At 67.7% G+C, this 49,609-nt stretch carries 45 protein-coding genes, 1 tRNA gene and 2 pseudogenes; 19 read left to right on the plus strand and 29 right to left on the minus strand.

Annotation, left to right across the window (positions count from 1 at the left end; all coding sequences use genetic code 11):
• The first annotated feature begins 127 nt into the window (after positions 1 to 127).
• Positions 128 to 1,723, plus strand: a complete 1,596-nt coding sequence (locus tag Q0A27_RS09020) for an NAD(P)/FAD-dependent oxidoreductase (protein WP_291474743.1) — start codon at positions 128 to 130, stop codon at positions 1,721 to 1,723.
• A 26-nt stretch (positions 1,724 to 1,749) separates the two neighbouring features.
• Here Q0A27_RS09020 and Q0A27_RS15045 read toward each other — a convergent pair.
• Positions 1,750 to 2,580, minus strand: a pseudogene (locus Q0A27_RS15045) (DMT family transporter); the annotation flags it as partial.
• A 102-nt stretch (positions 2,581 to 2,682) separates the two neighbouring features.
• Here Q0A27_RS15045 and Q0A27_RS09030 point away from each other — a divergent pair.
• Positions 2,683 to 3,582 carry a LysR family transcriptional regulator gene (locus Q0A27_RS09030; RefSeq protein ID WP_291474745.1) on the plus strand — a complete coding sequence of 300 codons (900 nt, stop codon included), beginning with the start codon at positions 2,683 to 2,685 and terminating at the stop codon, positions 3,580 to 3,582.
• Between the two features lie 3 nt (positions 3,583 to 3,585).
• On the opposite strand, the gene Q0A27_RS09035 is transcribed toward Q0A27_RS09030, so the two are convergent.
• Positions 3,586 to 4,995, minus strand: coding sequence for a helix-turn-helix domain-containing protein (locus Q0A27_RS09035; RefSeq protein WP_291474747.1), 1,410 nt, complete (start codon positions 4,993 to 4,995; stop codon positions 3,586 to 3,588).
• A gap of 67 nt (positions 4,996 to 5,062) precedes the next feature.
• Between Q0A27_RS09035 and Q0A27_RS09040 the strand changes: the two genes are divergently transcribed.
• Both Q0A27_RS09040 and Q0A27_RS09045 read left to right on the plus strand, forming a co-directional pair.
• The gene (locus Q0A27_RS09040; protein ID WP_291474749.1) at positions 5,063 to 6,082 is read left to right on the plus strand and encodes an ABC transporter substrate-binding protein; all 1,020 of its coding nucleotides are present in this window, start codon (positions 5,063 to 5,065) and stop codon (positions 6,080 to 6,082) included.
• Positions 6,075 to 6,959 (plus strand): SIP domain-containing protein, encoded by an 885-nt coding sequence (locus tag Q0A27_RS09045; RefSeq protein ID WP_291474751.1) that lies wholly within the window; start codon positions 6,075 to 6,077, stop codon positions 6,957 to 6,959. The genes Q0A27_RS09040 and Q0A27_RS09045 overlap by 8 nt, the downstream gene beginning before the upstream one ends.
• A 7-nt stretch (positions 6,960 to 6,966) precedes the next feature.
• Here Q0A27_RS09045 and Q0A27_RS09050 read toward each other — a convergent pair whose 3' ends face one another.
• Positions 6,967 to 7,206, minus strand: coding sequence for a hypothetical protein (locus Q0A27_RS09050; RefSeq protein WP_291474753.1), 240 nt, complete (start codon positions 7,204 to 7,206; stop codon positions 6,967 to 6,969).
• Between the two features lie 9 nt (positions 7,207 to 7,215).
• Positions 7,216 to 7,395 (minus strand): DUF4236 domain-containing protein, encoded by a 180-nt coding sequence (locus Q0A27_RS09055; protein WP_073883798.1) that lies wholly within the window; start codon positions 7,393 to 7,395, stop codon positions 7,216 to 7,218.
• Between the two features lie 39 nt (positions 7,396 to 7,434).
• Here Q0A27_RS09055 and Q0A27_RS09060 point away from each other — a divergent pair, with 39 nt between their 5' ends.
• Positions 7,435 to 8,331 (plus strand): HAD family hydrolase, encoded by an 897-nt coding sequence (locus Q0A27_RS09060; protein WP_291474754.1) that lies wholly within the window; start codon positions 7,435 to 7,437, stop codon positions 8,329 to 8,331.
• Between the two features lie 112 nt (positions 8,332 to 8,443).
• Here the strand turns inward: Q0A27_RS09060 and Q0A27_RS09065 are convergent, their stop codons facing one another.
• Together Q0A27_RS09065 and Q0A27_RS09070 are read right to left on the minus strand one after the other, a co-directional pair.
• Positions 8,444 to 8,728, minus strand: coding sequence for a TipAS antibiotic-recognition domain-containing protein (locus tag Q0A27_RS09065; protein ID WP_291474756.1), 285 nt, complete (start codon positions 8,726 to 8,728; stop codon positions 8,444 to 8,446).
• Positions 8,729 to 9,351: 623 nt separating this feature from the next.
• The gene (locus Q0A27_RS09070; RefSeq protein WP_291474758.1) at positions 9,352 to 9,855 is read right to left on the minus strand and encodes a hypothetical protein; all 504 of its coding nucleotides are present in this window, start codon (positions 9,853 to 9,855) and stop codon (positions 9,352 to 9,354) included.
• A 248-nt stretch (positions 9,856 to 10,103) separates the two neighbouring features.
• Between Q0A27_RS09070 and Q0A27_RS09075 the strand changes: the two genes are divergently transcribed.
• Entirely contained in the window at positions 10,104 to 11,420 is a 1,317-nt protein-coding gene (locus tag Q0A27_RS09075) for an MFS transporter (protein ID WP_291474760.1), read from the plus strand.
• On the opposite strand, the gene Q0A27_RS09080 is transcribed toward Q0A27_RS09075, so the two are convergent.
• Together Q0A27_RS09080 and Q0A27_RS09085 are read right to left on the minus strand one after the other, a co-directional pair.
• Positions 11,404 to 12,003 carry a DUF421 domain-containing protein gene (locus tag Q0A27_RS09080; protein ID WP_291474762.1) on the minus strand — a complete coding sequence of 200 codons (600 nt, stop codon included), beginning with the start codon at positions 12,001 to 12,003 and terminating at the stop codon, positions 11,404 to 11,406. The genes Q0A27_RS09075 and Q0A27_RS09080 overlap by 17 nt on opposite strands.
• A 62-nt stretch (positions 12,004 to 12,065) precedes the next feature.
• Positions 12,066 to 12,707, minus strand: coding sequence for an ATP-binding cassette domain-containing protein (locus Q0A27_RS09085; protein ID WP_291474764.1), 642 nt, complete (start codon positions 12,705 to 12,707; stop codon positions 12,066 to 12,068).
• 327 nt (positions 12,708 to 13,034) lie between these two features.
• Here Q0A27_RS09085 and Q0A27_RS09090 point away from each other — a divergent pair, with 327 nt between their 5' ends.
• Both Q0A27_RS09090 and Q0A27_RS09095 read left to right on the plus strand, forming a co-directional pair.
• Positions 13,035 to 14,747, plus strand: coding sequence for an MFS transporter (locus tag Q0A27_RS09090; RefSeq protein WP_291474766.1), 1,713 nt, complete (start codon positions 13,035 to 13,037; stop codon positions 14,745 to 14,747).
• Positions 14,748 to 14,767: 20 nt separating this feature from the next.
• Entirely contained in the window at positions 14,768 to 15,856 is a 1,089-nt protein-coding gene (locus Q0A27_RS09095; RefSeq protein ID WP_291474768.1) for a hypothetical protein, read from the plus strand.
• Between the two features lie 12 nt (positions 15,857 to 15,868).
• Here the strand turns inward: Q0A27_RS09095 and Q0A27_RS09100 are convergent, their stop codons facing one another.
• Positions 15,869 to 16,945, minus strand: coding sequence for an LLM class flavin-dependent oxidoreductase (locus Q0A27_RS09100; RefSeq protein WP_291474770.1), 1,077 nt, complete (start codon positions 16,943 to 16,945; stop codon positions 15,869 to 15,871).
• A 79-nt stretch (positions 16,946 to 17,024) separates the two neighbouring features.
• Here Q0A27_RS09100 and Q0A27_RS09105 point away from each other — a divergent pair, with 79 nt between their 5' ends.
• The 4 genes from Q0A27_RS09105 to Q0A27_RS09120 all read left to right on the plus strand — a co-directional run bounded on the left by Q0A27_RS09105 (position 17,025) and on the right by Q0A27_RS09120 (position 20,452).
• Positions 17,025 to 17,600: a TetR/AcrR family transcriptional regulator gene (locus Q0A27_RS09105; RefSeq protein ID WP_291474771.1), complete on the plus strand. Its 576-nt coding sequence runs from the start codon at positions 17,025 to 17,027 to the stop codon at positions 17,598 to 17,600.
• Positions 17,601 to 17,612: 12 nt separating this feature from the next.
• The gene (locus tag Q0A27_RS09110; RefSeq protein WP_291474773.1) at positions 17,613 to 17,831 is read left to right on the plus strand and encodes a hypothetical protein; all 219 of its coding nucleotides are present in this window, start codon (positions 17,613 to 17,615) and stop codon (positions 17,829 to 17,831) included.
• A complete protein-coding gene (locus Q0A27_RS09115; protein WP_291474775.1) occupies positions 17,753 to 18,331 on the plus strand; it encodes an NmrA family NAD(P)-binding protein in 579 nt (192 codons plus the stop codon). The genes Q0A27_RS09110 and Q0A27_RS09115 overlap by 79 nt, the downstream gene beginning before the upstream one ends.
• A 111-nt stretch (positions 18,332 to 18,442) precedes the next feature.
• A complete protein-coding gene (locus Q0A27_RS09120; protein ID WP_291474777.1) occupies positions 18,443 to 20,452 on the plus strand; it encodes a BCCT family transporter in 2,010 nt (669 codons plus the stop codon).
• Positions 20,453 to 20,564: 112 nt separating this feature from the next.
• Here the strand turns inward: Q0A27_RS09120 and Q0A27_RS09125 are convergent, their stop codons facing one another.
• The 6 genes from Q0A27_RS09125 to Q0A27_RS09150 form a co-directional block, all read right to left on the minus strand.
• A complete protein-coding gene (locus Q0A27_RS09125) occupies positions 20,565 to 21,338 on the minus strand; it encodes an SDR family oxidoreductase (RefSeq protein ID WP_291474779.1) in 774 nt (257 codons plus the stop codon).
• Between the two features lie 132 nt (positions 21,339 to 21,470).
• Positions 21,471 to 22,565, minus strand: a complete 1,095-nt coding sequence (locus Q0A27_RS09130; protein WP_291474781.1) for an iron-siderophore ABC transporter substrate-binding protein — start codon at positions 22,563 to 22,565, stop codon at positions 21,471 to 21,473.
• 65 nt (positions 22,566 to 22,630) lie between these two features.
• Positions 22,631 to 23,446: an alpha/beta fold hydrolase gene (locus tag Q0A27_RS09135; protein ID WP_291474783.1), complete on the minus strand. Its 816-nt coding sequence runs from the start codon at positions 23,444 to 23,446 to the stop codon at positions 22,631 to 22,633.
• Between the two features lie 339 nt (positions 23,447 to 23,785).
• On the minus strand, positions 23,786 to 24,883 hold the full coding sequence (locus Q0A27_RS09140; RefSeq protein WP_291474785.1) for a glycerophosphodiester phosphodiesterase family protein: 1,098 nt from the start codon (positions 24,881 to 24,883) through the stop codon (positions 23,786 to 23,788).
• A 175-nt stretch (positions 24,884 to 25,058) separates the two neighbouring features.
• A complete protein-coding gene (locus Q0A27_RS09145; RefSeq protein ID WP_291474787.1) occupies positions 25,059 to 26,228 on the minus strand; it encodes a methyltransferase in 1,170 nt (389 codons plus the stop codon).
• Between the two features lie 37 nt (positions 26,229 to 26,265).
• A complete protein-coding gene (locus Q0A27_RS09150) occupies positions 26,266 to 27,621 on the minus strand; it encodes an LLM class flavin-dependent oxidoreductase (protein WP_291474788.1) in 1,356 nt (451 codons plus the stop codon).
• Positions 27,622 to 27,687: 66 nt separating this feature from the next.
• Between Q0A27_RS09150 and Q0A27_RS09155 the strand changes: the two genes are divergently transcribed.
• A complete protein-coding gene (locus Q0A27_RS09155; protein WP_291474790.1) occupies positions 27,688 to 29,856 on the plus strand; it encodes an AarF/UbiB family protein in 2,169 nt (722 codons plus the stop codon).
• 20 nt (positions 29,857 to 29,876) lie between these two features.
• Here the strand turns inward: Q0A27_RS09155 and Q0A27_RS09160 are convergent, their stop codons facing one another.
• The 7 genes and pseudogenes from Q0A27_RS09160 to Q0A27_RS09190 form a co-directional block, all read right to left on the minus strand.
• Complete coding sequence (locus tag Q0A27_RS09160) at positions 29,877 to 30,305, minus strand: hypothetical protein (RefSeq protein WP_291474792.1); 429 nt, start codon at positions 30,303 to 30,305, stop codon at positions 29,877 to 29,879.
• A gap of 4 nt (positions 30,306 to 30,309) precedes the next feature.
• On the minus strand, positions 30,310 to 30,750 hold the full coding sequence (locus tag Q0A27_RS09165) for a VOC family protein (RefSeq protein WP_291474822.1): 441 nt from the start codon (positions 30,748 to 30,750) through the stop codon (positions 30,310 to 30,312).
• Positions 30,751 to 30,810: 60 nt separating this feature from the next.
• Positions 30,811 to 31,158: pseudogene (locus tag Q0A27_RS09170) on the minus strand (helix-turn-helix transcriptional regulator); the annotation flags it as partial.
• 75 nt (positions 31,159 to 31,233) lie between these two features.
• Positions 31,234 to 32,595, minus strand: a complete 1,362-nt coding sequence (locus Q0A27_RS09175) for a hypothetical protein (protein ID WP_291474794.1) — start codon at positions 32,593 to 32,595, stop codon at positions 31,234 to 31,236.
• Positions 32,596 to 32,716: 121 nt separating this feature from the next.
• On the minus strand, positions 32,717 to 32,908 hold the full coding sequence (locus tag Q0A27_RS09180; protein ID WP_291474796.1) for a hypothetical protein: 192 nt from the start codon (positions 32,906 to 32,908) through the stop codon (positions 32,717 to 32,719).
• A 169-nt stretch (positions 32,909 to 33,077) separates the two neighbouring features.
• A tRNA-Ala gene (locus Q0A27_RS09185) sits at positions 33,078 to 33,150 on the minus strand.
• An 89-nt stretch (positions 33,151 to 33,239) separates the two neighbouring features.
• Entirely contained in the window at positions 33,240 to 34,217 is a 978-nt protein-coding gene (locus Q0A27_RS09190; protein ID WP_291474798.1) for a TauD/TfdA family dioxygenase, read from the minus strand.
• Between the two features lie 162 nt (positions 34,218 to 34,379).
• On the opposite strand from Q0A27_RS09190, the gene Q0A27_RS09195 reads away from it, so the two are divergent.
• Positions 34,380 to 35,468: a winged helix DNA-binding domain-containing protein gene (locus Q0A27_RS09195; RefSeq protein WP_291474800.1), complete on the plus strand. Its 1,089-nt coding sequence runs from the start codon at positions 34,380 to 34,382 to the stop codon at positions 35,466 to 35,468.
• 63 nt (positions 35,469 to 35,531) lie between these two features.
• Here the strand turns inward: Q0A27_RS09195 and Q0A27_RS09200 are convergent, their stop codons facing one another.
• The 6 genes from Q0A27_RS09200 to Q0A27_RS09225 all read right to left on the minus strand — a co-directional run bounded on the left by Q0A27_RS09200 (position 35,532) and on the right by Q0A27_RS09225 (position 43,515).
• On the minus strand, positions 35,532 to 37,856 hold the full coding sequence (locus Q0A27_RS09200; protein ID WP_291474802.1) for an arylsulfatase: 2,325 nt from the start codon (positions 37,854 to 37,856) through the stop codon (positions 35,532 to 35,534).
• Positions 37,853 to 39,466: an ABC transporter ATP-binding protein gene (locus tag Q0A27_RS09205; protein ID WP_291474804.1), complete on the minus strand. Its 1,614-nt coding sequence runs from the start codon at positions 39,464 to 39,466 to the stop codon at positions 37,853 to 37,855. The genes Q0A27_RS09200 and Q0A27_RS09205 overlap by 4 nt, the downstream gene beginning before the upstream one ends.
• Complete coding sequence (locus Q0A27_RS09210; protein WP_291474806.1) at positions 39,463 to 40,287, minus strand: ABC transporter permease; 825 nt, start codon at positions 40,285 to 40,287, stop codon at positions 39,463 to 39,465. The genes Q0A27_RS09205 and Q0A27_RS09210 overlap by 4 nt, the downstream gene beginning before the upstream one ends.
• Entirely contained in the window at positions 40,284 to 41,252 is a 969-nt protein-coding gene (locus Q0A27_RS09215; protein ID WP_291474808.1) for an ABC transporter permease, read from the minus strand. Before Q0A27_RS09215 ends, Q0A27_RS09210 begins: the two co-directional genes overlap by 4 nt.
• 5 nt (positions 41,253 to 41,257) lie before the next feature.
• Positions 41,258 to 42,853, minus strand: coding sequence for an ABC transporter substrate-binding protein (locus Q0A27_RS09220; RefSeq protein WP_291474810.1), 1,596 nt, complete (start codon positions 42,851 to 42,853; stop codon positions 41,258 to 41,260).
• Between the two features lie 95 nt (positions 42,854 to 42,948).
• Positions 42,949 to 43,515 (minus strand): TetR/AcrR family transcriptional regulator, encoded by a 567-nt coding sequence (locus Q0A27_RS09225; protein WP_291474812.1) that lies wholly within the window; start codon positions 43,513 to 43,515, stop codon positions 42,949 to 42,951.
• A 122-nt stretch (positions 43,516 to 43,637) separates the two neighbouring features.
• Here Q0A27_RS09225 and Q0A27_RS09230 point away from each other — a divergent pair, with 122 nt between their 5' ends.
• Positions 43,638 to 44,633: an ABC transporter permease gene (locus Q0A27_RS09230; protein WP_291474814.1), complete on the plus strand. Its 996-nt coding sequence runs from the start codon at positions 43,638 to 43,640 to the stop codon at positions 44,631 to 44,633.
• On the opposite strand, the gene Q0A27_RS09235 is transcribed toward Q0A27_RS09230, so the two are convergent.
• Complete coding sequence (locus Q0A27_RS09235; protein ID WP_291474816.1) at positions 44,630 to 46,333, minus strand: AMP-binding protein; 1,704 nt, start codon at positions 46,331 to 46,333, stop codon at positions 44,630 to 44,632. The two genes, Q0A27_RS09230 and Q0A27_RS09235, sit on opposite strands and share 4 nt — an antisense overlap.
• Positions 46,334 to 46,465: 132 nt before the next feature.
• On the opposite strand from Q0A27_RS09235, the gene Q0A27_RS09240 reads away from it, so the two are divergent.
• The 4 genes from Q0A27_RS09240 (at position 46,466) to Q0A27_RS09255 (ending at position 49,492) form a co-directional block, all read left to right on the plus strand.
• The gene (locus Q0A27_RS09240; protein WP_291474817.1) at positions 46,466 to 47,323 is read left to right on the plus strand and encodes a GDSL-type esterase/lipase family protein; all 858 of its coding nucleotides are present in this window, start codon (positions 46,466 to 46,468) and stop codon (positions 47,321 to 47,323) included.
• Between the two features lie 193 nt (positions 47,324 to 47,516).
• Positions 47,517 to 48,392 (plus strand): esterase, encoded by an 876-nt coding sequence (locus Q0A27_RS09245; RefSeq protein WP_291474819.1) that lies wholly within the window; start codon positions 47,517 to 47,519, stop codon positions 48,390 to 48,392.
• Between the two features lie 424 nt (positions 48,393 to 48,816).
• A complete protein-coding gene (locus tag Q0A27_RS09250) occupies positions 48,817 to 49,272 on the plus strand; it encodes a DUF4442 domain-containing protein (RefSeq protein WP_291474824.1) in 456 nt (151 codons plus the stop codon).
• A gap of 79 nt (positions 49,273 to 49,351) precedes the next feature.
• Entirely contained in the window at positions 49,352 to 49,492 is a 141-nt protein-coding gene (locus tag Q0A27_RS09255; protein WP_291474820.1) for a hypothetical protein, read from the plus strand.
• Positions 49,493 to 49,609 lie beyond the last annotated feature (117 nt).

Raw genomic sequence — 49,609 nt, forward strand, 5'->3', positions numbered from 1 at the left:
ACCCCCGCCCCAGGCAGTCTGCCCGGGACGGGCGTTTTCGTCTGCGGCCACCCCCTGACGGAACCGTCCGGCCAGAATTCTTCTCGTAACTATCACTGAAGAAACGAAATCAGGCTACGGTGTGTCCATGACCCGGACCCTTGCACCACTCGACCTCCTCATCGTCGGCGCCGGCATCGGCGGCATCGACATGGGCCACCACGTCGCGACGAACTTCCCGGGCTGGACCTGGGAGATCGTCGACTCGAACACCGACATCGGCGGCACCTGGACCACTTTCACCTACCCCGGCATCCGTTCGGACTCCGACATGGCGTCTTTCTGCCTCCCCTGGAAGCCCTGGAAGGGCAGGCACACCCTCGGCGACGGCGCCCACATCCGCGAGTATCTGCGGGACGCCGCCCGCGAGGACGGTTTCCTCGACCGGATCCGGCTCAACACCTGGGTGAAGTCGGTGAACTTCGACACGGCGTCCGGCCTGTGGGAGGTCACCACCGTCCGTGCCCACCGCCACGGTCCCGACGACCGTCCGGACGCCCCGGCCGAGAACCTCGTCGAGACCGTCGTCCGCGCCAGGCGCCTCCACCTGGCCTGCGGCTACTACGACCACCGCGACGGATTCCTGCCCCACTACCCCGGTCAGGAGGACTTCACCGGCAACGGCGGCAGCCTGATCCACGCGCAGGCCTGGAAGCCCGAGGAGCAGGGTGAGGTCGCCGGCAAGAGGATCGTCGTCATCGGTTCCGGCGCCACGGCGATCACCGTGGTCCCGGCGCTGGCCGACCTCGGTGCGGAGGTCACGATGCTGCAGCGCACCCCGACCTGGGTCGCGGCCCTGGCGGATTTCGACACGATCTCGAACATCTGGAACCGGGTGATCCCGTGGAACGACCGACTGGCGCACAAGGTCGCCCGCGGCAACCACATTGTCCGCGACATGACGCAGTGGTACATCGCCCGGTACCTCCCCTTCGCCTTCCGGTGGTTCCTCCACGGCCTGCAGCGTGTCTGGCTGACCCCGGAGCAGATCAAGCGGGACTTCACCCCTCCCTACAAGCCCTGGGACCAACGCGTCTGCAAGGCCCCGACCGGTGACATCTTCCGTGCCATCAAGGACGGCAAGGCCGAGGTCGTCACCGCGAAAATCGACACCTTCGTGCCGGAGGGCGTGATGCTCACCGGCGGTCGCGTCCTCGAAGCGGACACGGTGATCTCCGCGACCGGCCTGCAGCTGCAGATGTTCGGCGGGGCGTCCGTGTCCGTCGACGGCGAGCCGGTCGAGCTGTCGGATCTGGTGGCCTACCGCGGCGTCCTTCTCTCAGGGCTGCCGAACGTCAGCTTCACGGTCGGATACCTCAACCAGTCGTGGACGACCCGTGCGGATCTCACGGCCCGCTACGTCGTCCGGCTGTGGCACCATATGGCCGACCACGGCATCGACCTGGCCGCCCCGGTCATCCCGGGTAAGGACGTGGAGCGGCGCGAGCTGCTGGAGTTCGAGGCCGGGTACATCAAGCGCGGTCAGCACCTCACCCCCCGCCAGGGCGACCGCTCCCCCTGGCTCTACCGGCAGGACTACCTGGCGGAGTGGCCGGAGCTCTCCCGCGGCGACGTCACCGAGGAGATGCTCTTCGACGAGGACGCCACGGTCGTCGCGTCCAGGACCGTATCGTCCGTGCCTTCCGCGTCCGGCGTCGGCGTCACCCCGGCAGCCTCCCTGTAGTGGTGCTGTGACCAGGTGATCCCTGCCGAGGCGCAGATCACCAGCACAATGGTGACCGCGCGGTAGGCGGTGAGTTCCTGGTCCAGCATGATCATCCCGGCCGCGGCGGCGAAGGCCGGCTCCAGGCTGACGAGGATGCTGAAGATCGCGCCGGAGATCTGGCGCAGGGCGATGAGCTCCAGGGTGTACGGCAGGACGGACGCGAGCAGCGAGGTCGCGGCGGCGAACCAGAACAGTCCCGGCCGGTCGATCAGCCCGCCGTCCCCGCCGGAGACTCCGACGAAGGCACCGTGGGCACCGACCGGGGCGAGCAGCACGGCTCCGAGAACCATGGCGACCGCGAGTCCGCCGGTCCCGGGGATCTTCGCCCCGACCTGCCCGGAGTAGATGATGTAGCCGACCCAGAAGCCGCCGGCGATGAGCGCGAAGAGCACGCCGACGAGGTCGAGGTCCGCCCCGCCGAGCACCGATTCGGCACCGAGAACGACCATCCCTGCGGTGGCGAAACCGACCCAGATCAGGTCTCGCCGGTTCTTCGAGGTCAGCGCCGAGAACACCAGGGGCCCGGTGAACTCCAGGGCGACGGCGGCAGACAGCGGAATCCGGCCGATCGCGGCGTAGTAGAAGCCGTTCATCAGGGCCATGGTCACGGCGAAGAGCACGACAGAGCGCCAGTCGCCACGCTTCCAGGAGCGGACCGCGGGCCGGGAGAGAGCCACCAGGATCAGGCCACCGATACCGAGGCGTAGCAGGGTCACGCCCCAGCTCCCGAGGTCATCGAAGAGACTGACGGCGGTGGCCGCACCGAACTGCAGCGAGGCGCAGGAGCCGAGGATGCACAGCACCGGAAAGGTCATCGACGGTGCGGGAGCGGAAGATGTCGTGGTTCTCACCCGGATATTGTGCACCTGACCTGATCGGCCGGTCCAGCGCAGGTATATGGACGATAATGGTGAAGTATGTTGAACGTTCACCGTCTGACCCTGCTGCGCGAGCTCTCCCGGCGAGGCACCCTCGCCGAGGTCGCCCGCGTGCTCAGCTACTCCCCCTCCGCCGTGTCCCACCAGCTCAACCAGTTGGAGAAGGAGGCCGGCGTCCGACTGCTGGAACCGGTGGGCCGCGGAGTGAAGCTGACCGACGCCGCCCGCCAGCTCGTCACCCGCACCGACGAGATCCTCGCGGTGCTGGACCGGGCGGAGGCCGAGCTCGCGGCGTCCACCCCGACGGTCTCGGGGACGCTGCGCGTGACGAGCTTCCATTCGGCACTGGTCTCCGTCCTGCCGACGGCGCTGACACTGCTCAAGGCGCGGCACCCTGACCTGCAGGTACAGGTCTTCCACCGGGAGATCGGCACCGCCTTCGACGGGCTCGCCACGCACCTCTACGACCTGGTGATCGGCGACCAGTGGCCGGATGAGCCGGATCCGGTGCGTCCCGGCATGGAGCGTCAGGAACTGTTCACCGATCCGCTGCTGCTGGCGATGCCGGCGGACTGGCCGGAGCCGGCGTCCCTGTCCTCGTTGGCGGACGCGCAGTGGGCGATCGACCCGGAGTACCTGCCGGGCGGCCAATGGGTGCGACGCATGCTGGCGGACGCCGGTGTGGTCCCGAAGGTACTGTGCGACACCGATGATCCGCTGCTGCAGGCACACCTGGTGCGCACCGGGCATGCCGTCGCGGTGATCGGGTCACTGCTGGTCGGCCCGTTCCTCGACCAGACCACCGCCCAGGTACTGCCCGGCGATCCGGCGCGGCGACTGTTCACCGCGGTGCGCGAGGGCCAGACCGGGCACCCTGCGGTCCGGGCTTTCCGGGCGGCCCTGGCCTCCGCAGCGCGACGCGAGTCACCGGAGATCTGAGCGTCACACGTACCCGTGCCACCGACCCGGTGGCACACCGTGGGTACGGCGGAAGACGTGACTGAAAGACGCCGTGCCGCTGTACCCCAGGTGACGGGCGACCGCTCCGACGGGGATGCCGGACGCCAGGAGCTGCCGGGCAGCCGCCATGCGCACCTTCGCCGCCCACTCCCGCAGACTCCCGGCACCGAAGAGATCCAGTGCCTCGGTGAGTTCCCCGGTGGTGCAGTCGAGGCGCTCAGCCCACCCGGGCAGGGTGCGGTCGATGTCGGGGTGCCGCCGGAAGTCCTCGGTGAGCCGGCGCAGCAGGTGCGAGCCGTGGGTGTCGCCGGCCCCGGTGAGCAGGCTGTAGAACTGGCGGTCCACCAGGTCCGTCTGCTCCGGGGAGACGGGGTCGTACTCACGGCCGAGGGCGGCGAGCAGCGCATCAGTCTCCTCGGCGGCGTCCTCGGCGGCGTCCGCCCCCGGGATCACTGTGGGGGTCAGATCACCGGCCGGACGCCCCGCCCGGGCGCCGACCGGCAGAACCAGTCCACCGGGGTTCATGGCGACGTGGTTCGGCAGACCGGCGGGCAGCCAGATCAGCTCACCTTCCCCCAGGTCAGTGGTGGTGTCGCCGATGCTGACCCGGCAGGATCCACGCCATGCCCAGATCAGCACGTGGAAACGGTTCACCCGGGGCCAGGTGTGCAGCTCCTCGGCGGGCGTCACGGACGGGGCAGGGTCCGGTCGGTCGCGGAGCTGCCCGGGCGTCATCCCGGTGTGCCGCCGGACGAGATGACACAGGGCGGCCGCCGAGGACAGTCCGACACGGTGGGCGGCGGACTCCACGGAGCTGCCGCCATCCAGCAGCTCAGCAGCACGGGACACCCGGAGCCTGCCGCGCCAGGCCCCGACGGACAGTCCGGTCTCGGCGAGGAAGCGTCGGCGCAGCGTCGACGGGGAGACGAAGACCTCCTCGGGGAGGTCCTCGACACTGTGTCCACCGGAGAGATCGGTCATCAGGATCCGGGCGGCGGCACGGGCCGCGGAGTCGACGGGCATCCGGGGACGCAGTGACGCGTCCCCACCGGAGGAACTGGGGGTACTGAGGTAGTTCAGACTGTCGGCGAACCGGGTGATGAGTGTGCCGTACCAGTCGGCGGGTATCTCCGAGACGGTCACGGGACTGTCCGGGGTGAAGGGGAGGGCGGCATCCTCCGGGAGGGGGAAGCCGAGGGCGACGGCGTCAGCGGACCGGTGGACGCTGACCCGCACCCCGCGGTCGACGGACACGGCGGCTCCGGCGACGATGTGGTGTGACCGGGTGGTGTCGCCGTCACGGACAGTGAGCCGGAGACTGCCGCGGAGCACCCACCACAGGTGCGGCATCTTCAGTTCAACTGTCTGACCGTTCCGGTCAACTGCGGGCATGGCCACGACCGTACACTTCTCACGACGAACTGAGCTGAGCCTCAGCTGACACGACAGGAGAACATCTGTGACACCCACGACACGACGCCGTACTCTGACAGCAGTACCGACCCTGGCCACGGCCCTGGTCTGCGCACTGGGGCTGGCGTCCTGCTCCGACGACAGCGGCAGTGACAGCGGCGATGGCGACAGCGGTGCGACGACCGTCGCCGTCACCCACGCCTTCGGCACGACCGAGGTGCCCTCGAACCCGGAGCACGCACTGAGCTTCAGTCAGACCTGGACGGACGCCTTCGCCGAGCTCGGCTCCCCGGTCGCCACACAGGTCGTCAATGACCAGTTCGCTGACGGCCAGCCCTGGGACACAGAGGGTACAGAGGGTACAGACGTCGCCGGGACCACCGTGCCCGTCTCAGTGACCTCGGCCGACCTCGTCACCACCCTGGGCATGGAGGCGATCGCCGAGCAGGACCCGGACGTCATCTTCGCCGGGTTCCTGCCCGACCAGGCCACCTATGACGCACTGTCGGACATCGCCCCGACCGTCGCCACCGTCGGTGAGGGCAAGGTCGATGACTGGCGCGCGGTCACCACTGCCGCCGGCGAGATCCTCGGGAAGTCCGACGAGGCCGAGGAGAAGATCGGCGAGGTCGACGACGCGATGGCGCAGGTCAAGGAGACATACCCGGCGCTGGAGGGCGCGACCTTCGCCTATGCCGCGTACCGGGCGCAGTCCTTCACCGTCATCACCTCCCCGCAGGACGCGTCCAACACCTTCTTCGCCGACCTGGGCATGACTCAGGCGACGGACCGGATCACCGGTACCGAATCCGGCCGTGGCATCGCGGTCTCCGCGGAGAACCTCGACCTGCTCGACATGGACCTGCTGGTGCTGTGGATCTCCGGCGAGACCCCGGATGACCTGCCCGGCTGGTCGGATCTCCCATCGGTGAAGAACGGTTCGGCGGCGCAGCTGCAGACCGTCGCCGCCACCGCCCTCGGTGCACCGACAGTGCGCAGTGTGCCGTGGGTGCTCGACGAGATGGACCCCTACTTCGCGGCCCTGCAGGAGGCCGACGGTGAGTGACTCTGTCTCTTCCACTCCGGACGCGGCGTCCTTCAACACACTGCTCAACAGCCCACAGCACCGGGCCGGGCTCAATGACCTCCACCTCGAGGTCACCTCGGTGACGCGCCGCCACCCCTGGCTGGCCCGGGTCTCCGGGGTGGTGCCGGGCATGGCCGATACCGATCCTTCGGTCTGGTCACATCCGAACCTCGCCCTGCGGCTGGCGATACCGGACGCCACGGACGCGCTCGGTCCCATGATCGGGCAGGCCGGGGTATGCCGACGCGTGTACACCGTCGCCGCGGTGGATGTGGCGTCCTCCACCCTGGACATCGACATCGTGGTGCACGGCGAGAGTTCACCGATGATGCGGTGGCTGGCCGGTCTGGAACCCGGTGACCGGGTGGACTTCGCAGGTCCGCGTCCCCATGCCGCACCGACGGACGCCACCGGCCGGATCGTGCTGCTGGCCGACGGTTCGGCCTACCCCGCGGCGTCCGCCATCACCCGGGCACTGCCCGGTGTGGCGACGGTTATTCTCGCACTGCCGGAGGAAGATACGCAGGTCAGAGGCTGTGCAGACTATGCGGCCGATTTCCCGGGAGCGGAGCTGCGGTTCGCGGCGTCCTCCCCCACTCCCCTGTCGGACGCCTTCGCCGACCTGGACGTGACCGCCACGGACACCGTCTGGGCCGCCGGTGAGCGGGAGGACATCCGTGCGGTGCGCGCGCGGTGTCTCAAGGAGCTGGGGCTGCCGAAGCCGCAGGTGCAGGTCTTCGGGTACTGGCGCCACGGGAAGACCGGGACAGACGCCGATATGGCACGGCTGACGGGCATCGCCGCACTGCGCGACCAGGGCCGCGAGCTCGAGGACGACTTCGAGATCGAGATCTGAGCCCCTGCTACCCCTGCGCCGGGGAGGTCGGGCTCGTCGGCGCGGCGGGGGCCGGGTTGTGGCCGCCCCGCTCCTTGCTGCGCTCGTGGTACTTCCGGATGGCGTCGAAGGCCAGGTTGAGGATGACCAGCACCGGGATCGAGATCAGCGGTCCCGCGCTGGAGACCACGAGAACCATGAAGATGACGAAAGACGTGACACCGTCGACCCAACGGGGGGTGCGGTCCAGGAAAGACAGGGCAGGCATGGAGTTCTTCTACTTCTTCTTCCTGAAGCTACCGCGGATGTTCATGCCGCCGGGGAGCTTGACGGAGTAGGTACCGCGCGAGTTGACGGTCACCGGTCCGAAGCGCCGGGACGCGGACGCGCCGGATCCCGAGTAGTTGATCCAGGAGTCTTTACCGGTCTTCTGACGCTTGCGGAAGTAGATGCCCATGGGTGGCAGTGTAGCGGGAGAACAGGGACGATGGACAGCATGGACACCACCGCTGTTCCTCCAGCTGTTCCCACCCCGCGCCCGTGGACCGACATCACCGGCCCGGTGCCTGACCTGAGACTCGTCGTCCTGGACATGGACGGCACCCTACTCAACGGGTCGGACGAGGTGCCCGACGCGTTCTGGGAGCTACTGCCTGAGCTGCGGAGCCGGGGCATCACCGTGGTCCCGGCGTCCGGACGCCAGTACGCCACGCTCAAGGGGATGTTCGCCGAGCACGGCATCCGGACCTTCATCTGCGAGAACGGGACGCTGGTCGTGCATGACGACGAGGTGGTCTCGACCTCCCCGGTGGATTCGCCGACGGTGGACCGGATCATCGACATCGTGCGGACCGCGGAGACGGACCGCAATGTGGGCCTGGTGGTCTGCGGGCCGAAGAAGGCGTACATCGAGCGGGACGACGACATCTTCGCCGCAGAGGCGCACCGGTACTACCGGTCCCTGGAGGTCGTACCGAACCTTCACGCGGTGCCGGACATCGAGGAGGGCACCGTGCTGAAGTGCGCCTGTTTCGACTTCGACTCCGCCGCCCAGGCAGCATCCGCCCTGTTCACCGGTGGCGGTCCGGGGGTGGCTGACCTGCGGGAGGAGCACCAGGTCGTGGTCTCGGGGAAGAACTGGATCGACATCATGAACGGCTCGGCGAACAAGGGCAGGGCGTTGCGGGCGCTGGAGATGAACCTGGGGATCCCCCGGTCGGGCGTCGCGGTGTTCGGCGACTACCTCAATGACCTGGAGATGATGGCGGAGGGCGACTGGTCCTTCGCGATGGACAACGGTCACGGTGCGGTGCAGCGGGCGGCGCAGTTCATCGCGCCGCGCAACACCGACGAGGGCGTGGTGCAGGTGCTGCGGCGGTTGCTGGGGGTGTGAGGTTCAAGCCTCACATCACCCCCACTCCGCCGCGTCCGGATCCACACCGAACGCCCGCGCCCGGGCGTCGATCGCCTGACGCAGCCATGTCGTCAGCCTCGGCGCGACCGATTCATAGTGCTCGGCGAAGTCCGCCCCCGGTGCCGGCACTCGCCTCGTACATCCGGCCCAGGCAGACCTGCATGGACACCGACAGGGTGAAGAAGTTCGAGAAGACTTCCCGGTGTTCGTCGACCAGGACGTCCGCGGCGTCCGACCCGTGAAGCACCCCGTCACGCACGGCGTCGCCGAGGCGTCCTTCCAGGTCAGCCATCGCGTCCCGCAGCTGCGCCCACTGTTCCGGCGAACGCTGCGCCCCGCGCTGGGCGTACTCGGACCACTGGGCGGTGTGCCCCATTTCTCATGGGCCTGCCGCGTCCAGTCCGGGTCCCGGCCGTCACCGAAGATCTCGCACTGCTGCTCCGTCGTCAGCAGGACGCCACCCGGGTGCGCCTCGATCATCCGGTCCACACCACGTTCCAGGTCCGCGACCCCGGCGACCTTCTCCAGGATCCGCTCCTTCCGCGCGGTGAGGGATGCGACAGCGTCCGCGTCCGGGTCGTCGAGCAGCGAGCCGATCTGATCCCAGTGGTGGAGGGTCCGCGGACACACACACAGAAACACAGAACCGCAGGTCAGCGCTTGGGGCTCCCTGTCGGTTCCCTGTGATCCCCGGTTTTCGGTGGCATTCGTCGATCACGGTTGGATAACGTAATTGTCACGTTCCGGTCACGATCGGAGCGACCCTACCAAGTTCCCTATCTGACAAGGAGCCCAGTAATGGACACCATCGTCTCTTCCGCTTCCAGCATCTTCGACGCCGTCACCGACTTCGTGACCTCCCTCTTCGACACGGTCACCGGTTCCGCCGGCGATGTCGTGAGCTCCATCTCGGAGTAGAGGCTCTACGCCAGACCCGCCCCGGCACCCCGCGCAGATCTTCCCCGACTGTGTGTGGGCCGGGGTTTTTGCGTGCGCGGTTCACCCGTTCAGCTCAGCCCGACACTCCTCGACGGTCTTCTCCGCGATGCAGTTGCCCCACTCGATCTGCCCGTCGACCCACGGATGCGACGCCTCCTGCCCGACATCGACCTGCCAGGAGTAGTTGTCGCAGATGATGCCGGTCCCGTCATCGGCCGTCGCACGCATGCCGATGTTCGCGCCGATGCAGGCGTCCCCGATTGCCGGGCCGCCGGTGGCACCACCATTGGATGAGCCGGTGGAGATGTCCGAGGACCCCACGATTTCCCCTGGCGACTGGGCAGGTTCCGGCAGGTCATCGGCGGGTTCAGCGTCCTCCCCTGTCATCGGTTCCGGCTGCGCCGCAGAGGACGCCGTACTCGTCACCGTGACCATGGTCTGCTCTGTGCCGTCGCTGTCACCGCTGTCACCGCTGCCATCGGTGCGGCCGACCAGCCTTGTCGCGACCAGCACCGCGAGCGCCGGAAGCGCGACTGTCGCGGCTCCCCGCCGAATCATCGTCATGACTGCGCAGAGCACTCCCGCGTCAGCCCGGTGCCAGGGTGAATCGGTGGCGAACAGCCTCAGGTGATCTGTCCCCGAGGTTGCGCCGACAATTTCGACCTATGCTGCCACGGATCCCGCGAAATGTCGGCGCAAACTCCGTGACCTCGCTCTACGATCCCCCTGTTCCACCGCCTTCGCAGCGCGGACCGTGATCACCCCCTCCCGGCACGATCACCACGGTAGTTTCCGTGCCAGAATTGTGACCCATGACACGTCCATCGCGGGATCACCACCCCCACGCCGGTCCGACCACTGGTGCGGAGGGCACCGGCGTGGAGAGCACCGGCGCAGAGAGTACTGGCGCGGAGGCCACCTGTGCCAGGACCACCCTCGCCCCATGGCTCCGCGTCGCCCTGGGCATGTTCGCCATCTGCTTCGGCGCCAACCTCTTCGCCCCACTGCTCCCGGTCATGCGCGAGGTCCACGACCTCAGCCAAGCGCAGGTGAACTTCCTCCTCGCCATCTACGTCGTCGGACTGGTCCCGGCCCTGCTCATCGGCGGTCCTGCCTCCGACCGACGAGGACGCCGCGCCGTGGTCCGCCCTGCCCTGGTCTTCTCGATCACCGGCACCCTCGTCACACTCACCGCCCATTTCTTCGCCGGACCGGTCAGCCCGCTGATCCTCGCCGGCGGCCGGATGCTCACCGGAGCCGCGGTCGGACTCGTACTCGCCGCCGGGGCGTCCTGGCTCAAGGAGGTCACCTCACCGGAAGACGGCGCAGGGGCCGCCGCCCGGCGCGCCACGGTCGCCACCTCCGCCGGTTTCGGCATCGGTCCCCTGGTCACCGGCCCTGTCGCCGAATGGCTGCCCGGGCCGGACACCACCGGTCCGGCCCTGCACCTGGTGATGGTCCTCGTGCTCACCCCACTGGTCTGGACCACGCCCGCACCACCACGACCAGCCCACACCCCGCAGATGCGCCGGCACAGAACACCACTGATCCCGCCCTCCGCCCGTAGCCGGCACTTCCTGTTCGCCGTCGCCTCCTGGGCACCCTGGGCGTTCGGCTGTGCCACGACCTCCTTCGCCGCCCTCGCCCCGGTCGCCGGAGAGTCCGTCGGCCCGGTGGTCGCCTACACCGGCCTCATCGCCGGGGTCACCATGCTCACCGGTGCCGTCGTCCAGCCTCGCATAGGACGCCACGCCGACCTCGGCGCGTCACCCCACCCCGCAGTGCTCGGCCTGGCCACCGCCACGGTCGGCATGCTGCTCGGGATCGCCGTCACCGCTGCGGCCCCCGGTGCCGCCGCATGGCTCATGGTCCCCACCGCAATGGTGCTGGGCACCGCCTACGGCATCATGATGGTCTCCGGTCTGCGCGAGGTGCAGCGCATCGCCCCGACCGAGGAACTCGGTGCACTGACCGGCGTGTTCTACTCGCTGACGTACATCGGCTTCTTCGCCCCGTTCGTCATCTCGCTGATCGCCCCGCACACCGGCCATATCCCGGTGTTCACCGCCGGCGCGGTGGTGGCTGTGGCGTCCGTCCCCCTTGTCCTGTCCGTCACGCGTCGCGGCTGACGCCACCGACGAGTTCCGCCCCGACCACCCCGCGCAGCAGCTCCGGGTCGATGGTCTCCCCCTCGCGCAGGACCGACAGCGCCCCGGTCGGTTCCACGATGACGCACTGCACCTGGTCAGGTGCGGTCACCCCGGCCCGGCGCAGTGCACTGGCGAGATCGGCGGAGGTCACGTGCTGCCGACGCATGGCGTCTTCCACCCGTTGACCGTGGGCCATGATCACCACGGGGGACGCCGTGATCGCCAGCCGTGCCGACCGGACCCGACGGACCGCGCCGAACAGGGCCTCCATGGCCATGAGGGTGAGCAGTCCGATCAGTCCGGCGGACAGGGTCGGTGGATGGCCGATGATCACACGGCCGGCGACGGCACCGAACATGATGATGACCACGGCGTCGAAGGTGGACCAGGCGGTGAGGATCCGGGAACCGAACACCCGCACCATCACCAGGAATGCCAGGTAGACGCCCACCGCGCTGATCATCACCACGGGGATGCGCCAGGCGTCGATGCCGAGCGTGCGGGCCAGGGCGGCACCCCAGCCGTCGGGTGGTGCGGCATCGGCGAGAACGGAAGCAGTCATAGAGACCGTTCTACAACCACCCGTTCTCCCGCGCGGCGCTGACCGCCGGATCCGCGAGAAGTTCACGGGCCATCGCGTCGGACGCCGCGGCGTCCCCTGCGGTGGCGGTGCGTGTGGCGCTCTCCCCGGTCCAGGTGAGGACGCGGCCGTTGTCCCCGAGGTCCTCTCAGGGTGCCGTCGGCGATGATCCCGCCACGGTCGAGCATGACGATGCGTCGGGCGAAGTTCTGCGCTTCCTCGAGGTAGTGGGTGGCGAAGACGACGGTGACGCCCTCGGCGGCACGTGCAGCCATCGTGTCCCAGAACCGGTGGCGGGAGGCCGCGTCCATCCCCGCGGTCGGTTTGTCGAGGATCAGCAGATCCGGGGAACCGAGGAGGGCGAGGGCGAAACGGATACGCTGCTGCTCACCACCGGAGCACTTCCCCACCCGACGGCCACGCAGGGCGGTGAGGTCGGCGAGGTCCAGAACCTCGTCGATGTCGCGGGGTGCGGGGAAGGCGGCGGCGATGGTCCGTAGGGTGATAGCGACAGTGAGGTCGGGCAGCAGGCCACCGGTCTGCATCACCGCACCGACGCGCTGGGCGGCGAGCGCGACGATTCCCCCGCGCTCGACGGTGAGGTCACAACTGCGCAGTGCGCGGACGGTCCGTCCACCCGAGCCGAAACTCCGGGGCGAGGCGTCCCCGAAATCCCCCGGTGTCATGATCCCACCGTGACATTCGGCAAGGGTGTCCAGGACCGCAGTTATGCACATTGTGGACAGGTTCACGGTGCCGGAATCACGGTTGGGCGACAAAATATACAGGTTATGCACATTTCCACAGGTCAATACACATTGTGAACAATATTCATCCGGTATTCACCTGTCTGCCGCATTTGCAGTACCTCCGAAGCGGCGGTAGGGATGGAAAGGGTCTCCGCAGCAGACGGCGTCACCGTGCAGTCACAGAACACGGTGTCACGACGTTCACGTGCGGGCTCGCCGCGTCGGTATTCTCCCGCGACGGGACGACGACCACGAGGAGCCGATGTGCCCCGGAACAACTTGAAATTCGCCTCGAAACGTTCGCGGAAAGTCGGTGCCGCCCGACTGCGCCGCTACCGCCGTGAAGCGTCCGCCCTCACCGGGCCGTACACCGCCGACAAGGTCACCGTCGTCGACGGACCGACGCTGAAACGCGCCGCTGGCGGAGCCTCCCTCGGCAACATGATGGAGTGGTTCGACTACGGCGTCTACGGCTACCTCGCCGTGACCATGTCCGCCGTCTTCTTCGACACCCTGTCGGACTCCCTGGCCCTGGTCGCCACCTTCGCCACCTTCGCCATCAGCTTCCTCATCCGCCCGCTCGGCGGCATCTTCTTCGGCCCCCTCGGCGACCGTATCGGACGCCAGAAGGTGCTGGCCACCACCATGATCATGATGGCGATCGGCACCGTGTCCATCGGTCTGATCCCGGTCGGTCTCGTGCCCGGCTGGGTCGCACTGCTCATGCTCGTCGCCGCCCGCCTCGTGCAGGGCTTCTCCGCCGGTGGCGAGTACGCCGGCGCGATGACCTTCACCGCCGAGTACGCCCCCGACAACCGCCGCGGGCACTGGGGTTCCTTCCTCGATGCCGGCTCCTACCTGGGCTTCGCCCTGGGTGCCGGCCTTGTCGCCCTGCTCAATGCGACACTCGGTGCCGACACGATGGAGGCCTGGGGTTGGCGTCTGCCGTTCTGGTGCGCCGGCATCCTCGGCGTCGTCGGCATGTACCTGCGCCTGAAGCTGGAGGACTCCCCCGCCTTCCAGGAGGCGATGGACGCCGCGGAGGCCCGCGAGGAGGACCTCACCAAGGGACAGAAGACCGGTCTGGTCTTCCTGCTGCGCAACCACAAGCGCGAGATGCTGGTCCTGCTCGGCATCGTCGCCGCGTACAACGTCCTCGGCTACACGCTGACGTCGTTCATGAACACCTACCTCACCGAGTTCGCGGCACACACCACCACGGTCTTCGAGTCCGACATGCTGGTGCTCGTGGCGATCGTCATCACGGTGGTCACCGCGCACCCGATCGGCATCCTGTCCGACCGGATCGGACGCCGCCCGGTGCTCATCGCCGCGTCCGTCTCCCTGCTGGTCTTCTCCTTCCCGGTATTCGCCCTGCTGCAGTCCGGCAACATGGTGCTGATCTTCCTGGGCTGCGCGGTTCTCGCCGTGAACCTCGGCGGCTTCGCCGGTCCGGTCGCCGCGACACTGCCGGCGATCTTCCCGACCCACACCCGCATGGCCGCGCTGGGCATCGGCTACAACCTGTCGGTCGCGGTCTTCGCCGGGACGACGCCGATGATCAACTCCGCCCTGATCCCGATCCTCGGTACCTGGTGGCCCGCGATCTGGCTGGTCATCTTCGGTGTCGTCGGCCTGGTGTCCGTGCGCTTCCTGCCGGAATCCGCGCGCCAGCCGCTGGTGGGCAACAGCCCGCAGGTCGAGTCCCCCGAGCACGCCGCCGGGGTGGCCCGCACGCTGGAGCGGATGCGCCGGTCCCTGCACCTGCGTCGCCGTGACCGCACCGACTACACGGAGTGGGACGCCACCTGGGACCGGTGGCCGGACGCCGCGGTCGAGGCCGGGCTCGACGCCTCCGACCACGATGCCGCGGTCGGCGAGGTCACGATCGACGATCTGGCCCCGTCCTACGCCACAGGGACCGCGGAGACACCGGTCGACGCCACCGCTGTCAAGGAACACGTCACCGCGTCCTGACGCCCCGTTACCCTGGTGTCGTGGATGCCCCGGATATCTCACTCCGCGCTGCTGACCTGCTTGCCGGCCCCCGCGGACGCCGCCTGCTGCTGGAGTTCGGGTGCGACGTGGCAGACAACGCCCTGGCTTCCGCGGTGCATGAGGTCAGCGCGGACCTCGATCCGCAACGCGACAGGATCGCCCGGTACGTCCGGTACACCGACGACCCCGGAGACACCGCCGGTGCCTCCGCCCCGGCCACCCCGGACACCGTCGCCCGGCTGCTCACCGTCGCGGCCGGTCGCATTCCCCTCCCGGACCCCACAGCCGGACAGCTCCGGGACGCCCTGGGCACCTCCGTCGACGCCGCCAGGTACTGGTGCCCCTCAGACGGAGCCGACGTCCTCACCGCTGATCCTGCGGTCCGCGCCGCGCTGACGCCATGGGCGGAACACCTCGCGGCGTCCCCGCTCACCGACTGGTGGTGGTCCGCCCCGGACCCCGCCGACCAGTGGACGGTGGCCTGGGGGGAGGACGCCGCCCCGTGCCCCGCAATGACGGCGGAGAAGAAGATCTCGAACCTCCTCGCCTGGTGCACCCGCACCAGGGAGAGCGAACAGCGCGACTCGGGTTTCCTGGACCGTCTGCGGTCAGTGACGGCCGCGGCCGGCGGTGACTGGTGGTCCGTACCACTGTGGGAGGTCCCGGCGTCCACCCGGGCTTGGCCGGACGGTACCGGCGGCGGAGACCCGGTCGGGGCCCTGTTCGTCGAGGACCGGTGGGAGGACGCCTTCTGCGCCACCCGGTTCACCCCGCCGGAGCATGCCCGCATCCGGGAGATCACCGGTGCCGACGACTGGTCCGCCCTATGCCGTGAGTTCCCCCTCGAGGTCACCTGGTCCCGTCGCCGCGAGTGGTGGGAGGTCACCGGTCGGGACTCCCGGGACGCCGGCCCGTGGCTGATCCCCGACTGGTCCGCGGTCGCCGACAGGTGGGATGCCGTGCACCTCACCGTCGCCGGCTACCTCAACGCGGCGACCCGCTCCATCCCCGTCCCCGGCGCCGACGGGCAGGACGCCGACTCAGTCATCGCCGGCTGGGGACCCGACGTCACCTACTGGCTGCGGTGACTCATCAGTGATCTACCCCAGTGCCTCGCCGAGCAGCCGGACGGTCTGCTCGGCGCCCGGCGCGCGGTCGAGCGGTTCACCGTCGTAGGCACCGCCGACCGGGGCGATCATGACCTCGTCGACCCCGTGGCGTCCGGCGAAGACGGTGAGCTGCTCCAGGGCGTTGTCCGGGGTGTCGACGACCTCCTTCAGCCGGTCGGGATCGGTGCTGCCGGTCTTCGAGGCGTAGCTCTCCGCCGGTCCGGGCAGCGGTGTCGCCTGCGCCTCCTCGACCGTCTCCTGGGCGGCCATCGGCAGACCGGTACGCAGCCGTGCCATGGTGCGCCGCTGCGGGAGCATCCGCTCGACCGCCTCCTCAGCGGTCGGGGCGACGGAGGCGTTGACCGTGAGAATGGTCCGGGGCTCGGGGAACGCCTCGGAAGGCTGGTAGGTGTCGCGGTAGGTCGTCAGGGCGTCCTGCAGGCCGGGGCCACCGAAGTGGTTGGCGAAGACGTAGGGCAGGCCGAGCTCGGCGGCGAGCTTCGCGGAGAAGTCGGAGGACCCGAGCAACCAGACCTGCGGGATCTCCCCAGCCACGGCGACCGGGGTAGAGCGGACGGCGTAGCCCTCGCCACCACGCAGGCGGACGCCGGCACCGTCCGGGTCGAGCAGGGCCGTGATCTCCCGGACCTGCTGCGGGAAAGACTCCGCCCCGGGCGCGGTACCGGACTGGTGCAGCAGCTGACTGATCACCGGGTCACTGCCCGGCGCGCGCCCGAGACCGAGGTCGATGCGTCCCGGCGCGATCGCGGCGAGGGCGGCGAACTGTTCGGCGACGATGAGGGTGGAGTGGTTGGGCAGCATGACGCCACCGGAGCCGACCCGGATCTGTCCGGTGCGCGCCGCCACGGCGGCGGCGAGGACGGGCGGGGTGGTGGACGCCACGGCGGGCATGTTGTGGTGCTCGGCGAACCAGTAGCGGCGGTAGCCGAGCTTATCGGCGGTGGCGGCGACCTCGAGTGTCGCGGCGACAGCCTGGGCACTGGTCTGACCGGTGCGGACGGGCACGAGGTCGAGGACGGACAGGTCAAGGGTGCGGTCACTGTTCATGGTCGCCACCGTAGGCCTGAATTTCAGTCACTGCAATCCCATTCTACAGTGACTGCAGAATTGGGTTACTGTCGTCCCCATGGCAGGAACACGGACAGCAACCACCGTCGCGGCTATCAGGACAGCAGCACTGGACCTGGCCGCCGAGAACGGTTACCAGCAGACCACCGTCGACCGGATCTGTGAGCGTGCCGGCGTCAGCCAACGCACCTTCTTCAACCACTTCCCCACCAAGCAGGACGCTTTCCTCGACCACGGAACACCGTGTCTCGACGAGAAGGCGACGAGGGAGTTCCTCGTCGGCACCGGGCCCCTGCTCGATGACGCCCTCGCCATGATCACCCTGCCCGGCGCCGAGGACATCGCCCGCATGCGCATCGTCACCTCGTGCCCGGAGCTCCTCGCCGCCCACGTCGCCCGGATGGACGCCGTGGAGGACGAGATCCGTGACCTGGTGCTGCTGCGTCTGCGCGGTGGGCACTCCGGCGCCACCAGTGAACAGGAGCAGGACGCCGCCATGGTCGCCTGCCTCCTGGCCGGGGTGGTGCGCTGGGGTGCACTGAACACGGCGTCCTCCTTCCCCTGCCCGGTCACCGCCGCCCGCGCCTGCCTCGACCGGATCACTTCAACCGACACCCGAACCAACCAGGAGTAACCAGGAGTAACCATGACCATTCTCGTCACCGCAGCCACCGGCCACCTCGGCAGCCTCGTCATCGACCGGCTCATCGCCCGTGGCGCCGACGCCTCCGACATCGTCGCCGGCGTACGCACCCCGCCAAGGCCACCGACCTCGCGGAGAAGGGTGTGCAGGTCCGTCACCTCGACTACGACGAGCCCGCCGCCCTCCCCGCCGCCCTCGAGGGCGTCGACCGCGTCCTGCTGATCTCCAGTTCGGAGATCGGCAGCCGCGTCCCGCAGCACACCGCCGTCGTGGACGCAGCCGCGTCCGCCGGCGTCCAGCTGCTGGCCTACACCAGCTGCGGTGAAGCCCTGACCACGGACTTCCTGCTCGCCCCGGAGCACAAAGCCACCGAGGAGGCCATCCACGCCTCCGGTGTACCTTTCACGGTCCTGCGCAACGTCTGGTACATCGAGAACTATCTGCCCAACGCCGCCCAGGTGAAGGAGACCGGCGTCCTGCCCGGTGCGGCCGGCGAAGGACGCGTCGCAGCCGCGACCCGCGAAGACTACGCGGACACCGCCGCCGTCGTCCTGCTCGCCTCCGACGAGGACGGGACGCCGACCTACGCCGGGCAGACCTTCGAGCTCTCCGGTAAGGCAGTGACCTACCCGGAGATCGCCGCGGCACTCGGTGAGGCCGTCGGCCGCGAGCCGACCACCTTCGCCGAGGGCATCCGGGCCGCCCTCACCGGCGCGGAGTAGCCTGCTCCGAAACTGACACCTCCTCACCTTTGTGTCCAGGCCTTTCCGGTGGTCAGGCCTGACGTAACGTTGTTCACTGACGTGACACACCGACGTGAGGAGAGTGTTCAGATGCCACCCGCATCCGAGAAGAGAACCAGTCCGGGCGAACAGCCCAGGCAACCGTCCGGTCGACTGAGTACCGTCCTGAAGAAGGCCGCCAGCGGTGAGCAGTCCATCCACCCGGCCCTGGTCCCCGGCATCAGTGTCGAAGACACGAACACGAAGTTCCCGACCCGGATCGGAGTGTTCGCCACCGCGTTGACGGTCGCCCTGTGCTTCATCGTCTGGGCAGCGGTCGCGCCGGACAATATCGCCGAGGTCGGCTCCACCATGCAGTCCTGGGTGGTCCGCAACCTGGGGTGGATGTACGGGGCGATCACCGTCGCCTGCGCGGTGTTCATGATCGTCATCGCCTGCCGGTCGACCGGACGCATCAAACTCGGCCCGGATGACGCCGAGCCGGACTTCTCCACTGTGACGTGGATTTCCATGCTTTTCGCCGCCGGCCTGGGCATCGGCCTGATCTTCTACGGCCCGATGGAACCGCTGCAGCACTTCCTCAATCCGCCGCCGGCGACGGACGCCGAAGGCGGCACCATGGAGGCTGTCCGGCCGGCACTCTCCCAGGCGGTCCTGCACCAGGCGAGCTTCGCCTGGGGCATCTACGCCCTGGTCGGTGGCTCGCTGGCGTACACCACCTACCGACGCGGCCGCGTCCCGCTGATCTCCGCGGTCTTCGAGCCGATCTTCCCGGACGGCTCGAACCGCGTTCTCGGCAAGATCATCGATGTCGCCGCTGTGCTGGTGACCCTGTTCGGTACCGCGACCTCGCTGGGTATCGGCGCACTCCAGATCCGGACCGGTACCTCGATCCTCACCGGCAAGCCACTGGAGGGCAACGGGTTCGTCGTGGTGGCCATGTCGGTTCTCACCGTCGCCTTCATCATCTCCGCGGTGTCCGGTGTGAAGCGGGGTATCGCCCTGCTGAGCAACATCAACATGGGACTGGTCATTGCACTGGGACTGTTCGTACTGGTCACCGGGTCGACCGTGTTCCTGCTCGACCTGCTTCCGTCGACGGTCTACAACCTCGCCGAGAATCTCCTGGCCATGTTCCAGGTCAGTGCGAGCGAGGGCAAGGTGGAAGAGGAGTTCCTCACCTCGTGGACCACCCTGCTGTGGGCCTGGTGGATCTCGTGGTCCCCGTTCGTGGGCATGTTCATCGCGAAGATCTCCCGCGGCCGGACGATCCGTGAGTTCGCCACGGTTGTCGTGCTCGTCCCGTCTGCGATCTCCATCGCCTGGTTCGTGATCTTCGGAGGCACGTCCATCAGGATGAACCTGGACGGTCTGGGCCTGGAGATCAAGGAGTCCGGCGAGAACGTCATGTTCGACATCATGGACAACCTCCCTTTCACCGGTGTGACGTCCATCGTGGTGCTCATCGCCGTGGTGATCTTCTTCGTCACGGCAGCCGACTCGGCAACGGTGGTGATGGGGTCGATGTCTCAGTCGGGACGCGCGGTCCCCTCGAAGCCGGTGACGATCATCTGGGGCGCGGCCCTCGGCCTCATCGCGATCTTCCTGCTGCTCGCCGGCGGACGCAATGCACTGTCCGGACTGCAGTCGATCATGGTCTCCTGTTCCGTTCCGTTCGCCCTGATCATCATCGGCATGATGGTCTCCTGGTGGAAGGACCTGTCCAATGACCCTGCGACGATCCGTCGCCGGTACGCCCGTTCGGCGGTCTACAAGGGCGTCGCCAAGGGAATCGACGAGCACGGTGACGACTTCGTGTTCGGGGTGGACCCCGTCCCTGCTGAGGAAGGCGCCGGCGCGCACTTCGACAGCGAGGATCCGGAGCTGACCGACTGGTACACCGACGCCACCTCCGAGGATCCGGAGGAGGCGCGGAAGCAGCGCGAGGAGGAGGCTGCCGCTACTCCGGACCCGTGGGCCGCGTACTCGCGGACCCAGGAGAACCGCGCCGCAGCAGAGGCAGCGGAGGCAGCGGAGGCAGCGGAGGCAGCGGAGGCAGCGGAAAAGGACGCAAAAGAGAAGGACACCGACGGGGAGTAGGTACTCCCCCGACAACGACACACCCCGTGCCGCTGCAGTGATCCTGCGGCGACACGGGGTGTGTCGTTGACGGGGTGGCTGCACAACTGCGCGGCCATACCCCGGTACTTATCTAGCCGGCGATGATCTTGTTGACCTGGCGGACGACCGGAGCCGGAGCAAAGCGGGCGGACCAGCGGAGGGCAAGGTCCGGGAAGGACACAGAGTAGTCCTGACGCTGACGCTCGATGAAGTTCTTCGGGTGGACGGCCTTCCAGACGGAGTTCGCGACGTCGCTGGGCTCGATCCGGACGCCGAGACGCTTGGTGGACTTGGCCTCCACAGCGGCCAGCTTGGTCTTGGCCCACAGCGGCATGATGCTGACGACGCGGATGTCGTCCTTGCGCCACTCCAGGCTCATGGCCTGGGTGAAACCGTGGACGTAGAACTTGGACGCGGAGTAGGGGGTGATGTGCGGCTGGCCGTAGATACCGGAGGCGGAACCCATGGACAGCATGTGCGCACCCTTGGTGGCCTTGAGGTAGGGGTACGCGGCCTTGGCGCCGAGGGTGATGCCGGTGCAGTTGACCTCGATCTGCTTGGCGATCAGGCCGGCCGGCTGCTCGGCGATGTCGAAGTCACCGATGATGCCGGCGTTGTTGTCGAGGACGTCCAGTTTGCCGTTGGTGTGGGAGGTGAAGTCGGCCAGAGCCTCCTCCCAGTTGGCGAAATCGGTGACGTCCAGCTTGCCGGTGATGATGCCGGGAGCCTCGGCGGCGAGCTTGCCGAGGCCCTCCTCGTCGATGTCGTAGGCGCCGACGGTCCAACCGGCGTTGTGGAACTTGAGTGCGACTTCACGGCCGATGCCCGCGGCGCCGCCGGAGATGAAAATGCTCTTATTACCCATGGGAGACAAACTACCGGCGCCCGGACGGCAGCGTCCACGGTTCGGGCATATTTCCAGAAGAAAAGTTTGCCTCAGCTCGTCCCCCGCGGTGACCCCGGAGCTTCCGGGGCGAGCGGTTTCACGTGAAACGCACTATCCCTCGTCGCCGCCGATGACATCCGCCAGCAGGGGCGCGAGGGTCTCGAGCGCCCACTGGGTGGACAGCGGTCCGGGGTAGGCGATGGCCCAGGGGAGATTGCCTTCCTGCTCCTCGGTGTCGTCGTTCACCGTGTACGCGGCCTTCCCGGACTCGAAGGCCTTGTTGTGGAGGATCAGGACCCGCCCCTCCTTCACTCCCGGGATCGCCTGGAAGGTCGGGTTGTCCGTCAGTTCGTCGATCCTGCCGTTCGAGTTGTCCATGATGACCATGACATCGGCGGCGGTGTCGTCGAGGCGCTCGGCGGAGATGTCGTCGCTGCCGAAACTCGAGGACTCCGCGATCGTCGTGAGCCCGATGGACTCCATCAGGTCGGCAGCATCCGAATCGTCCGGGTTGAGGTAGCGGATGGTGTCCAGCCCGAAGTAGTTGAGCATCGAGATGCTCTTCCCCTCGAACTCGGGATGCTCGGCCTTCACGTCGGCAGCCACCTGAGCGGTGTCATCGATGATCTGTTGCGCCTCGGTCTGCCTACCGAGCGCCTCGCCGAGGTCGGTCACGGTCTGCTGCCAGTTCCCGCTGACATCCTCCTCGGTGTGTGCACCGATGACCGGGGCGATCTTCGAGAGGTCGTCGTACTGGTCTCCGAGATCCATCTGGCTGGCGAGGATGAGATCCGGCTCCGCAGCGGCGACGCTCTCCAGGTCGATGGAGCCGTCTTCGGCGTAGGCGGAGGTGTTCTCCGGTTCTTGGCCGTCGAAGGCGTCGACGGTCCAGGCCTCCTGCTTGAGCGTGTTCTCCCACATGATCACCGGGACCTCACCGAGTGAAGCCATGATGTCCGCGTCCTTGTACCCGACCGCGGCAATGCGGGTCGGCTTCTCCTCCAGGGTGGACTCCCCCCATGCGGTCCCGAAGGTGAGCGGGTAGGACGCCGAGTCCACCGCCGTCCCGTCTGCCACCTCTTCTGACGACGCGGAATTGCCGGTGTCGTCGTCATCCGACGAGCAGGCGGTGAGCGTGAGCCCGGTGACGGCAGCGAGAACCGCAGCTGCCACTCTCCGGAACGGGCGGCGCATGGTCAGGGACAAGGGATCTCCTCAGGTCGTGTGCGATGTCATTCAGACTACAAACACGACATGAGGCAAGGCAAAGGTCATGTAGACGGCGCCACCGGTTCACACCGGACCTGCTCCACCGACCCGGGGGACAGGGCGTTGCGCACCAGGTCGATCACCCGTGGCGAGTAGGTCATGTCATGGCCCGACATGTCCTGTTCGCAGCCGTCCTGCAGCACGATGTTCTCCACCGTCGCCCCGGGGCCGGCGGTGAGGAAGGTGGTCTCGTAGGGGGTGGTGGTCGTGTCGTAGCGGGAGCCGATGGCGGTGTAGTTGACGCCGGGCACCGTATCCCCGTCCGCGTTCAGCTCGGTGAGCAGCGGGGAATCGTAGACCTGCTGTATGCCTGCCTCGCCGATGACGTAGTCCAGCGCCGGATCGAGATCGAGTCCGAGGTCACCGATGGTGCGGTCGAGCGTCCCCAGCCCGTTCAACGTGGTGCCGTGGTTCGTCGCGCCGAGCGTGACGAGCATACCCACCTTCTCCGCCCCGCCATTGAACTTCAGGTACTGCCGGGCGAGCAGTCCGCCCTGGGAATGGCCGACCATGTCGACCTGGGACGTCCCGGTGGCCTGGAGGACGGCGTCCACGTAGTCGGCGAGGTCACCGGCGGTGAGGGCGATGTCCTTGGTGGCGAAGACACCGGGCCCGAGCGACTGCACCCCTCCCCTGGTGGTGATGTCCGCTTCGCCGAGGTTCGGGGCGAATACGCAGTAGCCGTCCTCCTTGAGCTGCGGTGCCAGACCCGACCAGGCACTGTAGGTATTCCCCCATGTCCCGTGGACGAGAACGACCGGCTCGGGGTGCTCCGCCGTGGGGACGCAGTCCCAGTCGTCGGCACCGGGCGGAGCCATGCGTGGGTTATTCCGGGCCTGTGCACTGGCGTCCCGGAAATCGACGGCGCCGGGACCGTTCCCGGTCGTGGTCTCGTGCGGATGGGGCACCTCCGGATACTCGGGAGGGGCGGGCATCGCCGGCAAGACGGGCATCTCAGGCATCTCAGGCATCTCAGGTACAGCCGGCGCGGCGACTGCCTGGGGTGCGGCGAACAACAGACCGAGGGAAGCAAGCAATCCCCCGGCAACGGCACTTGTTTTCCTCATGAACATAACAACACGCTACCAGTGACTCACTTCATAGTGTGGTTCACAGTGCGGTGGATCATTGTTTACAGCGTGTTCTTCCCCACCTGATCAACGGCGGTAGGCGATACCCAGCTCATCGAGGAGCTCCTTGAGCCGCGACGGGTAGTCGGTGATGATGCCGTCGGCTCCGGCGTCGATGTACTCCGCCATGTCGGCGGTCTCGTTGACCGTCCACGGCAGGACGCGCACCCCGGCCTCATGTGCCCGGTCGATGAACCCCGCGAGGTCACCTCCGACCCAGGACGAGGAGGTGTCGAAGGCGGGACTCGCGACTTCCACACCCAGCTCCCCCACCCCGGCGAGGACGTCACCGTCGACAGCGTCGTAGTCCACCGGCCCGAGGTACGGCGAGTCCGGCGTCCACGTGCTCTTGTCCCACAGTGCGGCGAGTGGGACCTGCGGGGCGCGGTCGCGGACCAGCGGCAGTGTCGACCAGTCGAAGGACTGCACGGTGATCCGGTCGGTGGTGCCGGCGGCGTCCGCGGCATCGAGGATGGCGTCCACATACTCCTGCGGCGCGGCGGACCGCTCCGGCTCCTCGGCCTCGACCTTGGTCTCGATGTTGAAGTACACCTGCGGATCATGCTCCGCGATATCGAAGACATCGCTGAGCTGCAGGATCCGGTTACCGGTGGCGGGCACGGCGTCCGGGAAATCGTCGAGCACCTTGTCACAGGTCAGCGTCTGGATCTGTTCCCAGGTCAGGTCGTGGACGTCCTTGCCGACATAGGGGAACTCCGGGTCATCGGCGGTGACCGGCGCGGTATCCGTGCACTTGTCGTCCTGGATCGACGGATCGTGCCAGACCAGCGGGATACCGTCCTCCGTCATGTGGATGTCGAGCTCGAGAGTGGTGACGCCTAGGTCGATGGCGGTCTCGAAGGCGGTCCGGGACTCCTCGGTATGCTCACCGCGGCCGCCACGGTGTGCCTGCAGGTCGAAGGTGGTCGGCAGGTTGTCGACGGGGTCCGCACCCGGGATGCCCGGAAGGCTGCCGGTGATGCCACCGGGTGATCCGGGGACGGATCCCGGGGCCCTGTCGGACAGGGCACCGGCGGCGGTGGCTGCGGGAACTGAGACGAGGAGGGTGGACAGGGCCATTGCGCTGGAGAGGACTGTGGCGGCGAGGCGTCGGGTGAGGGTCATGGGGAGAACGCTAACGACCGGCCACGCTCCCTGTCAGCTATGTGCACCTGGTGTTCACGGTGAACACGGAGAGTTCATCCAGGTGTCAGCATCAGTACGGTCGGGGGTTCTCCGGGGACACCCGCAGGCGGGGACCCGGTGCGGCGTGCGGTCACCGCCCCGCACAGGAACACCCCTACATCCGCCCCAGCCGCCACAGCGAGGTGACCTCGCGGGACCGGGCGACATGCAGCGGATCGTCCTCCCGCAGCACCTTCGGATGACGCGGCGTGGTGTCCGACCGTCCGAGAACCTGCAGGCCGCCGTCGGAGATCCAGGTCTCCAGCTGCTCCCTGGTACGTAGTCCGAGGTGCTCCGCCAGGTCAGACAGCACCAGCCAGCCCTCCCCACCGTCGGTGAGGTGGTCGGTGAGTTCAGTGAGAAAGCGCCGTAGGGCATCGGAGGAGGCGTCGTAGATCCCGAGTTCCAATTCCGAGGTCGGCGTCCCCGGTAGCCACGGCGGGTTGAAGACGACAATACCCGCGGCATCCGCGGCATCCGCGGCATCCGTGGTCTCCGTGGTCTCCGTGGTCTCCGTGCTCCTCGTGGCCTCCGACACCGCCGGCCACAGGTCAGCCTCGACGACCTCGCACCGCTCCCCCACACCGAGCCGGTCCAGGTTCGCCCGTGCACACGCCACCGCACGCGGGTTCACGTCCGTCGCCGTCACTCGTACGGCGCCTCTCCTGGCCAGCACGGCGGCGAGGACGCCGGTCCCGGTACCCAGTTCCAGGACGCTCGCCCCCTCTTTGAGAGAGGGCAGGAAAGCCGCCGCGACGTCATCGACCAGGTCGACGTACTCGCTGCGCGTCGGCGAGAAAACGCCGTAGTCCGGGTACACCTTCTCCCCCAATGCCGGTACCTCCACACCGTTGAGATGCCACTGATATGCCCCGAGGACACCCTGTAGTGCGGTGAATGGTGTCCGCCGGCTCTCCCCCCGCGAAGGGGCACCGTAGGCGTGCCCGCAGGCCCCGGCCACGTCCGGGGCGCGGTGCAGGTCCAGGAGCCATTGACCGTCCCGCTCCGCCAGGTCGACGACGATGCGGCCGAGAATCTCCGCCCGGCGCGCCCGGTCCTCACGCTGCCGCAGGAACAGGTCTGCCGCGGTCCCCGCGCTCTGCTTCTTCTTCCCCTTACGCGCCGCCTGCTTCGTCAGTCGCCGGTCGACGGCCCTGATGAGCTGGCGTCCGTTGTGGAAGTCCCCCTGCCAGAGCAGTGTGGTTCCGCGGCGCAGCCGGGCGTAGGCGGCGTCTGCGGTGGTCGTGTCATCGGCGACGGTCGTCTGCCCGGAGGTGGAGGTCATGCCTGTGATTGTCGCACGGGCAGGCCGAAGCCCCGGACTACCCCAGCAGGTTCTCGCGCAGGGTCGTGCCCTCGTATTCCCGACGGAACCGGCCGCGCTCCTGCAGCACCGGCACCACCTGGTCGACGAAGGTGTCCAGTCCGTGCGGCATGGAGGGCGGCATGATGTTGAATCCGTCGGCCGCCCCGCAGTCGATCCAGCGGATGATCTCGTCCGCGACCTGCTCCGGGGTACCGACCAGGGTCGCGTGTCCGCCACCGGCGGCAAGGTAGCCGAGCACCTCCCGCACGGTCGGGCGCCGAAGGTCGTCCTGGCCGCTGCTGGACCCGCCACGGCGTCCGGCGTGTTCCACGATGTGCCGGACCAGGGTGGCGCGTCCCGGGGCCGCATCACACTCACTGACCGGCGGCAGGACGGGGAACTCGGCGTCCGGGTCCCAGGCGGTGGCGTCCACCCCGAGGAAGGCGGAGAGGTCGTGCAGAGCCGCCTCGATCGGGAGCAGCTCATTGAGCTCCTGCTGGTGGCGTCGCGCCTCCTCCTCGGTGGATCCGACATAGGCCACGAGGCCGGGCATGACGCGCACGTGGTCGGGGTTGCGGCCCATGGCGGCGGTACGGGCGCGGACGTCCTTCCGGAAACCGCGGGCGCCCTGGGAGTCCCAGGCGACGGTGAAGACACCTTCGGCGTGGGACGCGGCAAGGTCCCGCCCCGGCTCCGAGACACCGGCCTGGAAGATCACCGGCTGCTTCTGGGGCGGGGTGGGGATGTTCAGCGGACCGTCGACCCGGAACCACCGGTCGCGGTGGCTGATCTTCTTCAGCTGGGAGGTCTCGGTGTACCGTCCACCACGGTCGGCGACGATCGACTCCGCCGGCCAGGACCCCCACAGTTCCTTGATCGTCTCGGCGAACTCCCCGGCACGGGCGTAGCGCACCGCGTGGTTCGGCAGAGCGTCCATCCCGTGGTTGCGGGCCTCGGCGTCCAACTGGGAGGTGACGATGTTCAGCCCGGCGCGTCCGCCGGAGATGTGGTCGAGACTGGCGATGATGCGGGCGGCGTGGAACGGATCCCAGAATGTCGAGGACACCGAGGACACCAGACCGATATGTTCGGTGACCTGCGATATCGCCGCAAGGCTGGTCATCGGCTCAAGGAACCAGGTCGGGCCGGCGGTGAGCGCCTCGGTCCGGGCGGCCTGTCCGTCGGGGAAGAAGATGGCGTCGAACCTGCCGCGTTCGGCGGTCTGCGCCAGGCCCTCCCACCAGGAGATGTCGCCTAGCCGGTCGACGGCGGAGTCAGCTGCACGCCAGGCGGCTGCATGGTGGCCGCAGCCGCTGACGAAGAGGTTGAGGTGGACCTGTGCCGGATTGTCGGGCTCGCCGTTCTCGGTCATGGGAACCTTTCAGAGGTGGTGAATTCCGGGGGTGGGATGTTCTTCCACGTCGGTAGCCTGTACGGCATGGATACTGACGTGTCGACAGTTTCACCGTACCTGTCCGTGGCTGAGGGCACCCGCACCGCCTCCGTGGCGACCTGGTTCCTCGTGCCGCTGCTGCTCATCGTCGGTGCGGTGGCCCTCGCCGCTGTCACCTGGCTGCTGGCCACGGTGATGCGCCGGGTCCTCGGTGTCCCGGTGGGCTGGCCCCGGTCGATCGTCGTGGCCCTGGTGGTCTCCCTGGCGACCGGTGGCCTGGTCTACCTGGCGATCGACCAGTTCTGGGACTCCGGGGTGGAACCCGGCCCGGCGGTCATCCTCGGCGGGATCGCACTGCTGTGGATGCTCGGTTTCGGCGCGGCGGTGCTGACCGTCCTGGAGCTCATCGCACCGACCGGGGCGACAGGCGGCTCCCCGCTGTCCTGGTTCAGCGGCCTGCGTGACGCCCGCGGCCGCAACCGCCGTTACCGGCAGGTCACGGCGGTGTTCGTCCGCCGGGGGCTGACCTCGGGGCGCCCCTCGTTCTCCGGGAAGGACGCCGACGCGACCCGTCGGATCGCGCAGTCCTTCCGTGAGGCCCTCGAGGAGTGCGGGACGACCTTCGTGAAGCTCGGCCAGAACCTCTCGACCCGGGAGAACAACCTGCCGCCGGAGTTCATCAGCGAACTCTCCCAGCTGCAGACCTCCGCCTCCCCCGCACCCTGGTCGGAGATCCGCGAGGCACTCACCGAGGCACTCGGCGCGGCTCCGGAGGAGGTCTTCGCCTCGGTGGAGCATGAGCCGATGGCCGCGGCGTCGGTGGCCCAGGTGCACCGGGCGACACTGGAGGACGGTACGGCGGTGGTCCTCAAGATACAGCGTCCCGGCGTGGTCGAGGAGGTCACGCGGGACACCGACATCGTGCTGCGGGTCTGCACCCGGCTGGAGAACTCCGCGCAGTGGGCCGGGGACATGCGGCTGAAGCAGCTGGCGTCCTCCTTCACCACGACGCTGGCCGAGGAGCTGGACTACCGCACCGAGGCGACGAACATGCGCCAGATGGCGGAACCGGTCGCGGCGACTGGCATGGTCATGCCGAAGGTCTACGGCGAGTTCTCCTCCCGGCGACTGCTCGTGATGGACGAGCTGGTGGGTACTCCCCTGGGCTCGGCGACCGGGCCGGACGGGGAGATCGCGGCGATGACCCCGGAGCTGCGCCGGGAGCTCGGTGACCTGCTCATGAGCGCCTCACTGCGGCAGATGATGCGGTACGGCGTCTTCCAGGCCGACCCGCACCCGGGCAATGTGCTGGTGATGCACGATGTGACGGTACGATCGGCCTCCTCCTCGGAGAGTGAGCACAGCCTGGGCCGCCTGCATGTCACCGCGGGCTCGGACGAGGAGACGGTCACCACGAGGGAGACCGGGCTGGGCATGCTCGACTTCGGTGCGGTGGGTCGCCTGGACTCCACGGACCGCACCGCACTGGCGGCCGTCTTCGCCGCCATCGACCTGGGGGACGCCAGGGTCCTCACCGACGCCCTGCTGGGCCTCATGGACCGTCCGGAGGAGCTGGACATCCGTGCCCTGCAGCGGTCCGTCAGTGCGCTGCTGTCCCGCTACGGCGGGGGGATCGGGTACGGCGAGGGGGCCGCACTGTTCAGCCGGCTCACGCGGCTGTTCAACGACTACAGGCTGGTCGTGCCGGAGACGATCGCCGTGGCGCTGCGCAGTCTCGCCGAGCTGGAGGGCACGTTGCGCGTCCTCGACCCCGGCTATCCGCTGGTGGAGACCGCCCGACGTGAGGGATCGGACCTGGTGAAGGACCGGTTCCGTCCGGGGGGTCTGAAGGACGCCGCCGAGAGCGTCCTCATGGAGTCCCTGCCGCTGCTGCGGGACCTTCCGCGCCAGGTCTCGGGGATCGTCGGTGACCTGCAGAACGGCCGGATGTCGGTCAGCATGCGCATGTTCCGCAACCCCGGTGACCGGGCCTTCCTCACCGGGCTGCTGCAGCAGATCACCGTGGCGATGGTGGCAGGGTTCTGCGTCCTCGGCGGGGTGATGCTCATCGCCTTCGGGGACGGTGGCCCGAAGCTCGTCGACGAACTGACCTGGCACGCGGCGATGGGTTATGTGGTGTTGTTCGCCGGCTTCCTCTTGTCCCTGCGTACCGTGGCGATGGTGCTGTTCCGGGGCAGGGGCGGGCGGCGGTAGGGACCGGCCCCAGAGACGGCTCAGCCTCCCACGGCGTTCCGCACGAGGACCCGCAGCCATTCCTCCACCGCCGGGGTCACCTCGACCACGGCGAAACTGGTGGCCCACATGGGGCCGTCGTCGAGGGTGGCGTCCTCGGAGAAACCAACGGTGCCGAAGCGCACGTCGAACTTCGAGGCCGGCTGGTAGAAGACGATGACCTTGCCGTCGAGGGCGTAGGACGGGAAGCCGTACCAGGTCTTCGGGGCGAGCTGCTGTGCCTCCTCGGTAACGACGCGGTGCAGCAGAGCCGCGACGGCCGCGTCCGTCCCTTCGAGGGCGTCGATCGCGGCGACGCAGGCCTCGAACTCACGGGCTGTCTTCGCCGCCCCTTTGAGCCCCTTGGTGGAGCGGATCTCCTCGGCGCGCTGGGCCATGGCCGCACGCTCTTCATCACTGAATCCGGACATGGTGCTACTTCCCTTCCTGGGTCGGGGTCTCCTGGATGCGCAGGAGGTTTCCGGCGGGGTCGCGGACGGCGGCGTCCCTCAGTCCGTAGTCCTGGTTGACCGGTTCCTGGACGATGTCGGCACCGGCGGCGACAAGTGCCTCGAAGGTGGCGTCCAGATCGGCGGTGGCGAGGTTGGCGCCGAAGTAGGTGCCCTTGGCGACAAGTTCGGTGAGCAGTGCGGTCTCCCCGTCCGTGAGGTCGGAGCCGACACCCAAGGGGTGCAGCACAATGGCGGTGTCCGGCTGACCGACGGGGCCGACGGTGATCCACCGCATGGCCTCGTAGCCGACGTCGAGGCGGACCTCGAAACCGAGCACGTCGCGGTAGAACGCGAGGGACGCCTCGGGGTCGAGGTGGGGCAGGAAGCTGGAGTGGATGCTGAGACCGGTACGTGGATCGCTCATACCGCTGAGACTACGGTGCGCCCGATGTGCCCGCTTCTCGATTCCTGACGGTGCGGTGGGGCGCTCCCGGCGGGGTCTGGTGACCTGCCTGGCGATACACAGCAGCATCCCCGGAACCACGTCCGCTCCCTGCGCGCGGCACACGCTCGGAGGGACACCGACGAGCTCGGAGAAGCGGGTGCTGAAGGTGCCGAGTGAGCCGCAGCCGACGGCGAAGCACACCTCGGTGACGCTCATGTCCGTGGTACGCAGCAGCGTCATCGCGCGTTCGATACGCCTTTTCATGAGGTACTGGTACGGGGTCTCCCGGTAGGCGGCCTTGAACTGGCGGATGAGGTGCCCCGGAGACTGGTGCACCGCCCGCGCCAGGGAGGTGACGTCGAGCGGTCGGTCGTACTCGCGGTCCATACGGTCGCTGACGCGCCGCAGGAGCACGAGTGTCTGCAGGTCAGGTCGTCCGGTCACCTGGCCATTGCGGCACGGCTACTCGCCGGTCTCCGCGTCCTCCGGATGGACGAGGCACATGGTGTCGAGGACGTTGTCGTAGACGTCCAGGGCGGTGCCGGAGAAGTAGGACGCGACATTCGCCAGGTTCGGGATCAGCGTGTAGTTCTTGTCCGGGCCAGGAGCACCAAGGTTGAACAGACTGCCCGGATTCGCGGTATTCACGACGTCTCCGGTGGCGACATCCCAGATCTTCGAGATGATCAAGCCGACCAGGGAGTCCGCGACGGTGGCGTAATCCACGCCGTTGCCGACGGTGAGGTCACCGACCGCGGTGGAATCGTTCGCGGTGCCGTCGATGTAGCCCTCGACACCGCCCCACAGCAGGGTGACCATCGGGTTGTCGATCATGTTGAGGATCGGGTTGAGGTCTTCCTCGTCTTTCATGACCCAGTTGTTGGTCACGCGGGCGGTGCGGGCGTTGGCCTGCAGTCGGGCGACCTCAGCGTCGAAGGCACCGAGTTTGTCGGCGGGGATCTGGCCACGCATGCCCTCAGCCACGCGGTCCAGGGCGGCGCTGAGGGTTTCGGCGGAGGCGGGGACGCAGGTCTCGGCGTCATCCAGCGTCATGTACTCGGCGTTGGCGCGCTCGGCCGGCTGCACCGGGACGACCGGGCGGGCGCCTCCGTCGGAGAGACGCTCCTCGTTGTCCGGGGCGTCCTCCCCTTCCCAGCACCGGGAGGTGAGGTTGTCCTGCAGGCCGGTGGCCAGGGACTTGATGCCCTTGGAGCCGTACTGGAAGGGCAGCTTCGCCAGGTAGCCGATGGTGAGGTAGCCGCCGATGAGCGGGGTGCCGCCGAGCGCGTCACCGATCACGGGGATCGGCGCGATGGACGGCATCGAGGTGGCGACGACATCCAGTGGCACGGTGAAGGTGTACATGCCGAGCACCAGGGTCTCGACGACCTCGGAGAGGGTGAGGTCCTGGAAAGCGACGACGGCGTCCGCCTCGCCGTTACGGATCTTGTCGAGGCGGGCGACCGCGAAGTTCGCGTACGGATCGGCATTGTCCTCGGCGACCTCGTTGATCTCGGAGGCGTCACGGGAGACGTCGATGTAGGCGACGTTGGTGCTGACCAGCGAGGCCCGCAGGTTGTTCACGTTGGTGTCGAACATCGACGCGAACTGGGCGGGGATGCCTGCCCTGGTCTCGGCGGCCATCTGGTCGAAAGCGGCGAGCACGGAGATGGTGCCGGCGTCCTTGCAGGTCGTCTCATCAGTGGGGGCAGGTGCGTCCTGCGCGGTCGCGCCAGGGGCGACAACGAACGCGGAGCCGGCGGTGGCGGCGGCCAGGATCATGGTGGCAGCGCCGCGCGACACGCGGCTCATCTTCAGCGTCATGCGGGTAGCGTACCCACACCCGGCCGGTTTTTTCCTGTCGGATCAGTGAGCCTGGCCTAATGTAATTGATCTCACACCCCGGACCACCCCAGACCACCCCGGGGCGCCCGGTATCCGCACGTCAGTAGTTCGCGGGAGGGTCACTGGCGGGGAAGGTCTCCTCGCCCCACTCGTCGACCGTCTCCTCGATAGTCTCCGGGCCCTGCTGCGGAATCTCCTTGTCCGCGGTGTGCTTCGGGTCCTTCTTCGTGTCCTCGGGCGCAGGGGCGTCCTCGGCGTGATGCTTACCGGTCTTCTTGTCGTGATCGGTCATCGTGCTCATCCCCTTTCGGTGATGTCGTGGGTTTGTGGGCTCTCCACCCTAGGCATGGCGGCCGCGTCGCGCCGCCCCCGAATTGAGGGGTCCGGTCGAGCGGTAGAAATGGTAGAAATGACAGAAAAGGGCACCTCCCGGATTCCCGGAAAGTGCCCTTGAACTGCGGTGGAGCTATGGGGAATCGAACCCCAGACCTTTGCATTGCGAACGCAACGCTCTACCAACTGAGCTATAGCCCCGTCACTGCCCTCTCCGGAACACCCCGGAGACGACACCGAGAGAGCATACACCCCGGTCGGCGGAACACATAGTCAGCCCCCGCCGGCGGTCAGATCACCGAGGCGTCCCCGACGTAGCCCACCAGCGGGCGGACATCGTCGATGACGGAGTACTCCGAGGCGTCTCCGGTGAGGATGCGCGACCGTTCCCCGGTCACGGACGTCGGCACCGAGCCGGCCAGCGTCACCCGGTGCAGGTTGCGGGTGTGGTCGCCGAAGTCGTGGACACCGTAGTGCTGGGTGGCGTGGTTGTCCCACAGCACCACGTCGCCGTCGCTCCAGTCCCAGCGGAAGACGTTGTCCGGGCGGGTGATGCGGTCCTGGTAGAGAGCGAACAGGTCGTGGAACTCGTGGGTCTTCAGACCGACGAAGCCCTGGACGAAATGACCGAGCAGCAGGGACCGCTCGCCGGTCTCCGGGTGCAGGTGGACGACCGGGTGCTGGATCTCGAAAGGCACCCGGGTGAACTCACGGCGGTACTCGGTCCTGTCCTCGTTGCTGTCGTGGCTGTTGGCGTAGTCGTACTCGTTGGAGTGCGTCGCCCACAGGCTGTCGGCGAGGGCGCGCAGCGGCTCGGGCAGTGCGTTATATGCGGCGACGGTGTTGGCGAACAGGGTCGAGCCGCCGTAGGGCGGCAGGTTCACGGCCCGCAGGACGCTGATCTTCGGCACCCGGTCGACGAAGGAGACATCGGTATGCCAGGAGTTCGCCGCCCCCTCGATCACCAGGCGGTCCAGGCCGGTGGAGTGGACGGTGGGGTGGGCGAGCGTCGGCGTGCCGATCCGGGAGGCGAAGGCGTACTGGCTGTCGTCGTCGAGGAACTGACCTCGGAAGCCCACGGCCTTGTGGGTGGCGAGCGCGGTGCGGATGAACTCGACCTCGTCGTCGGTGATGTCGCCGGAGAGGTCGATGCCCTCGATGACGGCACCGATGTTCTTCCCCAGACGGGTGACAGTCGGGGTCGAGGCGGCACTGGTGGTGTCGGCGGAGTCGGTGGTGTTGGTCGGGCGGGAGAGCGTGCTGGTCATGGTGGTTCCTTTCGGTGGTGCGGTAGGGAGTGGACCCCGGACAAGTAGACCGCTCGGTCTGTTCCGGTTGTGACTGCCGACCCTACGGTGCCACCACGTACCACCCCAGCATTCACCTCACCGTGAACTGAAGACGTCCGTCAGCCCACTACGCTGGCCCGCATGGTCAATCCCGCCCTCGTCGAAGCCCGTCTCACCGCACTCGGCCTTGCCGCACCCTCCCGCGACACCCCGGCACAGGTGCTGGCGGACCTCGGACCGATGCAGGGGCAGGAACTGCCGGGCGTCACCTCCTCGATAGCCCTACGCCTGACCGGGCAAAACGCCACCGCCGTGCAGGACGCCTTCGCCGACGGCTCGATCGTCCGCGGCTATCCCATGCGCGCCACGGTCTTCGCCCTGGGCGCCCGGGACGCTGCGTGGGTCACCGAGCTCTGTGCCGCACCCCAGCGCACACAGTCCCGACGCCGGCTCGCAAAGGACGGTCTCACCCCGACTGACATCACCAAGGCCCATGACCTGCTGCTGGAGCACCCCGGCGGGTTGAGCCGAGCGGATCTCGCCGCGCTGTGGGCGTCCCACGGGCTGCCGGAGACCCGCTCATTCCTCTATCTCCTGGTGCGCGACATGCTACTCCACGGCACGGCCGTCTACGGTCCGGTCACCGCGTCCGGCGACCAGCTCGTCGTCCCCGCGGAGACCTGGTTGCCGGCCGGTTCCGGTCTGGAGGGGCGCTTCAACGGAGACGCCACGTCCGCCACCGCCACCCTGCTGCTGCGGTACCTGAACGGCCACGGGCCTGCCGGACTCCGGGACTTCGCGTGGTGGACCAAGTTGCCGGTGAAGCTCATCAGGGACGCCTTCACCATGGTCCGCGACGAGGTGGAACCCGCGGCGTCCTTCTCCCCTGCCCTGGGCGAGGACGCCTGGGTACGCCCCGGGCTGGTCGACGAGATCACTGCCGTGACGGCGGCGGCGCACGGCACGTTCCTGCTACCGGCCTTCGATGAACTGGTGCTCGGCTACCGGGACCGCCTGGCCTTCCTCACGGACGATCACCATGACGAGGTCGCCCCCGGCAACAACGGCGCCTTCCGCAAGACGGTCGTGCGGGGCGGCAAGTTCGTGGCGACCTGGCGTGCACCGAAGGGCAGCCCCGGCCGGCGGCTGGCCCTCTCCCCCTTCCGCCCACTGAGCGCTACCGCCGAGCGGGATATCACCCGTACGTTCCGGCGCTATCCCCATGCCTGAGCAGTCCCCGTTTCACGTGAAACCGTGACAGTCAGGAGCGCAGCGCCTCCCCACCCGGGTTGCTCAGTCGAAGACCTCCGCGGCGTCCCGTGCGATCTCGGCGAGCACCTCGGGACTGTAGGGTGCCCGCTCCCCCGGCTCGTAGCGTACCGAATGCAGCGTGCCGGAGTACCGCCATGAGCCGTGGGCGACGTAGTTGTCCCAGTGCACCGGACCACCTCGGTTCACACCGACGTCGATACCGCTGAACGGTGCCATACCGAGCAGGGCCCACACATCCGGGATCTCCGCCGACGATTCCCCGACCGTCAGGGTCCAGGTCGTCCGGAAGTCCGCGAGCGCCGCCGAATGCAGCCGTACGGTGTGCCACCCCGATGACACCGGCGGCACCGGCACAGATGTCTCATGCAGGTCGCCGTACTCGTTGACCGCGAGCCACACCCGACCGGCGTCGACCCACACCACGTAGCCGCCGCCCTGGTCGCCGTGCGAGACCAGCACACCGGAATTCCCCTCCGCGACGGTCAGATCGATGACCACGTCGAAGCTCCGCAGCTGTGTCAGTCGCGACGACCGCCACCGTTCCAGCTTCGGAGTTCCGGGAAGCAGCGTCAGCGCCTCCCCGTAGATGTCGTCGGCGGGGCGCCGTAGTTCCGCCCGCGGATCCGAGTGGTCGTTCAACGGGAAGACGGTGTTCTCCCAGGCCAGTCGTTCCCAGCGCGCCGCGAGATCCCGCACCAGCTCAGGGAACTGCCCGGCGAGGTCGTGGATCTCGTTGGGGTCCTCGTCGACGTGGTAGAGCTCCCACTCGGCGTCCTCGAAGGGCGTGCCGGGACGATGGTTCGTGAGGATCTTCCATCCGTCCCGGTACAGCCCACGGTTGCCTCCGAACTCGGCGTACTGCTCCGGCCTGGTGGAGGGGTGGGACGCATCGCGGAGCACCGGGGCGAAACTCACCCCGTCGATGTCCTTCACCGGAACACCGTGCCGGGTTCCGTCGACCGTCGACGGGTGGGGGACGCCCACCAGGTCGAGAATCGTCGGGGTGAGGTCCGTGGCGTACTGGTACTGGTCGCGGAGTCCACCCGGTGCCAGTCCTGCGGGCCAGCTCAGCAGCAGCGGTACGCGGACGCCCCCGGCGAACGTCTGTCCCTTGTAGAAGCGGAACGGGGTGTTGGACGCCATGCCCCAACCCTCCGGATAGTGCGCCATCGACCGGGGACCACCGATGAACGCGGGGTCCCGGTCGACGTCCGCGGCCCAGTCATCAGGCAGTCCCGGCACATGGGCGAAGCGGCTGAAATAGGAACGGGTGCCCTCCGGTCCGCCCTCGGCGGTGCCGCCGTTGTCGGAGGTGAAGACGATGAGGGTGTTGTCCTTCTCCCCCAATTCATCGAGAAGATCGATGATTCGTGCGAGTGACTGGTCAACGGAATCGACCATTGCAGCATACACCTCCTGGTACCGCGCGTAGAGGTCCTTCGTCTGCCCGTCCAGCGAGTCCCAGTCGATGACCTCCTTCCCCAACCGTCCGACGGCCTCGGGCAACGGCGTCTCCGGCGGGATGATGCCCAGTTCGATCTGCCGGGCGTGACGTTCACGCCGCAGAACGTCCCACCCCTCCGAGTACCGGCCCCGGTGCTTCGCCAGATCGGTGTCCTTCGCGCCCAACGGTCCGTGCATGGCGGTGTGCGCGAAGTAGAGGAAGAACGGTCGGTCACTGCCGGCCCGCGTCGCCTGGATGAAGCGAAGTGCCTCGTCGGTGTAGTCGTCGGTGAGGTAGTAGTCCTCCGGTGTCTCCTCGAACTGCACCACCGTGTTGTCCCGGACGATCTGGTTCGGGTGGAAGAAGGAGTTCAGCCCCTCCAGTGACCCGTAGTAGTGGTCGAAGCCCCGTTGTACCGGCCAGGAGGATTTGTCCGCCCCCTCGTGGATCAGGGAGTCCCTGGTCAGATGCCACTTTCCCACTGCCGCGGTCGCGTAGCCCGCACCTTGGAGCACCTCGGCGAGGGTGGCTACGTCCTCACCGAGTTCCAGCCGGACACCGGGGAACCCGGGATCGGAGTTCGCGACGGTGGCGAACCCGGCGCGGTGCGGGTTGAGGCCGGTGAGGACCGCGGCCCGCGCCGGCGAACACACCGGGGTGGTGTGGTAGTTCGTGAAGGCGAACCCTTCGTCGGCGAGCCGTTGCAACGCCGGGGTGGGGATCTCGGAACCGAACGGGCCGATGTCCGCGTAGCCCATGTCATCGAGGAGCACGACGATGACGTTCGGGGCTCCTTCCGGCGGACGCACCGGGTCCGGCCAGGACGGGGTGGATTCCCGTACGGTACGGCCCACCTGGCCGGGGAAGTTCTCATAGCCACGGGCGAATTCGGGGACGGTCACTGGACGACTCCTTCGGTATCGGGGGTACGGGTGGGTGAACCTTGGGCGGTCACCCGTGGGACCGCGGTCAGGAGATCCCGCGTGTACTGTGTCGCGGGGTCGGCGAAGACGGATGCGGTCGGCCCGTACTCCACCAGGGCTCCACGCCGCAGCACGGCGACGCGGTCGGTGATCTCGGAGACCACCGCCAGGTCATGACTGATGAACACCAGCGCGAAACCCGACTCCCGCTGGATCCGGGCGAGCAGGTCGATGACCTCGGCCTGGACCCGCACGTCGAGGGCACTGGTCGGTTCGTCGGCAATGACCAGTTCCGGTTCCAGGGCCAGCGCCCGGGCGACAGCGATACGTTGCCGCTGCCCACCGGACAGTTCATGCGGGTACCGGTCGGCGACCTCCGGCGGCAACTGCACCGCGGCGAGCAGCTCAGTCACCCGGGCCCGGCGTGTGGCCCGGGTCCCGACACGGTGCACCGCCAGCGGTTCGGCAACCGACCAGCCGACAGTCTTGCGCGGGTCGAGCGCGGAGACCGGATCCTGCTGTATCACCGCGGTCTGCCGCGGTGGCCGGGTGACCACGTCCCCGCGGTCGGCGTGCTGGATGCCGGCGAGGACGCGACCGAGGGTGGATTTCCCGGACCCGGACTCCCCGACCAGTCCGAGAGTCTCCCCGGCATCGACAGAGACGGACACCTCCGACACGGCGTCCACCGTCGACCCCGGATACCGCACGGTCACGCCGCGTGCCGCGGCCACGGGCGCGGGCGCGGCGTCCTCCGGCTCGTCGACCGTACAACCGGTGACCTGCAGGGTCGGCACCGCTGCGATGAGTTCACGGGTGTACGGCTGTTCAGGCGCGGTCAGGATCTGCCCGACCGGCCCCTCCTCCACCACGACACCGAGTCGCAGTACCACGACACGGTCCGCATGCTCGGCGACGATACCCATGTCATGGGTGATGAGGATGACCGAGAGACCGCGGGTCTCCCGCAGCCGGTCAAGCAGGGTGAGGATCCCGGCCTGCACCGTCACGTCGAGTGCGGTGGTCGGTTCATCGGCCAGCAGGATCTCCGGGTCGCCGGCCAGTGCCAGGGCGATGGCGACGCGCTGACGTTGCCCGCCCGAGAGCTGGTGGGGGTAGGACGCCAGGCGGGCGGACGCCTCGGGGATCTCCACCGTCTCCAGCAACTCCAGCGCCTTCGCACGGGCCGCCGGCCGGGCCAGGGACCGGTCGTGGGCACGGATCGCGGCGACGAGCTGGGCGCCGATGGTCCGCACCGGATTGAGTGCAGTCTGCGGCTCCTGGAAGATCAGGCCGATCCTGGCGCCACGGACGCGCTCGAGCACAGCGTCCTCCGCACCGAGCAGTTCCTCCTCCCCCAGGCACACCGAACCGGTGGCATCCGCCCCCGGCGGCAGCAGACCGAGCACCGCGCGGGCGGTCATGGACTTGCCGGAACCGGACTCACCGACCAGTGCCAGGAGCTCTCCACGGTGGAGGTCGAGGCTGATGTCGACGACAGCGGGGCGCGGATGGGCGAAGCTGATGGACAGTTCACGGACGGACAGGACGGTGTCGATGGTGTCGACGGTGTCGACGGTGGCAGTCATGCGGGTACCTCTTTCCGGGTGGAGCGGGACAGCGCCTGCGAGATGAGCAGCAGGCCGACGGTGAGGACGACGACCACGGACAGAGGGCCGACGGCGTAGAAGGGTGCGTGCCAGGCGTAGGCGGCACCTTCGTTGATCAGGGATCCGAGCGACGCGGTCGGCGGGACGACGCCGAGTCCGAGGAAACTCATCGCCCCCTCGACGAACACAGCCGTGGACATGCCCACAGCGAGTTGCACGATGAGGGGGTCGACCGAGTTCGGGAGGATGTGGTGGCGCAGGATCCAGTTCTCGGACGCACCGACCGTACGGGCCGCCTCCACGTACGGGCGTTCCCTGACCGACAGGGCGACGCCGCGGACGAGGCGTCCGAACAGCGGGATCTCGGCGAGGACGACAACGAGGAAGACGGTGCGGATGCCCGGCCCGAGGATCATCGTCACCGCTATGGCGAGCAGGATCGCTGGAAAGGCGAGGACCAGGTCGAAGGTGCGTTGGATGAGGGTGTCGAGGCGTCGGAACCGGGCTGACACCAGGCCGAGCAGGCCGCCGATGACCGCACCGGCCGGGACCGCGAGGACCACGATGAACAGGTTGACCCGGATGCCGTAGAGGGTGCGGGAGAAGAGGTCCTGGTTGACAGCGTCGGTCCCGAACCAGTGCGCGGCCGACGGGCCCAGGAGATTCGCGCCCGGGATCTGCATGTCCGGGGCATAGGGGGCGAGCCAGGGAGCGGCCAGTCCGGCGAGAACGACGATGCCGACGGCGATCGTGCCGGCCAGGCCACGGCCGTGGGTGAGGGCGTGCAGGTGGGTGTTCATGATGCAGCTCCTGCCGGGTTTCTGGACGGGGTCGGTGTCCGATGCAGTCGGATACGGGGGTCGAGGGCGGCGTGCGCCAGGTCGGTAAGGGTCTGCAGGACCACGAACACGATCACCGAAAGCACGAGCAGGACCTGCACCACCGGGTAGTCACGCTGGGTGACAGCCTGTTGGGCCAGATAGCCCAGCCCGGGCCAGGCGAAGAGGAACTCGATGATCACCGCTCCGCCGAGGAGCTGCCCGACCTGCAGTCCCAGCACGGTGAGGGTCGGGGGCAGGGCATTGGGCAGCACCTGGGTGAGGATCACGGACCGGCGCGACTGTCCGGTGGCCAACGCGGTCGTGACATAGGGCTGGCCCAGTTCGTGGGTGATCGCATCCGAGAGGTACCGGGTCAATGTCGCGGCGACCGGCAGAGCGAGGCACAGCGCAGGCAGCAACAGGTACTGGACCGTGATGCCGGGGTCGGCGAGCAGGCCATCTCGGGGCACCCCGCCGGCGGGCAGGACCGACCAGACCACTCCGACGAGAACCAGGGCGACGGTACCGGTCACGAAGTTCGGGACGGCGACGGCCAGGGAGGCGAAGGTGGACCGCAGTGGTTCCGGCGCGGCGGTGGCTGCGGCGGCGGTCACCACGGCAAGGACCAGCGCCGCAACGGTCAGTGCGAGGGTGTTACCGACGGCCGCCCCGATAAGGGAGGCGACGGACCCGCCGAGCACCAGTGACTGTCCGAGGTCCCCGGTGAGCAGCCCACCGATCCAGTGGAGGTACTGGGTGACGACGGGCTGGTCGAGACCGAGCGTGGCGCGCAGAGCGTCCACCGCCTCAGGTGGGGCGTCCGGGCCGGCGAGTGAGGTGGCAGGGTCACCGGGGATGAGGCGGAGTAGGGCGAAGACGACGACCGATCCGGCGACGATGACGCCGAGGGCGGCCGGGAGACGGCGGAGGAGGAAGCTGGTCATGGTGGTCACTCCGTGAGGTAAGCGTGGGCGAGGTCGGGTTCGGAGCGCTTCGACCAGTTGACGCCGTGCAGGGCGGAGGTCGTCACCAGTGGGGAGTCCGGGGCGACCAGTTCAAGGACGAAAGCATCTTCGAGCAGGTCGTTGTTGAGTCGCCGGTAGATGCCCGACGCCTCGCGGCTGTCCGGGTCAGCGACGGTCCAGGCGTCGGTTGCGTCGGTGGCGTAGTCCTCGTCGAGGAAGTTGGAGGCGTTCTTCTCCGAGTTGAACGGGAAGGCACTGACCGGGAGGGTCGAGGGGGTGTACTGCGCGAAACTGTGGCCCAGCACCCAGATGCCATCGAAGTTACCGCCACGGAGCCGGTCGATCATCACGGCGTTCTCCTGCGGGTCAAGCCGGGTGCGCAGCCCGATCTCCTCGAGGTTCGCGGCGATGATCTGCGCGATGTTCTGTTCGCTGGCGCTGCCCGCCGTGTAGGAGACGGGAATCTCGGGGATACTCTCCGCTCCCCCGGCGTCGGTGAGGAGCTGCCTGGCCAGGCCAGGGTCACGGATGTAATGCTCGTTGGCCGCCTCGTCGTAGGCCGGTGAGTAGGTCGGCCAGGGCAGCGAGGTCGTGCGTCCGCGACCCCGGAAGACCTCCTCGAGGATGCGGTCCCTGTCGATGGCGCTGCCGATGGCCCGTCTCACCCTCACATCGGTCAGACCCGGGTGGAGCGTGTTCAGCCCGGCGTAGATGTTGCCGTCGACACCGGTCCGGTCGAGGACGCGGAACAGGCCGTTGTTTTCAAGGGCCTCAGCGTCCCTGGCGCCGGCGTCGGAGACCACGTCGAGCTGGCCGGAGCGCAGCTGGGAGTAGAGGGTCCGTTCATCGGGGACGACGACGAGCTCTGCGGCGTCGAGGCGGGGAGCTCCTCCCCAGTAGGCGTCGTACGCGGGCAGTTCGAGTCCGGCACCGGGGTGGCGTGTGCCGAAGCGGAAGGCTCCGGTGCCGTTGAACCCGGTGCCGGCGTTGAAGGCGTCGACCTCCTTGTCGTCGATGACCGGGACGATGTCGAAGAGGTCGAAGAGGTTGTTGACCCGCCGGGTCAGGTGAAGCACTGCCGTGGCGGGGTCGTCGGTGTCGACGTCCCCGACCAACGCAGCGGTACGGGCGAGCTGTCCGGAGTGCGTCGGGTCGGCGTAGTTCGCGAGGCTGGCGGCGACATCCGCGGAGGTGAACGGGGATCCGTCGTGGAACAGGACGCCGTTACGCAGATGGAGGGTGACGGTGAGCCCGTCATCGCTGACCTCCCAGGACTCAGCGAGGGCCGGCTGCGGGGTGAGGCTGCCTGCACCGGACCCGTCATCGGTCGCGTAGCTGGTCAGGGTGTCGAAGACCAGCCCGGAGACGACCTGTTCGGCGGTTGTTGCCGCGGCGTAGAGGTTCTTCGGCCTCAGGTCGGTCAGGGCGCCGATGCGGACAGTCCCACCGTCCACCGGTGTGCCGTCGGCGGCATCGCGGCGTTCCCCCACCGCCGAAGTGCAGGACGCCAGCAGCACGGTGGCGAGGACAGATGACAGGACGGCAGTCGCCCGGGCCGGTCGGCGGGATCTGTTCAGCATTCACCGAGTAGACCATGCTGTCTGTTTTCTGCGCCCCTCTTCGTTTCATCATGAACGGTTTCACGTGAAACTTCTGCGGCAGCCCGCGGAGCAACCTACGGCCGCAGTCCCCGGAGGAAGACGTCCACCATCCACCCCGCCTGATCCGGCGCGAACTCCTCCGCCCGTTCCGCCAACGGTCGGGACAGTGCAGCCAGCCCCAGATGGAAACGCCAGGCCGTGAGATCCTCGGACACCAGCCCGTAGGACGCTGCAGTGTCCAGCAGCTGCCCATAGGCCACGGCGAAACGCGCGCGGTCATCCGAGGTCTCAGTCCACACCTTGCCACCCTCGGGCACCACGGCGATGGTCCCCAGGGCCACCTCGCCGACCCTCAGGTCGGCGACCCCGTGCGCGATGGCGTGCCAGGTCTGCTCAGCGTCCTGCGCAGTCCCCCACCCGTCGGCATGTTCGTCGAACACTGCGAGTATCCGGTCGACCATCTCCTTGACGACACCGGTGACCAGGTCCTCCCTGGTCGGGAAATGCCGGTACAGGGTGGCGATCCCCACCCCTGCCTCCGCTGCCACGGAACGTAACGAGACCTCCGGCCCTTTGTCCGCGATCATCCGCCACCCGGCATCCACCAGTGCCGCCCGATTCTGCCGCACATCCGCACGCATCTAGTGTCCTTTCTCCCGTATATCCACAGCGTAGTGCTTGCGTCACCACCACCGGAACACTATGCTCCGTTTTCAAGCTACCGGAACATACTGTTCCGTTTCCAGTTCGACAGGAGCACCCCGTGACCACTCAGTCCACCGAGCCAGAGACCACAGACGCTCCGGCAACCCCCTGGGGCAAACTCATCGGCATCGTCCTCGCGCTCTCCGCCGTCATCTGCCTCATGCTGCTTGCGTTCCTCACCCCCTCCTACAACTCCGGCGCAAAAGACCTCCCCCTGGCGGTCGCCGGTCCAGAAGCCGCCGTCACCCAGATCACCGGCGCCCTGGAGGAGAAGCAGCCGGGTGCCTTCGACGCCACCACCTACGCATCCCCGGAAGACGCCCGCGACGCCGTCCTCAACCGCGATGAGATCGGCGGCATCGCCGTCAACGGTGACAACGAGCTCACCGTCTACACCGCCGCGGGTGCGGGCACCTCGTACAAGACGCTGCTGACAACCATCGGTTCAGGCCTGGAAGACCAGGGCATGACCGTCAGTTATGACGAGGTCGCCCCCACCACCGACGACGACCCCAACGCCACCGGACTCAGCGTCCTGGCCCTTCCCCTCGCCTTCGGTGGCATGATCTCCGCCGCTCTCCTGTCCATCACCATGAAGAAGCGCTACAGCCTCCGCGTCATCGGGTCCCTGTCATTCTCCGTGATCGCGGGCTTCCTCGTCGGTGCGATCCTGCAGTTCGGCTTCGGCACCTTCGACGCGAGCTACTGGGAGCTCTCCCTCATCCTCGCCCTGGGTATCGCCGGCACGTCGATGTTCGTCCTGGGGCTGGAGTCCCTCATCGGTTACGCCGGACTCGGGCTGGGAGCAGTGCTGACACTCTTCGTCTCCAACCCCCTGTCCGGCATCGCCACCGGCTGGCAGTGGCTCCCCTCCCCCTGGGGCATGATCGGCCAGTACCTGCCGATCGGAGCGGCCGGCAATGCCGCCCGCTCCGTCGGATTCTTCGACGGTGCGGGGGCCACGCATTCCGTGGTCACCCTCATCGTCTGGGTCCTCATCGGCCTCGGCTTCGTCGGCCTGGCCACGCTCAAAGACCGTAAAGCGGCGTCCTAACGGACCAGGTCGCGCTTGACGACCTTGCCGATGGCATTGCGCGGCAGCGCCTCGGTCTGCAGGACAACATCACGCGGAATCGCCGGGACGATGAGGTTGTTCTCGATATGTGCACGCACGTGGTCTTCGGTGACCTCGACGGTGCCGTCGAGAACCACATAGGCCTTGACGCGCTGGAAGGTCTTCTCGTCTTCGACGCCGACACAGTAGGCGTCATCCACGCCGTCCATGCGGCAGATGAGGTCGGAGACCGAGCTCGGCCAGATGTTCTCGCCACCGACGATGATCATGTCGTTGTCGCGGCCGAGGACGCGCAGTCGACCGGACTCGGGGTCGATGACGCCCTTGTCCCCGAGGTTCAGCATGCCGCGGGTCTCCTCGGCCCGGTCACGGTTGCCGAGGTAGCCCTCCATGGACATGACGTTGCGGGCGTGGATGATGCCCACCTCGCCCGGCGCCACCGGCTGACCGTCCTCACCGAGCACCTCGAGCTTGCCGTTCCACACCGGGTAGCCGGCGGTGTTCGGGTCGGCCTTGAGGTCCTCCGGCCCGGCGAAAGCGACGAGCAGGCCCTCGGTGGAGCCGTAGCCGGAACCGAGGATGTATCCGTACTGCTCCTCCAGGCCGAGGACCAGGTCCTCACTCATGGCGTTGCCGGCGTTCATGATGAACTTCACGGAGGAGTGGTCGTACTTGCCGGGGTTGGCGAGATCGACGGCGAGCTGGTCCTTGAGGAAGACCGCGGAGCTGATGATGCCGTCGCACTTATGCTCATCAACCTGGCGCAGGACATTCTCCGGGTCGAAGACGCGCTGGGTGACGATCTTGCAGCCCGCCAGCAGCGCGATGACGGAGACACCCCAGCCGAGCACGTGGAACATGCTCGCGGTCATCTGCAGGGTGCAACCGGCCTCGACGTCGAACTTCTCCAGCGGCGGGCCGATGACGCCGAAGGGCAGCATCGGCTCGGAGTGGTTGACCGCCTTCGGGGTGCCGGAGGTACCGGAGGACATGAGGACCACACCCCCCTGGTTCACCTTCTTCGGCAGCGTGTCGTCCTCGGTGCCGGGTGCGGCCCACAGGTCCTGGATGGTCGGGAAGTCGATGTCGGTGCGGTGGTCCGGTCCGGCCCAGGCGTGGACGAGGGTGAGGCCCTCGACGTCGGTCGGGAGCTTCTCGTCGAACTCGGAGTCCGCGAAAATCACGTCAAGGTCATGCTCCACGGCGATGTCGTGGAGCTGCTGCTTGCTGGCACCGACGTTGAGCAGGAAGACCGTGAAGCCGAGATAGCCCTTCGCGGACAGCGGCACCATGAACCCGCGGCCATTGCGGGCGAGGATGCCCACCCGGCTCTTCTCGGTGATGCCGCGGCTGGCGAGGACCCGCGCGGTGAGGCGGGCCCGGGTGCGCAGCTCACGGTAGGTGAGCTCACCCTCGTCGTCGACGAGGGCGGTGCGCTCCGGGTAGCGGGCGGCGCCGGACTCGAGCAGCCCGGTCATCGACGCGCCGTAGCGGGCGAGGTGCTTCGCCGCGGCGAGGTGCTCCCCCGGCGTCCCCCCCTTAAGCAGTCCGGTACCCAGAACCGCCTTGCCACCGCGCAGGAGACCACGGGTGTCATCGAGGAACTGCTGGCGTTCAGCGCTGTCGAACAGGTTGATCACGAGGATTGGAGCCTTCCAGTCGGGTTGGAGCGTCGGCATGCCGGGACCATTACACTATCCGTTCAGTAACGATTCCGCCGCTTACCACCGGTCAGCGAGGGTCAAACGTTACTCCGCTCCAGAAAAAAGACGAAGATGTATCACTATCGATACCAGAGGTTACCTTTTCACATGCCCCGTGCCGCCACCCCCATTGCCCGGATTCTCGGGGCACTCCTCATCGCAGGTCTCCCGTTCGCCGCCGCCGGCCCCGCACACGCACACATCACAGCCACCGTACCGACCCTGCTCTTCGGCGATTCGGTCGCAGCGAACCCTGCGCCCCTGAACTTCCTCGTCGGCAGGGTCGCCGAGGAGGGGTACCCCGTCCCCGCCACCGTCGGTGCCGGTGGGTGTTCCACGGACAACCGTCTCGCCGACGGCATCGCCGCGTCCTCCGGCGTACCGGTCGCGAACTACGCGTGTGCCGGAAGTTCACTCTGGTCCGGGGACACCCTGGTCAGCGATGCCGTCTCGGACGCGGTGCACCACCGGGACCTGACCGCCGCCACCCGCGAGGTCATCATCCTCGCCGGCGCGAATGACACCTACCCGCTCCTGATGGACGGAGTTCCGCTCGACAAGGTCGAGGACGCCATCCGCGACTCCATGGCGGAGACGGTCCGTCAGATCCACCACACGGCACCCGATGCCCGGGTGAGGGTCCTCGGCTATCCCCGGATCGCCGATGATGCCGGGGAGGTCTGCATCATCAGTGTCACACCGGGCGTCTTCACCCCGTGGATGCCGGATGTCGGCATGCCGCCGGTCCCGGACATCGGGGCGTCCCTCCAGCGGGCCCAGATCAACGCGGCAGCGGACGCCGGGGCGGAATTCGTCGACCTCAAAGGCCCCTCGGCGGACGGTCCGATGTGCTCGGAGAACCGTTGGCTCGTCGGGATCGTCGACACGACCGCCGACCACTACAATCTCCCCTTCCACGCGACCGATAATGCGCTCGACCGCATCGCCGCAATTGCAGCTGTGTAATTCACCGTATTATCTGCAACCCATGGTATTTGTGGGGCTAAAGGTACTAGTGTGAAACCGAAGGTCGCACTATTGGTCACGAATGTGTAACGTTCCTGACGACCTGTGCGTTGGACCACCGTGAATCCGCGCGCCGTCGGTGTCTCCCTGACGTAACGCCGACGACAGAGACTACGAGAGGACGCTCGATTCCATGAGCTCACGCCACACCATGACCTCCGGCCGCCGACTGCGTAACCGCATCGCCACCGCGGCGACCGCAGTGCTTGCCGTCGCAGGTATCGCCGCTGGAGCCGTCGCCGTCACCGGCAACGGTGCCCCTGAAGCCGAGGCCGACGGTGGCCGCGCCGTCCTGGCCGGAGACTCACTGGTCGCGAACCCTGATCTCTACAACTTCCTCGCCGGCAAGGGTGTCCCGCTGCCGGACCCGGTCCTGTCCCGGACCGGCTGCGGCACCGACAACCGGTTCCGTGACGCCATAGCCGGTGCCAGCGGTCAGAACGTGCAGAACTACACCTGCGCCGGCGCGTCCTACCGTACCGGTGGCGCGCACGTCATCGACCAGGTGAAACAGGCCGCAGCGAACGGCGACGTCAATGGTGCCACCGTCTACCTGCTCGCGGGTGCCAACGACACGTACCCCTACATCCTCAACGACCACATGCCGGTCCCGCAGATCGAGAGCAACCTCAGGGACGCCATCGCGAAGGCTGTCCGTGCCGCCAAGGACGCCGGCGCCGCCGACGTCAAGGTCCTCGGTATGCCTCATGTCACCAACGCCGCCGGTGAGGTCTGTGCCATCAACCTCATCCCGGGTGTCCAGGTCCCGACCTTCGGCATCAACATCTCCGATGTCGAGTGGGCCATGGAGCGCGCCGGTGCGGCCGGAGCCGCCGAGGGTGGCGGACGCTTCGTCTCGCTCAAGGAGCCGAGCAACGGCCACGAGATGTGCTCGAACAACCGGTACATCACCGGCCTCATCGACACCACCTCCGCGCGTCGCAACCTGCCGCTGCACATGACGGATGAAGGCCACGCCGTGCTCGGTGCCTTCGCCGGCCGCGCATAGCAGAGCACGCGCAACAGCTGCACAGAACGATACCCCGGAAGCTCTCCGAGACGGAGCGTCCGGGGTGTTTCTGTGTGTGTTCCCTCTCCCAGCCCCCGGATACAGCAGAAGGGCGCCTCCCGTTTCCGGAAGACGCCCTGGGTGCTTACTTGTGGAGCTGAGGGGAATCGGACCCCTGACCTTCTGCCTGCAGAAGACACGTACCAGGCGTCCAGGTACAGACGTCTCGTTGCCGGTGTTGCGTTCAGCCGACTCAAAGCGGTTACAACGGAGCAGTCAGATACCGGCTTGTATTCCTGTAGCGGACTGAGAGCGGACTGTAGTGAACTCCATGGATAACGCATCGGCACAAACCATAGGCAACTTGTTTCATATCATGGTAGAACCATCACAACGTGTCCCACACCACACCGGAGGTACCGCAATGGCATACACACCACGACAGTTGAAGCGCTTCATGTCACTTTGGCCACCACTGTTGGGGGCAGGAGTCAAGGTCAGGGAGTTCGCTGATGATGGATCGCGTGTCGTAGTCACACACAAGCCGAATAAACTCACCAAGAACGCAGTCGGAACTGCGTTCGGCGGCACGATCATGTCCATGACCGACCCGTTCTATATGCTCGCCTCGATGTCCCGCCTCGGGCGCAACTACAACGTGTGGGACATCGGCGCGGAGGTCAGCTTCATGAAACCCGGACGCGGCACCATCACCGCAGACATGCGAATCGACGACGCGACCTACGATCTCATCCGCGAGAAGACCGCAGACGGTTCAAAGTACCTCCACTGGTTCGAAGTCGACGTGACGGATGACGCCGGAGAAACTGTCGCGAAGGTGCGACGCCAGGTGTACTACCGTCGCAAAAAGACCTCATAGGTGGGTGTGCTGTAACTCACACTAGAAGACACGACCGAGGAAGAGTCAGGGTCGACTTACATAAAGAGAGGAAGCCCCCATGAGCCTCTACATCCTCGTCAAGTCCGTCCTCGCAGCATCCCCGTACTACCAGGTGAACAACCACATGATGCCGCAAGTCGGTGCACAGTCCGGCAGCTCGGATCGGGCCTGGCCTTGCCCGCAGATCGTGGACAGGTAACTACGCTGCGTCAGGTTCCTCAGCAGCAGATTTGTTGAGCAGATTCATTTCGAACTCCACCGACGGCACGTACCCCAACGCGCCAGTGCAGTCACCGACCTTCAACCCCGCCCCAAC

This window comes from Corynebacterium sp. (assembly GCF_022712275.1).
In the GTDB taxonomy this organism is placed as follows: domain Bacteria; phylum Actinomycetota; class Actinomycetes; order Mycobacteriales; family Mycobacteriaceae; genus Corynebacterium.

Excerpts from the sequence above, each read along its gene's own strand:
- Q0A27_RS09105 (WP_291474771.1), top strand. The coding sequence starts at position 17,025 with ATGGCAGGAACACGGACAGCAACCACCGTCGCGGCTATCAGGACAGCA.
- Q0A27_RS09030 (WP_291474745.1), top strand. The coding sequence starts at position 2,683 with ATGTTGAACGTTCACCGTCTGACCCTGCTGCGCGAGCTCTCCCGGCGA.
- Q0A27_RS09055 (WP_073883798.1), bottom strand. The coding sequence starts at position 7,395 with ATGGGCATCTACTTCCGCAAGCGTCAGAAGACCGGTAAAGACTCCTGG.
- Q0A27_RS09220 (WP_291474810.1), bottom strand. The coding sequence starts at position 42,853 with ATGCTGAACAGATCCCGCCGACCGGCCCGGGCGACTGCCGTCCTGTCA.
- Q0A27_RS09050 (WP_291474753.1), bottom strand. The coding sequence starts at position 7,206 with ATGCCTGCCCTGTCTTTCCTGGACCGCACCCCCCGTTGGGTCGACGGT.
- Q0A27_RS09155 (WP_291474790.1), top strand. The coding sequence starts at position 27,688 with ATGGATACTGACGTGTCGACAGTTTCACCGTACCTGTCCGTGGCTGAG.
- Q0A27_RS09165 (WP_291474822.1), bottom strand. The coding sequence starts at position 30,750 with ATGAGCGATCCACGTACCGGTCTCAGCATCCACTCCAGCTTCCTGCCC.
- Q0A27_RS09035 (WP_291474747.1), bottom strand. The coding sequence starts at position 4,995 with ATGCCCGCAGTTGACCGGAACGGTCAGACAGTTGAACTGAAGATGCCG.
- Q0A27_RS09205 (WP_291474804.1), bottom strand. The coding sequence starts at position 39,466 with ATGACTGCCACCGTCGACACCGTCGACACCATCGACACCGTCCTGTCC.
- Q0A27_RS09145 (WP_291474787.1), bottom strand. The coding sequence starts at position 26,228 with ATGACCTCCACCTCCGGGCAGACGACCGTCGCCGATGACACGACCACC.
- Q0A27_RS09100 (WP_291474770.1), bottom strand. The coding sequence starts at position 16,945 with ATGAACAGTGACCGCACCCTTGACCTGTCCGTCCTCGACCTCGTGCCC.
- Q0A27_RS09110 (WP_291474773.1), top strand. The coding sequence starts at position 17,613 with ATGACCATTCTCGTCACCGCAGCCACCGGCCACCTCGGCAGCCTCGTC.
- Q0A27_RS09160 (WP_291474792.1), bottom strand. The coding sequence starts at position 30,305 with ATGTCCGGATTCAGTGATGAAGAGCGTGCGGCCATGGCCCAGCGCGCC.
- Q0A27_RS09195 (WP_291474800.1), top strand. The coding sequence starts at position 34,380 with ATGGTCAATCCCGCCCTCGTCGAAGCCCGTCTCACCGCACTCGGCCTT.
- Q0A27_RS09120 (WP_291474777.1), top strand. The coding sequence starts at position 18,443 with ATGCCACCCGCATCCGAGAAGAGAACCAGTCCGGGCGAACAGCCCAGG.
- Q0A27_RS09075 (WP_291474760.1), top strand. The coding sequence starts at position 10,104 with ATGACACGTCCATCGCGGGATCACCACCCCCACGCCGGTCCGACCACT.
- Q0A27_RS09190 (WP_291474798.1), bottom strand. The coding sequence starts at position 34,217 with ATGACCAGCACGCTCTCCCGCCCGACCAACACCACCGACTCCGCCGAC.
- Q0A27_RS09080 (WP_291474762.1), bottom strand. The coding sequence starts at position 12,003 with ATGACTGCTTCCGTTCTCGCCGATGCCGCACCACCCGACGGCTGGGGT.
- Q0A27_RS09020 (WP_291474743.1), top strand. The coding sequence starts at position 128 with ATGACCCGGACCCTTGCACCACTCGACCTCCTCATCGTCGGCGCCGGC.
- Q0A27_RS09140 (WP_291474785.1), bottom strand. The coding sequence starts at position 24,883 with ATGACCCTCACCCGACGCCTCGCCGCCACAGTCCTCTCCAGCGCAATG.
- Q0A27_RS09065 (WP_291474756.1), bottom strand. The coding sequence starts at position 8,728 with ATGGGGCACACCGCCCAGTGGTCCGAGTACGCCCAGCGCGGGGCGCAG.
- Q0A27_RS09135 (WP_291474783.1), bottom strand. The coding sequence starts at position 23,446 with ATGGCTCCGCCCGGTGCCGACGACTGGGACTGCGTCCCCACGGCGGAG.
- Q0A27_RS09240 (WP_291474817.1), top strand. The coding sequence starts at position 46,466 with ATGCCCCGTGCCGCCACCCCCATTGCCCGGATTCTCGGGGCACTCCTC.
- Q0A27_RS09215 (WP_291474808.1), bottom strand. The coding sequence starts at position 41,252 with ATGACCAGCTTCCTCCTCCGCCGTCTCCCGGCCGCCCTCGGCGTCATC.
- Q0A27_RS09225 (WP_291474812.1), bottom strand. The coding sequence starts at position 43,515 with ATGCGTGCGGATGTGCGGCAGAATCGGGCGGCACTGGTGGATGCCGGG.
- Q0A27_RS09245 (WP_291474819.1), top strand. The coding sequence starts at position 47,517 with ATGAGCTCACGCCACACCATGACCTCCGGCCGCCGACTGCGTAACCGC.
- Q0A27_RS09175 (WP_291474794.1), bottom strand. The coding sequence starts at position 32,595 with ATGACGCTGAAGATGAGCCGCGTGTCGCGCGGCGCTGCCACCATGATC.
- Q0A27_RS09255 (WP_291474820.1), top strand. The coding sequence starts at position 49,352 with ATGAGCCTCTACATCCTCGTCAAGTCCGTCCTCGCAGCATCCCCGTAC.
- Q0A27_RS09125 (WP_291474779.1), bottom strand. The coding sequence starts at position 21,338 with ATGGGTAATAAGAGCATTTTCATCTCCGGCGGCGCCGCGGGCATCGGC.
- Q0A27_RS09070 (WP_291474758.1), bottom strand. The coding sequence starts at position 9,855 with ATGACGATGATTCGGCGGGGAGCCGCGACAGTCGCGCTTCCGGCGCTC.
- Q0A27_RS09180 (WP_291474796.1), bottom strand. The coding sequence starts at position 32,908 with ATGACCGATCACGACAAGAAGACCGGTAAGCATCACGCCGAGGACGCC.
- Q0A27_RS09085 (WP_291474764.1), bottom strand. The coding sequence starts at position 12,707 with ATGACACCGGGGGATTTCGGGGACGCCTCGCCCCGGAGTTTCGGCTCG.
- Q0A27_RS09250 (WP_291474824.1), top strand. The coding sequence starts at position 48,817 with ATGGCATACACACCACGACAGTTGAAGCGCTTCATGTCACTTTGGCCA.
- Q0A27_RS09150 (WP_291474788.1), bottom strand. The coding sequence starts at position 27,621 with ATGACCGAGAACGGCGAGCCCGACAATCCGGCACAGGTCCACCTCAAC.
- Q0A27_RS09235 (WP_291474816.1), bottom strand. The coding sequence starts at position 46,333 with ATGCCGACGCTCCAACCCGACTGGAAGGCTCCAATCCTCGTGATCAAC.
- Q0A27_RS09060 (WP_291474754.1), top strand. The coding sequence starts at position 7,435 with ATGGACACCACCGCTGTTCCTCCAGCTGTTCCCACCCCGCGCCCGTGG.
- Q0A27_RS09210 (WP_291474806.1), bottom strand. The coding sequence starts at position 40,287 with ATGAACACCCACCTGCACGCCCTCACCCACGGCCGTGGCCTGGCCGGC.